This window comes from Sulfitobacter sp. 1A10359 (assembly GCF_043558145.1).
GTDB classification, from domain to species: Bacteria; Pseudomonadota; Alphaproteobacteria; order Rhodobacterales; family Rhodobacteraceae; genus Sulfitobacter; species Sulfitobacter faviae.
Window position 1 is genome coordinate 388,719 of sequence record NZ_JBIFGB010000002.1, and the last position, 55,726, is coordinate 444,444.

Below are 55,726 nucleotides of genomic sequence, written 5' to 3' on the forward strand. Positions count from 1 at the left end.
ATAATTCGTTAAACCCTTTCGGGTTTTCTGAATTAGCCTCGCGCCTCGGCCAATTGCCCGCGGATATCCGCGATCAAAGCCGCATATTCGGCAGGTACCTCGGCCTGTCCGCTGACCCAAAGATAGAGGTCGTGGTCATTCTCGTTCAGCACCTGGTCGTAAAGCGTGAGGCCCGCGTCATCCATCTGCGGCAACCGCGCCTCGGCATAGGCCGAGAGGATCAGGTCCATCTCCTTGATGCCCCGGCGCATAGAGCGCATTTGCAGGCGTTTGATCCGGTGTTCGGGGGCTTCAGCCATCTGCGGGCTCCGTCATGAGGCGCCGAATGCGCTTTTCCAATTTGCCGACAGTCTCGGCCTTTTTCAGCAGGTCGCTGCGCAGGGCGCGCATATCGGCCAGCACCTCTTCGAGGTCGACACGGCGCGCGGTCTCGCCCGCTTCGGGGGCATCGACGCCCTCCCCTTCGCCCGTGATCAACCACATCATCGAGACATTGAGCAGCCCCGCCAGCATCGACAGCCGGTTGGCGCGCGGCTCTGACAGGTCGTCTTCCCAGCCGCGCAGGGTGGACAGGCGCACGCCCAGCCGTTTGGCCAACATCGCCTGTGTCATGCCGGTCTGTTCGCGGGCCGCCGCGACCCGGTCGCCAAAGGTGGCGGCCTCGGGGCCGTACCAGTCAATCTCGTCGGTCATGCTTTATCTCCTGCCAGACACCCTTGCCGGGTGCGGGGACGCCCCCTATGAACGTGGAGATATTCATAAGCAACCCGAGGCTGAAATGGAACTGCTGTCCGCGACCCTTGATCGGGTCAAACCGTCGCCCACCATCGCCGTCACCACCAAAGCGGCAGAACTCAAGGCCGCAGGGCGCGACATCATCGCGCTTGGCGCGGGCGAGCCGGATTTCGACACGCCGCAGAACATCAAAGACGCAGCCGTGGCCGCGATCAACGCGGGCAAGACGAAATACACCCCCGTCGACGGCATCCCCGAATTGAAACAGGCGATCTGCGCCAAGTTCAAGCGCGACAACGGCCTCGACTACACGCCCGCACAGGTCAGCGTCGGCACCGGCGGCAAGCAGATCCTCTACAACGCGCTGATGGCCACGATGAACCCCGGCGAAGAAGTCGTGATCCCCGCGCCCTATTGGGTCAGCTACCCCGATATGGTGCTCTTGGCAGGCGGCACGCCGGTCATTGCCCCCGCGACGCTGGAGAATGATTTCAAGCTCACCCCCGAGGCACTGGAAGAGGCGATCACGCCCAAGACCAAGTGGTTCATCTTCAACTCACCCTCAAACCCCACCGGGGCAGGCTACAGCCGCGACGAGCTGAAGGCGCTCACCGATGTGCTGATGCGCCACCCGCATGTCTGGGTGATGACGGACGACATGTATGAGCACCTCGCCTACGATGGTTTCGAGTTCTGCACGCCTGCGCAGGTGGAACCCGCGCTCTACGACCGCACGCTGACGGTCAATGGCGTGTCGAAAGCCTATGCCATGACCGGCTGGCGCATCGGCTATGCCGCAGGGCCGGAAAAGCTGATCGGTGCAATGCGCAAGATCCAGTCGCAGAGCACGTCAAACCCCTGTTCGGTCAGCCAATGGGCCGCTGTGGAAGCGCTCAACGGCACGCAGGATTACATCGCCGAAAACAACGAGACTTTCGTGCGCCGCCGCAATCTGGTGGTTGAGATGCTCTCGGCCATCGAGGGCATTACCTGCCCCACGCCCGAGGGGGCGTTTTACGTCTATCCCTCCATCGCCGGGCTGATCGGCAAGTCCTCGGCGGCGGGCACCAAGATCACGGATGACGAGGCTTTCGCCACCGCTTTGCTTGAGGAGACCGGCGTTGCGGTCGTCTTTGGCGCGGCCTTCGGGCTTTCGCCGAATTTCCGGGTCAGCTACGCTACTTCAGATGAGGCGCTGAAAGAGGCGTGCAGCCGCATCCAGAGCTTCTGCGCCGGGCTAACGTAAGGGACAACACCATGGCGGGCGATCTTCCCGACTATTACTTCAGGGTCCGCGAGAATGGCGCGGCGGTGTTTCGGCTGGATGCCGCGAACCGCCAGCGCCGGATCGAGATGGAGCAGATCGCCGTCGTCAACATCCGCAACGGAGAGGTAAAGCCCCATGGGCAGCACCGTTTGACCGAGGCCGATCAGGCCGAGATTGCCCGCTGGACCAAGGCCCGCCGCGTGACCCTTGCGGCGCGCGAGATCGATGACATCCGCCGCGCGGTGGAGCATCTGAACCTCACCACCCAATGGGCGCAGTCCCGCGCCACGGATGCCGAGCTTGAGGCGGTGACGGATGAGTTGCTGCTGGCCATGCACGACCTGCGCAGCACGCTGGTACGCAAAAAGGCGGATCGGATGGACCGGGGCTGACGCTTAGACCGCCAGCCGCTTCACGATCACACCCCAGAACCGCGCATTCAGCAGCAGCCCGGCCACGGCCAGCCCCGCCACCAACCCGGCCCAGATGCCCATCGCTCCGAAGCCCAGCACAAAGCCCAGCAGGTAGGAGCAGGGCATGCCGACGATCCAATAGCTGACCGCGGCCATGACCATCGGCACTTTGGTATCCTGCACCCCGCGCAACAGACCAAGGGCTACCACCTGCGCCCCATCGACCAGTTGGAACAGCGCCGCCATCACCAGAAGGCCGGTGCCGATGGCAAGGATCTCGGCCCGCGCAGGCTCATTCTCTTGCATGAAGACCGAGATCAGCGGCTCGGGGTAGCCGACGAAACCGATCATAGTGATCAGCGCAAAGACCAGCGACAGGACCAGCACGATCACCGCGCCGCGCTTCATATGCGGCACGTCGCGGCGGCCATAGGCATTGCCCGCGCGGATCGTGGCGACATTGCTCAGCCCCAGATGCACCATGAAGGTCAGTGAGGCGAGTTGGATCGCGATGCCATGTGCGGCCAGCGGGATCGTCCCCAGCCAGCCCATCATCAGCGAGGAGGCGGCGAAAAGGCCGACTTCGCTCAGCGTGGTCAGGCCAATCGGCAGGCCCAGCGTAAACACCCGCAGCAACATCTGCCCGTCCACCCGCCAGAGGCGCACGAACAGGCTGTGCTGCGGCAGGGCGATCAGCACATAGATCACCACCCCGATCAACGAGACGCATTGCGTCGTGACCGAGGCCACAGCCGCCCCCATCACGCCAAGCTCCGGCGCGCCCCAGTTGCCGAAGATCAGCGCGTAATTCGCCAACGCATTGACCCCGGCGGCCAGCAGGGTGATCCACAGCACCACCTGCGTGCGCTCCAACGCAGCGAGGTAGGATTTCAACACCATCACCAAAAGCGCGGGCAGAATCCCCCAGCCCGCCACTTTGAGGTAATCGCCCGCCCGGTCAGCAAGGTTCGGCCCCTGCCCCAAAAGGTCCAGCACCGCGGGCGACCAGATCATCGCGGGCAGCGCGATCATGGCGAACCCCACCGAGAGCCACAGCCCCATGCGCGTGGCGCGGCGCAGGCCGATCTCGTCATCCTCGGCGTCATAGGCGGCCACCAAGGGCATCACCGCCATGGCAAAGCCCGAACCAAAAATGAACAGCACGAAGAAATAAGTGCTGCCCAGAACAACCGCCGCCAGTGCCTCGACCGAATACCAGCCGAGCATGACGGTATCGGTCACGCCGATGGCCATCTGTGCCAGATGCCCGCCGATCAGCGGCAGGCCGAGTGTCAGGATCGCCCGGACGTGATTGCGGTTGGTCATAGTCTTGCTCATGGCCCAAGCCTTACGCCGGGTCGCTGCAAAGGGGAAGTGCGGTTTTTACGCTCTGCCATGGGTTTGCGCGGCGTCGATGCCACTGTTTTGCCATGAAATCCTTGCGTCCGCGGCCCTTAACAGCAAAGCTGATGGCAGGAGGGCTCGCGATGGAACCGACACGGACCGAAACCCGCCGATTGAACGGTCAGGAGATTTTCATTCGCCACTGGGGCGATGAGAGCCTGCCGCCGTTGTTGATGCTTCACGGTTTTCCCGAATACGGCGGCGCGTGGCGTGATCTGGCACCGCTGTTGAGCCAAGACTTCCACTGCATCGCCCCCGACCAGCGCGGCTATGGCCAAAGCAGCGCGCCCGAGGGGATCGAACCCTATGCGATGGCGCATCTCATGGCCGATATGGCCGCTTTGATCGGCGACAGGCCGGTGACCGTCTTGGCACATGACTGGGGGGCCTCCGTGGGCTACGCTTTGGCGATGTTCCGGCCTGAGCTGGTGGCCCGGCTGGTCGTCCTCAACGGCGTGCATCCCGTGCCGTTTCAGCGCGCCATGGCCGCAGGCGGTGCGCAGTCGCGCGCCTCGCAATATATTAACGCCCTGCGCGCCGAAGGCAGCGCGGTGCGGTTGGCGCGGGACGATTTCGCGGGCCTGCTCGACCTCTTTTCCGCCCATATGGACCTCAGCTGGCTGACGCCCGCGCGGCTTGAGGACTACCGCGCGGAATGGGGGCGGCCGGGGCGGCTCAGGGCGATGATCAACTGGTATCGCGCCTCCCCCCTGCAAGTCTCCCCCCTGCAAGTCGCCGCGCCCGGCAAGCCCCTACGCGACCTGCCAGAATTCCCGGTCGACCGTTTGCGCATCACCTGCCCGCATCTGCTGATTTGGGGAACGGAGGACACCGCCCTTCTGCCCGAAGCCACCGCCGGGTTGGAGGCTTTCGCGCCGGACCTCACCCGGGTCGAGATCGAAGGGGCGGATCACTGGCTGCACCACCAAAAGCCGTCGGAGGTCGCGGCGGCGGTGCTGGACTGGAGCAGGCAGCGGCCCTTGTAAAATGGGCGAAATAATGTATATTAAGATATGCATTCAGGAGCCGCGCCATGACCCGCATTCACACCAACCACATCGCCACCATGACCGAGATGCGCGAGCCGCATAAGGTATTGGAACGCTCGGGCGGCAAGCCCGTGGCGGTGATGAAGAACTCGCGCTGCGTGGGCTATTTCGTACCCGCCGAGGCGACGTTGCAAGAAGAGCCGCGTGTGGCCACGCTGGATGAGGTGATGGAGAGCATTGCCCGCAGGAAGCACATCAATCAGCCCGTTCTGGACTACCTCAAAGATAAATGACCTATGTGCTGCTTTCACCTGACCTCGTCGTCAAAATTCACGATTCCGCACTGAACCCAGGCGAGTTGGCCGGCATGGCCTTGGACAAATCGCTAGAAGGGGCATTGGCGCGGGTCGATAACCGGCTAGTCTACGGCATGATCGAAGATGTTTTCGACCTTGCCGCGGCCTATTGCGTGGCAGTTGCCACCGGGCATGTCTTTAACGACGCCAACAAGCGAACCGCGCATCTCGTTCTCGATATCTGCCTTGATCTCAATGGGGTGCAGCTTGACCACGAAACCATCGAGGCAGGCGATCTGATCCGCGAAGTGGCCCAAGGCCGCATCGATGAAGAGACCCTTGCCGATTGGCTGCGCGCCAAAGCTGGCTGACCGGGGCAAAACAGCAGCCCAAGACAAACCCGCGATTGCCCCCGGCGCGCGGGGCTGTCAAAATGGCCCCCACCCACAAACAAAGAGCAGGCCCGCATGACCGACCTTCTTTCCGGCCAGGAACCCACCGAATACGATGCCTCCTCCATCGAAGTGCTGGAGGGGCTGGAGCCCGTCCGCAAACGTCCCGGCATGTATATCGGCGGCACCGATGAGCGCGCGCTGCACCATATGGTGGCCGAGGTGCTCGACAACTCGATGGACGAGGCTGTCGCGGGCCATGCCAACCGGATCGAGGTGGAGTTGAACGCCGATTACTCGGTCACCATCCGCGACAACGGCCGCGGCATCCCGATCGACCCGCACCCGAAGTTTCCCGACAAATCTGCGCTCGAGGTGATCCTCTGCACCCTGCACGCGGGCGGCAAGTTCTCGGGCAAGGCCTATCAGACCTCGGGCGGTCTGCACGGGGTTGGCGCTTCGGTGGTCAACGCGCTCAGCGATTCCATGGTCGTACAGGTCGCGCGGAACCGTGAACTCTTTGAGCAACGCTTCTCGCGCGGCATCCCGCAGGGCCCGGTGGAGAAGATCGGCGCGGCCCCCAACCGCCGGGGCACCACCGTGACCTTCCACCCCGACGAACAGATTTTTGGCGCGCACCGCTTCAAACCCTCGCGCCTGCTCAAGATGGTCCGCTCCAAGGCCTATCTCTTCTCCGGCGTCGAGATCCGCTGGAAGTCCGAGATCGAAGACGGCGACACGCCGATGGAGGCGACCTTCCACTTCCCCGGCGGCCTGGCCGACTACCTGCGCGAGACGCTGGGCAAGGCCACGACCTATGCCGAGAACCCTTTTGCGGGCACCGTCGAGTTCCAAGAGCGCTTTGGCGTGCCGGGCAAGGTCGAATGGGCGATCAACTGGACGCCCGCGCGCGACGGTTTCATCCAGTCCTACTGTAACACCGTCCCCACGCCCGAGGGCGGCACCCATGAAAGCGGCTTCTGGGCCGCGATCCTGAAAGGCATCCGCGCCTACGGCGAGTTGGCCAACAACCGCAAGGCCAAGGACATCACCCGCGACGACCTGATCACCGGGGGTTGTGCGCTGGTCTCCTGCTTTATCCGCGAGCCGGAGTTCGTGGGCCAGACCAAGGACCGTCTGGCCACCACCGAGGCGCAGCGGCTGGTCGAAAACGCGGTGCGCGACCATTTCGACAACTGGCTGGCGGCGGATACGAAATCCGCGGGCGCGATCCTCGACTTTCTGGTGCTGCGCGCCGAGGAGCGGATGCGCCGCAAGCAGGAGAAAGAAACCGCCCGCAAATCCGCCACCAAGAAACTGCGCCTGCCCGGCAAGCTGACCGATTGCACCAGCAAATCGCGCGAGGGCACGGAGCTTTTCATTGTCGAGGGCGACAGCGCCGGCGGCTCCGGCAAGGGTGCGCGCAACCGCGAGAAACAAGCGCTGCTGCCGCTTAAGGGCAAGATCCTCAACGTGCTGGGCGCTGCCTCCAGCAAGCTGACGACCAATGCCGAGATCAACGACCTTTGCGAGGCGCTTGGCGTCGGCATGGGCACCAAGTTCAACCTCGACGATCTGCGCTATGACAAGATCATCATCATGACCGACGCCGACGTCGACGGCGCGCATATCGCCTCGCTTTTGATGACCTTCTTCTTCACCCAGATGCGCCCGCTGATCGATGCCGGGCATCTGTATCTCGCCTGCCCGCCGCTGTTCCGCCTCACCCAAGGTGCAAAACGGGTCTATTGCCTTGATGAGGCTGAGAAAAACATGTGGTTGGAGAAGGGCTTGGGCGGGAAAGGCAAGATCGACGTCAGCCGCTTTAAGGGTCTGGGCGAGATGGACGCGAAGGACCTTAAGGAGACCACGATGGACCCCGAGACCCGCAAGCTCATCCGCGTGACCGTGGACGAGGACGTGCCGGGCGAGACCGGGGATCTGGTGGAGCGGTTGATGGGGAAGAAGCCGGAGATGCGCTTTGCTTATATTCAGCAAAATGCGCAGTTTGTGGAGGAGTTGGATGTTTGAGGGGGCTGAAAAGAGCCAACCCGAAGCTTAAGTTGAGTTTGACCGAAGAAAACAACTATGGGAATAGTTACTTTTTTAACTGAGGTAATTTCCCATGACCCTAAACGGCTATAAGCTTAAATGCGATTTTTCGGTTGGGGAAGCGATAGGCCAAATCATCATTTGGATTCTGCTTTCCGTTATAACTTTTGGTTTGGCTTTGTTCGTCCTGCCTTATTACTTTTTGAAGGCGCCGATGAACCGATCCACCTTGGTCGACCCTGCGGGAAACACTGTGGGGAAGATCAATGTTGAAGTCTCTTTCGCGGACATCATAGGGCACGCATTGTTCTGGCTTCTACTGTCGATCATCACATTAGGCTTGGCGTATTTTGTTTACTGGCCTGCTGTGATCAAACGACTGCTTAATGCCGCTACAATTCGGCCTCTTTAAACGTCTTTTCTTAGGTGCTGGCAGGTCATCGTCGGCTCTAAGCCCAGCAGCATCAGCGCCCCTTCTTCCAAGAAGTAAGGCGTTTACGCTCAAATCGAAGTCATCTGAAAAACCAGCCCGGGACCCCGTCCCGGGCCGCGCCTGTCCGGGGCTCCGCCCGTTCAGACCTCAAACTCTCCCCCAGAGAGTTTGCGAGACGGTCTTCACCCTCCCCCACGGGGAGGGCGCACATGCGTGCACCCCGCGGCTTGCGCCGCCCTCCGGGCTGAAAAGGTCCACTGGACCTTTTCCAAGTAGCCCTCCGGCCCGAGGTCGGGCGCGGCCCTACTGTTTCGCGGCTGTCCAAACTTCCCCCTTGATCCACAGCCTGCCCCGCGCCTAACTCATTCCATGATCCGCGCACTTCTCCTCTGCCTCCTCCTCACCGCCTGCGGTCGGCCGCTGACGGACAACGAACGCGCCTATCTCGCCACCATCCACGGGCCCACCCTCAACTACGACCGCGTGCGCTTGCACGACGGCGCGCCCACCCGCGCGGTCACCTTCCGCCGCAAGCCGCGCCCGCGCACCACCTGCCGCGAGCGTATCCTGCCGCCGCAGGTGGGCGAGACCGTCACCTCGAAACCCGCCGCCGTGGCGCTCTTCAACCATGTGCTCTTCGACAAGGACTGGTACCTTGAGGATTACCTGCCCGACCATCCCGACCGCATCGGGCTGATCGCCGCCATGCTGCTGGCGCATGAGATCACCCATGTCTGGCAATGGCAGAACCGCGACCTCACCGGCTATTCGCCCCTGCGCGCGGCCTCCGAGCAGTTCTCCAGCCCGGACCCCTACCTCTTCGACGTGGATACCAAGCCGCGCTTCCTCGATTTCGGCTATGAACAGCAAGGCTCGATCGTGGAGGAATTCGTCTGCTGCCGCGCGCTCGACCCGCAGGCGCCGCGCACCAAGCGGTTGCATGCGATGCTGTCGGAGGTCATGCCCGTGGCCCCCCTGCCCCAGAGCCGCCCCTATGACGTGGGCCTGCCCTGGGACGGGGTCGAGTTAGAAAACATCTGCGGCTGAGTCAGACCGGCACCAACTGCCCCGCGTCGAGCCGGATTTGCCGGTCCATCCGGGCCGCCAGCTCGAGGTTATGGGTAGCGATCACCGCCGAAAGCCCGGTGCCGCGCACCAGCGCCATCAGCGCGGCGAAAACCTGATCCGAGGTCGAAGGGTCGAGGTTGCCCGTTGGCTCATCCGCCAGCAGCAGGCGTGGCGCATTGGCCAGCGCGCGGCAAAAGGCCACCCGCTGCTGCTCACCGCCCGACATGGCGGCGGGGCGGTGATCGGCGCGCTCGGCGATGCCGACCTGCGTCAGTAGCTCCCGCGCCCGCGCCTCGGCCTCCTTGCGCACCACGCCATTTGCCAGCTGCGGCAGCACGATGTTTTCCAGCGCCGTGAACTCGGGCAGCAGGTGGTGGAACTGGTAGATGAAGCCCACGTCGGCGCGGCGCACGGCCGTGCGGCGGCGGTCGCTCTGGCCCGTCAGGTCATCGCCCGCGATCTGCACCGTGCCGCTGTCGGCGGTGTCCAAAAGCCCCGCGATATGCAGCAGCGTCGACTTACCCGCCCCGGAGGGCGCCACCAGCGCGACCACCTCGCCGGGGGCCACCTCAAGGTCGATGCCGCGCAGCACCTGCACCTCGTTCGGCTTGCCGGGGTTGTAGGACTTGGAAATGCCGCTCAGGCGCAGGACGGGATCATTCATAGCGCAGGGCCTCCACCGGGTTCATCCGCGCCGCGCGGCGGGCGGGAAAGATCGTGACGACGAAAGACAGGCCGAGCGAGAGCGCCACGGCTGAGAGCACATCGCCCAATTGCAGTTTCGCGGGCAAGAAATAGATGCCGCGGATCGAAGCATCCCAGGCATTGCCGCCGCTGAGGTAGTTCACAAAGGCGAAGATCTGGTCGACGTAAATTGCAAACAGTACCCCCAGCACCACGCCCGCAATGGTGCCGATGATGCCGGTGAAGGCACCGCAGATGAAGAACACCCGCAGCACCGAGCCTTCGCTGAGCCCCATGGTACGCAGGATGCCGATGTCGCGGCCCTTGTTCTTGACCAACATGATCAGCCCCGAAACGATGTTCATCGCCGCAATCAGCACCAGCACGCTGAGGATCACGAACATGACCCGGTCTTCTATGTCGAGCGCCGAGAGGAAGGAACCCGAAGCGTCGCGCCAAGTCCAGACCTGCGCCCGCTCGCCCGCCGCCTGCATGAGCGTGTGCGCCATGGCGTCCACCCCCTCGGGATCCTCGACCATAACCTCCAGCTCATCCGCCACGCCCTCGCGGTTAAAAAAGCTCTGCGCCTCGGCAATTGGCAGGTAAACCCTTGTCTTATCAATATCGTAGCGCCCGGCAGAGAAGATATAGACCACCTCATAGGCATTGACCCGCGGGCTGGTGCCAAAGGCGGTCTTTACCCCATTGGGCGAGATCAGCTTGACGCTATCGCCCACCTGCACGCCCAAGGACTGCGCCACGCCGCTGCCGATGGCCATGCCATCTTCAAAACGCGTGATGTCACCGAAAGAACGCTCCGAAGGCTGGATGCCGGGGATGGTCATCAAATCGTCCGAAGCGATGCCGAAAACCTCGACCCCCGCGTTCGACTGGCGGCGATTGGCCATGACCTGTTGCCGCACCAGCGGGGCCACACGGGTCACGCCTTCGACGGCTGCCACCCGCTCGGCCATGGCCTCGTAATCGTCGATGGTGCGGTCGATCTGGCCGTTGGGCAGCACCTCTCCCATCGTGTAGACGGTGACATGGGCATTGGCCCCGAGGATCGTGTCGACGAACTCGGCCCTGAACCCTGAGCGGACCGAAAGCGTGGCGATCAGCGCGAAGACCGCCAGCGTGATGCCGATGAGACTGATCCACGTCATGACGCTGACGCCCCCTTCGGCGCGGCGGGCGCGCAGGTAGCGCCAAGCGATCATCCATTCAAAGGCCGCGAATGGGGCGGTGCGTGTGGGTTTGCTGGCCATGGGGGAAGGCTCCGGTCTGAGGTGCGCGCAACCTGAGGCTTTGCCCCAGCAGGGTCAAGAACGCAATGCCCGGCGGCGGCGGAAGCGCGCGGGCCATGTGGGCAGCCATAGCAGCAGGCGGGTAAGACTGGCCCCCGCGATGAACCCCAAACCGGCGAAGAGCCATTCGGCCCGGCTGCGCGGGGCTGTGGGGGCAAAGCCGCGCAGGGCGGCGCGCAAGGCTTCGGCATCCGGGTTACGCCATAGCAGATAGCAACGCAGGAACGGGCCCGCTGATTGGAGCCTCGGCAATGTGGCCTCAAGCCACCCTTGCCGTTCGATGTTGCGGCGCATGTCCAAGCGCCGACGCTCCAGCAGCGCCGATCCACGCAGCCGCGCCACGGCGCCTTCCCGGTCGAGCCCCGCGGCCTGCGCGGCGGCATCGAAATCCGCCACGACTTTGGCGAGGCGCTGCTCTGCCGCCTCCAGTTGAAACACATAGGCCCGGGTGAACCCCGGGCCTTGTGCGGCAATGCCTGCGCTTACGATCCCACCGGCCAATGTCAGCGCCCGCAGGATCATCGCGGCCCTCAGACGATACCGGCGTAGATCTTGGCGATCTTCTCAACCGCCTGTTCGGGCGGCAGTTCCTCGCTCTCGCCCGTGCGGCGGCTGGTGAGTTCGACCACGCCGTTCTTCAGCCCGCGCGGGCCGACGGTGATCCGCCACGGCAGGCCGATCAGATCCATCGTGGCGAACTTCATCCCCGCCCCGCCCTTGCGGTCATCATAAAGCGGATCGAGGCCCAGCGCCTTGAGGCTCTTGTAAAGCGCGTCACAGGCCGCGTCGGCCTCCGCATCGCCCTGTTTGAGGTTCACGATCCCCGCGTGGAAGGGCGTCACCCCTTCGGGCCAGATGATGCCCTTGTCGTCATGGCTGGCCTCAATGATCGCGCCCAGCAGACGGCTGACGCCGATGCCGTGGCTGCCCATATGCACCGGCACCTGTTTGCCGTCCGGCCCCTGCACCTTGGCGTTCATCGCGTCGGAATATTTGGTGCCGAAATAGAAGATTTGCCCCACTTCGATGCCGCGGGCGCTGCGCTGGCGTTCTTCCGGTACCTTGGCAAATACCTCCGGATCATGGGTCTCATCCGTGCGGGCGTAGCGGGAGGTGAACTCCTCCAGCACCGCGCGGCAGGCGTCGTGATCATTGGGGTCGATCTCGCGGTCGCCGAAGGTCAGATCGGTGATCTCGCTGTCATAGAAAACCTCCGACTCGCCCGTTTCGGCCAGCACGAGGAACTCATGCGTGTCGTCGCCGCCGATGGGGCCAGAGTCGGCGCGCATCGGGATCGCTTGCAGGCCCATCCGCTCATAGGTGCGCAGGTAGCTGACCAGATGGCGGTTATAGGCGTGCAACGCGTCCTCTTTGGTGAGGTCGAAGTTGTAGCCGTCCTTCATCAGGAACTCACGCCCCCGCATCACGCCGAAACGCGGGCGGATCTCGTCACGGAATTTCCACTGGATGTGGTAGAGCGTCAGCGGCAGGTCCTTGTAAGAGCCGACATGGCTGCGGAAGATGTCGGTGATCATCTCTTCGTTGGTGGGACCATAGAGCATGTCGCGGTCCTGCCGGTCGCGGATGCGCAGCATCTCGGGGCCATAGGCGTCATAGCGGCCCGATTCCTTCCACAGGTCCGCCGATTGCAGCGTTGGCATCAGCATCGGGATATGGCCCACGCGCTGCTGCTCTTGGTGCACGATCTCTTCGACCTTGCGCAGCACCTTGTAGCCCAGCGGCAGCCAAGAATAGATCCCCGCGCTGGATTGCTTGATCATCCCCGCCCGCAGCATCAACCGGTGGCTGACGATCTGCGCCTCGGCAGGGTTTTCCTTCAGCACGGGCAGAAAATATTGGGACAGACGCATGGTGTTTCCTCATTGACGCATTGCCCCCTGACTAGTGCATGTCAAAGGGCGAGACAATCACATCGCAGAGGTCTGGCGGCCCGCCGGGCCAGTTCCACCACGACCCCGCTCCGCGCCTCTCACCCGCGCGCCACCCGCAGCCAAGGCTTGAAACGAAACGCCACATGGGCGATGTGATGGCATTCCCTGCCGGAGAGCGCCATGGCCCTGCCAATCAGAGACCAATTGAAGTACTGGGGCATCGCGGCAGCGGTGTTCATGGTGGCGCTGTGGTTCATCGGCGATGTGATGCTGCCCTTCCTGCTGGGCGGGGCGATTGCCTATTTTCTCGACCCCGTGGCCGACCGGTTGGAACGTTTGGGGCTCAGCCGTACGATGGCCACCGCCGTCATCACCGTGGTGGCGCTTTTGGTCTTCGTGCTGATGGCGCTTTTGGTGATCCCGACGCTGGTCAATCAGACCGTGAACTTGATCGAGACCGCCCCCAAGCTCACCCGCAATTTCACCGATTTCATCACCGACCGTTTCCCCTCTCTCTTGGATGACGATTCGACCCTGCGCACCTCGCTGACGACGCTGGGCACCACCATTCAGGAACGCGGCGGGCAATTGCTGCAAACCGCGCTGGCCTCCTTTGCCTCGCTGATCAACGTCCTGCTCCTGTTCGTCATCGTCCCGGTGGTCGCGGTTTACCTGCTGCTCGATTGGGACCGTATGGTCGCCGCGATCGACCGGCTGCTGCCGCGCGACCATGCCCCGACGATTCGCCAGTTGGCACGCGAGATTGACGCGACGTTGGCCTCTTTCGTGCGCGGCATGGGCACGGTCTGCTTGATCCTTGGCACCTATTACGCCGTGGCGTTGATGCTGGTGGGGCTGCAATTCGGCCTCGTCGTCGGCTTTGTCGCGGGGCTGGTCACCTTCATCCCCTACCTCGGCGCGTTGATCGGCGGGGCGCTGGCGATCGGTCTGGCGTTGTTTCAATTCTGGGGGGATTGGCTCTCCATCGGTCTCGTCGCGGGCATCTTTGTGCTGGGCCAAGTGGTCGAGGGCAACCTGCTGACGCCAAAGCTCGTGGGCAACTCGGTCGGTCTGCACCCGGTCTGGCTGCTGCTGGCACTGTCCGTCTTCGGCACGCTTTTCGGCTTCGTGGGCCTCTTGGTTGCAGTGCCCGTGGCCGCCGCCATCGGGGTGATCGCGCGTTTCGCCACGGCCCGCTACCGCGAAAGCGTGCTCTACAAAGGCCGAGAGCCTGAAACGACCGTCGACGAGGACATCCGCTAACATGGCCCACCAACTCGGGTTGAACCTGCCCAGCCGAACGGCTCTGGGCCGCGACGCTTTCTTTGTCGCCCCCTCCAACGCCATGGCCATGGCGATGATCGACGGCTGGCGCGGTTGGGCGGGCGGCAAGCTGGCGCTGACCGGGCCGCAAGGCTCGGGCAAGACGCATCTGACGCATGTTTGGGCAGACCTTTCGGGCGCGCGGATCATCAGTGCGGTGGATCTGTTGGAGGCCGACATTCCCGCCCTCGCCCGTGGCCCCGTGGCGGTGGAGGATGTGCATCTGATCGCCGGTGACGCGGCGGCGCAAACGGCGCTGTTCCATCTGCACAACCTCGTGCTGGCCGAAGGTCAGGCGCTGCTGCTCACCGGCACCGGGCCGGTGGCGCATTGGGGGCTCACCCTGCCCGATCTGGTCAGCCGGATGCGCGGCGCCACGATGGTCGAGATGGAGGCGCCCGACGATGCGCTGCTCTCGGCCCTGCTGGTCAAACTGCTGGCCGACCGGCAACTGACGCCCAAGCCGGAGCTAATCAACTACCTCATGACGCGGATGGACCGATCCTTTGCCGCCGCCATCGCGCTGGTTGACCGGCTGGATGCCGCCAGCCTTGCACAGAAGCGCCCCCTGACCCGCGCACTAGCCGCGCAGGTGCTGGACATCGCCCCGCCGCGCACGTGATACTGGAATAATTAACGCAAGCCTTCGCAAACCCGTTACATTCCAATGTCATGAGGCCCGCATGACCCAAGCCGATTTCCTGCAAGCGCCCTTTCCGCCCGCCACCGATCTGCCCGATCTCGACACCGCCGGGCCGGGCCGGTTCTTTAACCGTGAGTTGAGCTGGCTCGACTTCAACTGGCGGGTGCTGGAAGAGGCCGAGAACCCGCGCGTGCCGCTGTTGGAGCGGCTGCGCTTCCTGTCGATTTCGGCAACCAATCTGGATGAATTCTATACCGTGCGCGTGGCGGGCCTGCGCGAGCTTGCGCAGGCGGGCAACACCACCGCCGCCGCCGATGGGCTGAGCCCCGGTGAGCAACTGGTGTTGATCAACGAAGACGCGCGCAATCTGATGATGTCCCAGCAGCGCGTGCTGGTCGACCTCATGGCCGAGATGGACGCGCAGAACATCATGCTGGAGCGCACCGCCGATCTGACCGAGGCCGATCACAAACATCTCGAAGGGGTCTTCCTCAACCAAGTCTTTGCCGTCCTGTCGCCGCTGGCCATCGACCCGGCGCACCCCTTCCCCTTCATCCCTAACACCGGCTATGCGCTGGCGCTGCAACTGGAGCGGACCCGCGACAAACGCCCGCTACAGGCGCTGCTGCCGATCCCGGCGCAGATCGACCGTTTCGTCCCCCTGCCCGCCCCTGATGGCTGCCTGCGCTACCTGCCGCTGGAAGATCTGCTGATCATCAATATCCCCAACCTCTTTCCGGGCTACAAACTCAAGGCGCATTTCGAATTCCGCGTGCTGCGCGACAGCGATCTTGAGGTCGAGGATGAGGCCGAAGACCTCGTACGGGAATTCGAGGTCGCCCTGAAACGCCGCCGCCGGGGCGAAGTCGTGCGCCTGACCCATTCCGCAGGCGCGCCGGAAAAGCTGAAATCCGTCGTCATGCGCGAGCTCTGCGTGCGCCCCCAAGACGTGATCGAGATCGACGGCATGTTGGGCATCGCTGACCTGTCGAAATTGGTGACCGATGCCCGGCCAGACCTGCTCTGGCCGCAGTTTACCCCGCGCGTGCCTGAGCGGGTCAGCGACCATGACGGCGATATGTTCGCGGCGATCCGGCAGAAAGACATGCTGCTGCACCACCCTTACGAGACCTTCGACATGGTGGTGCGTTTCCTTGCCCAAGCGGCGCGCGACCCAGATGTGGTGGCGATCAAGCAGACGCTCTACCGCACCTCGCGCGACAGCCCCATCGTCAGCGCGCTTTGCGAAGCGGCGGAGGATGGGAAATCGGTCACCGCACTGGTCGAGCTGAAGGCCCGCTTTGATGAGGCCGCCAACATCCGCCAATCGCGCCGTTTGGAGCGCGCGGGCGCGCATGTGGTCTACGGCTTTCTCGATCTCAAGACCCACGCCAAGATCTCGACCGTGGTGCGCCGTGAGGGCGATCAACTGGTGACCTATACCCACTACGGCACCGGCAACTATCACCCGATCACCGCGCGGATTTATACGGACCTGTCGCTCTTTACCTGCGACTCGAGCCTTGGGCGCGATGCGACAAAAGTGTTCAACTTTCTGTCGGGCTACGCCCCGCCGGAGCAGTTAGAAAACCTTGCCATTTCGCCCACGACGCTCAAGCCGCGCCTGCTTGAGATGATCCGCGCCGAGGCCGAACATGCCCGCGCCGGACGCCCCGCCGTGATCTGGGCCAAGATGAACGCGCTCATTGATGCCGAGGTGATCGACGCGCTGTATGACGCAAGCCAAGCCGGGGTGGAAATCAGCCTCGTCATTCGCGGCATCTGCGGGCTGCGCCCCGGGGTGAAGGGGCTGTCGGACAACATCCGCGTCAAATCCATCATCGGGCGCTTTTTGGAACACAGCCGCATCGTCTGTTTCGGCAATGGCCACGGGCTGCCGCATAAAAAGGCACGGGTCTTCATGTCTTCTGCCGATTGGATGGGCCGCAACCTGAACCGGCGGGTCGAGACATTGGTCGAGATCGAAAACCCCACCGTGAAGGCGCAAATCACCAGCCAGATCATGGCGGCCAATCTGGCTGACGTGGCGCAAAGCTGGGTCATGGGGCCGGATGGTAAATTCACCCGCCCGGCGATCCCTGAAGGCACTTTTGCCTTCAATTGCCACCGGTTTTTCATGGAAAATCCCTCACTTTCAGGTCGGGGCAGCGCCGGGGCGTCGGATGTGCCAAAGCTAACCCATACCGAGGATTGACCGGCAAGCGCCCCTTTGGCAATTGACCTCACCGCCCCCCTGCGCCAATTATCCAGTGAAACGGATGGCCCGCAGGAGCATTGATGGCAGACCAGACCGACCCTTCCCGAGCCGCCCCCGTCCCTGAGACGGGCGTGGCGGAACTGGGCCTTTTCGGAAAACCCTTGTTTCAGGATCCGGGCGCGCGGGCGCTGGCCCGCGTCGGCGTGGTGGATGTGGGGTCGAACTCCGTCCGGCTGGTGGTCTTTGACGGCGCGGCGCGCTCTCCGGCCTATTTCTACAACGAAAAGATCATGTGCGCCTTGGGCGCGGGCATGGCCGAGACCGGGCATCTGTCCCCCGAAGGGCGCGCCCGCGCGCTCTCGGCCCTGCGGCGGTTCAGCAAATTGGCCGATGGCATGGGCCTGTCGGAGCTTACCGTCGTCGCCACGGCGGCGGTGCGCGATGCCAGTGACGGGCGCGCCTTCTGCGCCGATGTGCTGCGCGAAACCGGGCTCCGCATCTGGGTGATCGACGGCGAGGAAGAGGCGCGGCTCTCGGCGCAAGGGGTGCTTTTGGGCTGGCCCGGCGCTTACGGCCTTGTCTGCGACATCGGCGGCTCTTCGATGGAGCTTGCCGAAATCTCGGGCGGGCGCGTCGGGCGGCGGGTCACCTCCCAGCTTGGCCCCCTTAAGCTGCGCGACCTCAAGGGCGGGGCCAAGGGGCGGCACGCGCATATCAAAGAGGTCATCACCGGGCTTCAGGAAAAAATGGGCAGCCAGCGCGACCGGTTGTTCCTTGTGGGCGGCTCATGGCGGGCGATCGCGCGGATCGACATGTACCGCCGGGGCTATCCGCTGCATGTGCTGCATGAATACCGCATGACCGTGACCTCGGTTCGCGAGACGGTGAAGTTCATCCAATCCTCCGATCTGGAAGAGCTGCGCAATGCCTGCGGCGTCTCCGCCAGCCGGATGTCGCTGGTGCCCTACGCCGCCGAGGTGCTGAGCCGTCTGGTCAAAACCTTCCGGCCCAAGGACATCGCCATTTCCAGCTACGGCATCCGCGAAGGCATGCTTTATGAGCAGATGCCGCAGCGCCTGCGCGACCGGGATCCACTGATCGAAGCCTGCTATTTTGCCGAGGCGAAGGACGCGCGGATGCCCGGTTTCGGCAAGGTGCTTTATAACTTCATCCTGCCGCTCTACCGCTCTGCCCCCCACGCCCGTAGGCGTTTGGTCAAAGCGGCCTGCCTTTTGCATGATGTCAGTTGGCGCGCGCATCCCGACTACCGGGCCGAGACCTGTTTCGACAATGCCACCCGCGCCAATCTCGGTGGGCTGAAACACGCCGAACGCATCTACCTCGGGCTGGCCCTGCTGCACCGCTATTCCAACAAGCGTGAAAACACGCGTTTCGAAGACCTCTATGAAATGGTCGACGAAAAGACCCGGTTGGAGGCCGAAATCCTTGGCAAGGCCATGCGCTTTGGCGCGATGCTCTGGATGGACAAGGGCGAACAGCGCGGCGAATTGCGCTGGTTCCCCAAGAAGAAGCAATTGGAACTCTGGCTCACCCCCGACATGGTCCCCCTTTTCGGAGAGGTCGCAGAGGCGCGGCTGAACTCACTCGCCAAATCGCTTGAGGCAGAGGTGCATGTTCGCACCGGCAAACGCGCCGCGCGTTAAAGCTCGATCTGCGGCGCGGGTTCGGTTGGAGTCTCTGGCGGGACCATCGGGTGATCGGGCTTGCGGCGGATGATGATATCGCCGTTGGGCTGCATCTCGGGCGCTTGATAGGCGCTCCAATCCTCGACCTCGTCCAAAAGTTCCGTAAGCTTCGGCCCCATCTCCCGCGCGAAGTCACGCAGCGCGGGGCGCATGGCCTCGGTGAACCCTTCAAACCCCTCCATGACCGGGCCCATTTCATCCATGATCCCGTCCATGAACATCTGCGCGCCGCGCTCCATCAGGCCGAGACCGCGTTCTTCGGATTCTTCCTGCGCATGGGCTGCGAGGGGCAGTACCGCACAAAGGGCGATAAGGGGCATAAAGCGTGTCATAGGATTGAAGTAGGCGGCGCCGCGCGCATGTCCAGTCTTACGCCACGCCGCTGGCAGCCCCCCGCCTAAAGATCGACATCCAGCGTGACTGGGAAGTGATCCGAGGCGGCCAGCAGCGCGTCACGCAGGGCGACGTCTTGCCAGCAGGCCGGGTCATCCATCGGGTGCCAAATCCGCCAGCGGGCCGCACGGGCGGCGATCTGCGGGCTGACCATGATGTAGTCAAGCAGCGCCTGAAGATAGCGTTCCTCCGGCGCGATCCAGAAACGCGCGCTGGTCGGCGCGGCCCCCAAACGGCGGCTGAGCGCCTGTTTGGCATGAGGATCGAACAGCGCCGCCGCCCCCTGCCCCAGCACGATCTCGACCGAAGAGCGACCAAACAGGCTTTCGAATTCATCCAACCCCGGCCCGTCGTTCAGATCGCCCAAGACCATTATGGGCCGTTCCGCCGCCAAATGCATGTCGATCCGCCGCCTCAGCCAGATCGCCTGTGCCAATTGCTTGCGCCGGTTGGCAATGGCGATGCGCAGCACATCGGCCTCGGACTTGGCCCCATGGGGCGCTTTGGATTTGAGATGCGCGCCGATCATCTGGAAGGTGAAACCGGCCTGCGTGGTCACCTCCAACTCCAAGGGCGGTTTGGAAAAGACCACCGCGTCTTCGGTGGCATCCACGTCAAGGTCGATCCGCAGCGTCTGGTCAAAGCGCGGGGCATTGGTGGCACCCTGAGGTACATGGCGGGCGCTGAGCTTGTCGGGATCATAGAGCAGCGCGATCTCTTGCTCAGTGTCGTTGGAAAACCCCATGACAGCGGCCCGCGTGCGCAGGGAAAACCGCGCGGCAAAATGCTCAAGCGCCGCCACGGTGGATTGCCACCGCCCGTGGTTCGGCGCCTCGATCACCATGACCGCATCGGCATCCAGGGCGCTGAACACTTGGCCCAAAGCCGCCGTCTGCTGCGCACGGGTCACCTGATAGCGCGAAGACCATTCGCCATCGTCGTAGAGCTGATTGTCATCGTCAAAAAGGCTCGCGAACCACTCCACGTTGTAGGTCGCGATGCGCATCAAGCGTGTTTGCCCGAGAGCGTTTCCCACGCGCGGTTGATGTCGATCATGCGCTTCTCGGCCATCTTGATCGCCTCTTGCGGCAGCCCGCGCGCCACCAGCGCGTCGGGGTGGTTTTCACGCACCAGCCGCCGCCACGCGCGGCGGGCCTCTTCCAACGTCGCATTGGGGCCGATGCCCAGAACCGTGCGCGGCAGGGGCGAGCTATCGGGCACGAAACGCGCTTTGAGCGAGGCGAAAGCCTCTTCATCCATGCCGAAAATCGCGGCCACATCCTCAAGAAAGGCGTTTTCGTTGGGGTGGTAGATGCCATCGGCCATCGCGATGTGAAACAGCCCCTCCATTAGGTCATGCAGGGTCTGGGGCTGGTCGCTGAACATCCGCGCGATGCGGCGGGCGTAATCCTCGAAACCGGTCACGTCTTGGCGGGCAAGGTTAAAGACCCGCGCCGCCCCCTCCTGATCCGCTTCGGCGATCTGGAACACTTCGCGAAAGGCGGTCACCTCATCGCGGGTCACCAGCCCATCGGCCTTGGCCATCTTGGCGCCAAGCGCGATCACCGCGATGGTAAAGGCGACCGAGCGTTCGGGCGGGCTGCGCAGCCGGTCAAAGACAGCCGACAGCCCCTCGCCCGCGGTGAGGGCTGACAGAGCTTCGGAGATGCGCGTCCAGATCGACATGGGCTGACCCTTTGGTATTCGGCCCCCAGCTTAACCGCTGGCATCGGGGAAGTCAGGATGCAGTCAGCGTTTTTTGCATCAAGATGAGATCGAGCCATTGGCCATGTTTGCGCCCCACCTCGGGCATCCGCCCGACCTGCGCAAAGCCCAGTTTTTCATGGAACGTCACAGCGCCGGGATTGGCGCTGCTGATCGCTGCGACCATGGTGTGACGGCCCTGCGCCGCTGCCGCCTCTATGGCCTGTGTCATCAGGTCGCGGCCCAGCCCCCGCCCCTGCGCCGCCTCGGACAGGACGATGCTATGCTCCACCGTCGCGGCATAGCCCGGCCCGCCCCGAAAGCTGCCATAGGTGACAAAGCCCAGCACCGCGCCCTCCCCTTTGGCCACCCAAAAGGCATCGGCGCGGGCGGCGATCAGCGCCGCGATTTCCGCCGGCGTCTTTTCGTCGGTGGTGAAGGTCGACAGGCTGTCGCGGATCATACCGTTCCACAGCGCCGCCACGGCGGCGGCATCCTGCGCCACGGCGGGGCGGATCGCGCCGCCCCTCAGGGCGGCGCTTCCGTCGTCTTGCATCACTTCCGCGTCTCGCGGATCAGCTTCAGGATATCCTGCGCGGCGGTTGGGATATTGGTGCCGGGACCAAAGATCGCCTTCACGCCCGCGTCTTGCAGGAACTTGTAGTCCTGCTGCGGGATCACTCCGCCGCAGATCACGAGGATATCTTCGGCGCCCGCGTCCTTCAGCGCCTGAATGAGCTGCGGCGCCAGCGTCTTGTGCCCCGCAGCCTGGCTCGAGATGCCGATGACATGCACGTCGTTGTCTACCGCATCCTGCGCGGCCTCCGCGGGCGTCTGGAACAGCGGGCCTACGTCGACGTCGAAGCCGATGTCGGCGAATGCGGTGGCGATCACCTTGGCGCCGCGGTCATGACCGTCCTGGCCCATCTTGACCACCAGCATGCGCGGGCGGCGGCCTTCGGCCTCGGCGAACTCCTCGACCGATTTCTGGATGTCGGCAAAGCCCGCGTCGCCTTCGTAGGCCGCGCCATAGACCCCCGAGAGCGTCTTGACCTCGGCCCGGTGCCGTCCGAATTCCTTTTCCATCGCCATGCTGATTTCCCCCACTGTGGCGCGTGCGCGCGCGGCCTCGACCGCCGCGTCGAGCAGGTTGCCGCCCTCGGCTGCCCGCCGTGTCAACTCATCGAGCGCCGCCGTGCAGGCGTCCTCGTCACGCTCGGCGCGGATGCGCTCCAGACGGGCCACTTGTCCTGCGCGCACCTTGACGTTGTCGACGTCGAGAATGTCGATCGGCTCTTCCTTGTCGCGGCGGTACTTGTTGACGCCGACGATCACCTCGGTGCCGCGGTCGATACCCGCCTGACGCTGTGCCGCGGCTTCCTCGATCCTGAGCTTCGGCATGCCGGAGGCCACGGCCTTGGTCATGCCGCCCATCTCCTCGACCTCCTCGATCAGCTTCCAGGCCGCCTCGGCCAGATCGGCGGTCAGCTTCTCGACGTAATACGACCCCGCCAGCGGATCGACGACATTGGTGATGCCGGTCTCTTCCTGCAGGATCAGCTGGGTGTTGCGGGCGATGCGGGCGGAATGCTCGGTCGGCAGGCCGATCGCCTCATCGAGCGAATTGGTGTGCAGCGACTGGGTGCCGCCCAGCACCGCCGAAAGCGCTTCGTAGGCCGTGCGCACAACATTGTTGTAGGGGTCCTGTTCGGCCAAGCTCACGCCGGAGGTCTGGCAATGGGTGCGCAGCATCGAAGACTTGGGGTTCTTCGGTTCGAACTCCTCCATCACCCGCGCCCAGAGCAGACGCGCGGCGCGCAGCTTGGCGGCCTCCATGAAGAAGTTCATGCCGATGGCGAAAAAGAACGACAGACGCGGCGCGAAGCGGTCGACGTCCATGCCCGCAGCGATGGCGGTACGCACGTATTCGCGCCCGTCCGCGATGGTGAAGGCCAGTTCCTGCACGAGGTTCGCGCCCGCCTCCTGCATGTGGTAGCCCGAGATCGAGATCGAGTTGAACTTCGGCATGTGGTCCGAGGTGTATTCGATGATGTCCCCGATGATCCGCATCGACGGCTCCGGCGGATAGACATAGGTGTTGCGGACCATGAATTCCTTGAGAATGTCGTTCTGGATCGTGCCCGAAAGCTTGGCGCGGTCATGGCCCTGCTCTTCGCCCGCAACGATGAAGCTCGCGAGGATCGGGATCACCGCACCGTTCATCGTCATGGAGACCGAGACCTGATCGAGCGGGATGCCGTCGAAGAGGATCTTCATGTCCTCGACCGAGTCGATGGCCACGCCGGCCTTGCCCACATCGCCCTCCACCCGGGGGTGGTCGCTGTCATAGCCGCGGTGGGTGGCGAGGTCGAAAGCGACGGAAACACCCTGCTGGCCCGCGGCCAAGGCACGGCGGTAGAAGGCGTTAGATTCCTCGGCGGTGGAGAAGCCCGCGTATTGCCGGATCGTCCAGGGACGGCCTGCGTACATCGTGGCCTTCACGCCGCGGGTGAAGGGCGCCTCGCCGGGGATGCTGCCCAGATGCTCCAGCCCGTCCACGTCCTCGGCGGTGTAAAGCGGCTGGACGTCGATCCCCTCCAGCGTCTTCCACGTGAGATCGTCAAGGCTGCGCCCACGCAATTCGCCGGTAGCCAGTTCCTGCCAACGCGCCTTCGCGTCCTTTTGGTCGGATGTCATATGCTTGTCCTTCTCCCTTAGCGCCCGGCGGCAGGCATCGGCCTGCGCAACTGGGGCGGCTGAATTGTCAAAGGCCGCACCCCTAGGGGGATAAATCCCCCCTGCGGCGCTTTGCCCTTCGCAAACTGGCACAGGCCCCCTATATTTGAGGGGACAGGAGCCTTGATGAAACGTTTGATCTCACTAGTTTTTGCAGGATTGATGACCACGGCGGCCATGGCCCAAGGGGCCGATGCCCCGGTGGAAGACTCACTGTTCCTGCCTGCCGATATGGCCGATCTCAGCACCTTCCAATGGACCAAACGGCCCGTACTGGTCTTTGCCAATTCCGAGAACGACCCCGCCTTCGTCGCGCAGATGGAATACCTCCGCGAGCGTGAGGACGAGTTGCGCCTGCGCGATGTCGTCGTGCTGACCGATACCGACCCCGCCGCGCAGAGCCCGCTGCGCCTGCGGATGCGCCCGCGTGGTTTCATGCTGGTGCTGGTCGACAAGGAAGGCCAGATTGAGCTGCGCAAACCCTTCCCTTGGGACGTGCGCGAGATCACCCGCAGCATCGACAAGATGCCGCTCAGGCAGCGAGAGATCAGAGAGGCGAAGGAGCGCGACGTCAACCGCTGATGCCCCGCGCCCTGCCCGCCCTGATCGCCCGCGCGTCGCACCCTATTCGAACTCCATGATTACATCGTCCACCGCAAGGCTGTCGCCCGCACCGGCGTTGACCTTGCTGACGACGCCCTTCTTCTCAGCGCGCAGGATGTTTTCCATCTTCATCGCCTCGATGGTGCAGAGCGCTTGACCCTCTTGAACCTCGTCACCCACTTCGACGTCGAGCTTCACCACCAGACCCGGCATCGGGCAGAGCAGCATCTTCGACGTGTCAGGCGGCAGCTTCTCGGGCATCAGGGCCGCCAGTTCCGCCTGGCGCGGCGTGCGGACATGGACTTTCAGGTCTGCACCGCGGGTGCGGATGCGGAAGCCGCCTGAGATTTTGCCGACCTTCAGCACCAGAGGCGCGCCATCGACGGTCATCTCGGCAAGTTGGTCGCCCGGGGTCCAATCGCCGCTGACCCGCATTTCGCTGCCGTCAGAGAAAGCCACCGTCGCTCCTTCGGGATCGGCCTTGGTGACCACATCAAAGTTCTCACCCTGAAGCTTCACGTTCCAGTCGCTGCCGACTTTGCGCTCGTGGTTGTCCATCCGGCCCGAGACGCGGGCGCGGCGGATTTCGCCAACGCGGTGCATGGCGGCACAGGCGGCGGCGATGCGGCGCAGCTCGCTCTCCGGCAGTTCAACGCCTTCGAAGCCCTCGGGATATTCCTCGGCGATGAAGGCGGTGGTCATCTCGCCCGAGACGAACTTGGGGTGATCCATCACCGCGCTGAGGAAGGGCAGGTTGTGCCCGATGCCCTCGACCTCAAAACTGTCGAGCGCCACGCGCATCTTCTCGATCGCCTCGGCGCGCGTCGGCGCCCAAGTGCAAAGCTTGGCGATCATCGGGTCGTAATACATCGAAATCTCGCCGCCCTCGTAAACCCCGGTGTCGTTGCGCACGGCCATGTCGCCCGCGGGCGCGTCGCCCTGCCATGTGCCCTGCTCCAGAAGCGGCCCCGCGGCCACCTCCTGCGGCGGGCGGTAGCGGGTCAAGCGGCCAATGGAGGGCAGGAAGCCGCGGTAGGGGTCTTCGGCGTAAAGCCGGTTCTCAATGGCCCAGCCGGTCAGGGTCACGTCGTCTTGGGTGATCGACAGCTTTTCGCCGTTGGCCACGCGGATCATCTGCTCAACCAGATCGACGCCCGTGATCAGCTCGGTCACCGGGTGTTCCACCTGCAGGCGGGTGTTCATTTCGAGGAAGTAGAAATTCTTGTCGCCGTCGACGATGAATTCCACGGTGCCCGCGCTGGTGTAGCCCACGGCCTGCGCCAATGCGACGGCCTGTTCGCCCATGGCCCGGCGGGTCTCTTCGTCAAGGAAGGGGCTCGGCGCCTCTTCGACCACCTTTTGGTTGCGGCGCTGGATCGAGCATTCGCGCTCGCCCAGATAGATGCCGTTGCCGTGACTGTCGCAAAGGACCTGAATCTCAATGTGGCGCGGCTGCGTCACGAATTTCTCAATGAAGATACGGTCATCGCCGAAGGAATTCGCGGCCTCGTTCTTGGACGATTGGAAACCCTCGCGTGCTTCCTCGTCGTTCCAAGCGATCCGCATGCCCTTGCCACCACCGCCAGCGGAGGCTTTGAGCATCACCGGGTAGCCGATCTCATTGGAGATCTTCACCGCTTCCTCGGCGTCTTCGATCAGCCCCATGTAACCCGGCACGGTCGAAACCCCGGCCTCTTTGGCGATCTTTTTCGAGGTGATCTTGTCGCCCATCTTCTCGATGGCCCCTTTCGGCGGGCCGACGAAGGCCACGCCAGCGGCCTCCAACGCTTCGGCGAACTTGCTGTTTTCGCTCAAGAAACCATAGCCCGGATGCACCGCCTGCGCGCCCGATTGCTTGATCGCCTCCATCACCTTGTCGATGACGATATAGGACTGGTTCGCCGGGGGCGGGCCGATGTGAATGGCCTCATCCGCCATTTCCACATGCAGCGCCTGCGCATCTGCATCGGAATAGATCGCCACGGTGATCAGACCCATTTTCTTGGCGGTCTTGATCACGCGGCAGGCGATTTCGCCCCGGTTGGCAATGAGGATCTTGTCAAACATCAGCAGTTCCTTTGACGGTGACAGGCCACGCAAAATGCCGCGTCAGCCGGGGCTGCGCGGGTGCCTGTAGGGGTAAAGATGAAACGGAGGCCGCCCTGCCCGCGCGGATGGCGGGCAAAGCGGCTATTGTAGCTGGATCAGTTACATTTGCCGGGATTGAGCTGGCAATAACCGACGTTGGCTGCAGCGCCAATGGCTGCGCCCTGCGCCAGCGACCCGCCTGTGACGGCTGCCGCACCTGCGCCGACGGCTGCGCCGCCCAAACCTTGTTCGCCGATGTTGTCGCCGCATGCGGCCAGACCGGCTGTCGCGCCAAGCGCGAGAATGATGTTACGAATGGACATGTGCCTGCTCCTTCACTGCTATCTACTATCCGACCAACGCCCTGCCGTTTGACAAGTTCCCGGTCGGTTTTTCGGTCTGCTGCCTTGTGGCGCGAAAACCACCCTTTCGAAAAGTCGGGCAGCCCCGCACCAGCGCGCGACTGCCCGATAGGGGAAGGGGTATGGTCTTCATGTCCAACGGCACGAAGGACAAATGATGTGCCGCTAGCCAAGGCAAGCTTGGCCCAAGCCCGCAGCGGCGCCAAGCCTGCGCCAGTCCCGAACGGAACTTCGGCAAAGGTGTGCTGAACGGCGGAAAGGCGCGGCGACATCATGCCGATCAATCCTCGAACGCTTCGGGAAAGGCGGCGCGGGCGGCGGCCACGTCAAGCACCAGCAGCGCTTCGTAATCGGCAGGGTCGAAAGGATCGGTCGCGGGCAGAACCTCACGGCCAAAGAGCCAAGAGAGGCGGCCCGCATCCAGATTGCCCCGCTCGAACGGATGTTCGCCAAAGGCTTCCCAAAGGGCTTTGACAAAGGCGGTATCGGCGCGACGGTCCGGGGCGCGGCGGTCGGGGCGACGCTCACGCCGGGTGATGGGCGTGACCCCTTTGGGGTTCGGGCGGCGAATGGTGAATTGAAAATCGGTGCCGGGCAAACGCCCAGGGAACCCGCGGTGTTTTAGCATATAGGCGGGCATCAGACACCCCTCCCGGTTGCAGGGGTGGCTGGGATCAGGGCAGGCGCAAACGCCTGCCCTGCAACGGCATTACTTGTACTTGCCGGTGTAGACGGGCTCAACCGAGATGGGCTCGGGCTCGACCACGACAAACTCTTCTTCTTGCTGCGCGCAGGCCGAAACCGCTGCAACGAAACCGATGGCTGCCAGCAACTTGATGCTCTTGGACATGTAAATCTCCTATCAATGTTAAATGAACCTGACACGACAACACGCCGGCCAAGCCCGGGTTCTGAGGTAAGGGATACGTGGGTATTCCTTGACCGCATCATATGCGATTCACATGGCAATGGATACGGTTGCAAGTGCAATCGGTCACGTTGTGACTCCAAAGCATCATTCCAATCCGAGGATCGGCGGATTCTTGCAAGATATTGCCTGCGCATCACAAACCCTCCCAAATGCAGGTGTCATTCTGCGCCCGGAAAGCTTCGAAATACTGGGTCGCCTCGGGGTCGGCCGCGCCGAATTCCACCGGACGGTCGGCGAGGGAGACGACGATCACCTGCCCCGCCAGCGCATGTTCAGTCATGTAAGGAAGTGCGACGACCGCGCAGAGATGTTCCATATCCGGCGCGGCGCGGTCATAGGCGATGGCCCCCGGCCCTTTGGCAATCTGCGGCGCGATAAAACGGAAGCGAAGCCAAGTTTCACCGCCGAGCTCCTCGACCAAGACCTCTTGCAGGTCAACGGTTTGGCCAGAGGGGACATCAATGGCCCGCGCGGGGGTTGCAAGCCCGACCGCCAGCAGGGCTGGCAGCCAAGCCCAGCGCAGAAGAGCGCCTAGTGGTTGCGCAGCGCGTCGATCAGCGCGTCCTTGTCCATGTCCGAGCGTCCTTCGATCCCGAGCTCCTGCGCCCGGTCGTAGAGATCGTCCTTGGTCCAATCCTCGTAGGGCGGCTGTTTGCCCCCCTTCTGGCCGGGATGCTGGCTGTCGTTGGCCTGCGCATTGGCGATGCGGGCGGCTTTCTCCTTGCTCGCCCCATCCTCGCGCAGGGACTTGTAGGTCTCTTCGTCCTTGATGGATGAATTCGGCATGATCCGGTCCTCCTTTGCAAGGAAAACCACCCAGCCCGCCGAGGGTTCCGTGCGCGGCCCTCGTGGGATCGGTATTTAAGAAAGGATGAAGCTGCATGATGGCGCTCAAAGCGGGATGTTGTCGTGTTTCTTCCACGGGGTCTGCACTTTCTTGTTGCGCAGAGAGGCGAAGGCGCGGGCGACCCGTTTGCGGGTGCTGCGGGGTTGGATCACCTCGTCGATGAAGCCACGTTCGGCGGCGACGAAGGGATTGGCGAAACGATCCTCGTAATCCTTAGTGTGTTTGGCGATCTTTTCGGGGTCGTTCAGATCCTTGCGGTGAATGATCTCGGTTGCGCCTTTGGCGCCCATCACGGCGACTTCGGCGGTGGGCCAAGCGTAGTTGAAATCCGAGCGCAGGTGTTTCGAGGCCATCACGTCATAGGCGCCGCCATAGGCTTTGCGCGTGATGACGGTGACCATTGGCACGGTCGCCTCGCCATAGGCGAAGAGCAGTTTCGCGCCGTGTTTGATGACGCCGCCGAATTCCTGACCGGTGCCGGGCAGGAAGCCGGGCACGTCGACGAGCGTGAGGATCGGAATTTCGAAGGCATCGCAGAAGCGCACGAAACGCGCCGCTTTGCGCGAACTGTCGATGTCGAGGCAGCCGGCCAGCACCATCGGCTGGTTGGCCACCACGCCAACGGTACGCCCCTCAAGACGGATGAAACCGGTGATTATGTTCTTAGCGAATTCCTCTTGGATTTCGTAAAAGTCGCCCTCATCCGCCAGTTTGAGGATCAATTCCTTCATGTCATATGGGGTGTGGGCGTTCGACGGTACCAGCGTGTCGAGCGAGGGCTCAATCCGATTGGGATCGTCGAAGAAGGGGCGGACCGGCGGTTTTTCGCGGTTGTTGGCGGGCAGCAGATCGACGAGGCGGCGCACCTCGGCGAGTGCCTCCACATCGTTCTCGAAGGCCGCATCGGCGACGGAGGATTTGCGCGTGTGGGTCGTGGCGCCGCCCAGCTCTTCGGCGGTGACGACTTCGTTGGTGACGGTCTTCACCACGTCCGGACCGGTGACGAACATATAGGAGCTGTCTTTGACCATGAAGATGAAGTCGGTCATCGCGGGCGAATAGACCGCCCCGCCCGCACAGGGGCCCATAATGACGCTGATCTGGGGGATCACGCCGGAGGCTTCGATGTTGCGCTGGAAGACCTCGGCATAGCCTGCAAGGCTGGCCACGCCCTCTTGGATCCGCGCGCCGCCGGAATCGTTAATGCCGATCACCGGCGCGCCGTTTTGCACTGCCATATCCATGATCTTGCAGATTTTCTGAGCATGGGTTTCAGAGAGCGAGCCGCCGAAGACGGTGAAATCCTGACTAAAGACATAGACGAGGCGGCCGTTGATCGTGCCCCAACCGGTGACCACGCCATCGCCTGCGGGCTTTTGATCTTGCATACCGAAATCGGTGCAGCGGTGGGTGACGAACATGTCGAATTCCTCGAACGAGCCTTCGTCAAGCAGCAGATCGACCCGCTCCCGCGCGGTGAGCTTGCCGCGGCCGTGCTGCGCATCGATCCGTGCCTGACCGCCGCCCAAACGCGCATCTTCGCGACGCCGCTCCAGTTGTTCGAGAATGTCTTTCATGACGCACCCCTATTGTGATTTCGACCAGTCTACCGGAGGAGCGCAACTGACCAAAGCGCAATTTTGCAAATTTGCAAAATCAATACAGGCGTGGTGAAGCAAAATGAAAAGTTGCAAAACAATCTAGTTAACATGGACATTTCCCATACCCGCGACTACTTGCATTTGCATGAGCGATATCCCCCGGGTCCGGTATTTAGACCGGACGACCCCACCCCATATCTCAACACTGATCCTGCTGGCCGGGCTTTCGGCCATGGTCATGAACATTTTCCTGCCCAGTCTGCCGAAGATGGCAGAGCATTTCGGCACGGATTATGCGGTGATCCAGCTTTCGGTGCCGCTCTACCTGTTCTTCAGCGGGATACTGCAGATTTTCATCGGGCCGATTTCGGACAACCTCGGGCGGCGGCGGGTGATGCTTTGGGGCTTGGGCATCTTTTTCGTGGCTACGGTCGGCTGTCTGCTGGCGCCGAACATCGCCGTGTTTCTGGTATTCCGCATGGCGCAGGCCGTGATCGCCACGGGCATGGTGCTGAGCCGTGCGGTGATCCGCGACCTTTATACCCAAGACGAATCCGCCTCCATGATCGGCTATGTGACGATGGGCATGGCGCTGGTGCCGATGATCAGCCCCGCCCTGGGCGGTTTGCTGGAGCAGGGTTTCGGCTGGCAGGCTTCCTTCTGGGCGATGCTGATCCTCGGCGGGTTGGTCTTTTGGGTGGCTTGGGCGGATTTGGGCGAAACCGCCCGGGCCAGCGGCAAATCGCTGCGGCAGCAGTTCGGCGAATACCCCGAGTTGCTCCGCTCCCCCCGCTTTTGGGGCTATGCTCTGGCCACGGGCTTTTGCTCGGGCGCCTTCTTTGCCTATCTCGGCGGCGCGCCCTTTGTGGGGACCGTGGTCTTCGGGATGGAGCCTGCGGTGCTTGGCCTCTATTTCGGCGCACCCGCGATTGGCTATTTCATCGGTAACTTCGTCACCGCGCGGACGGCGACCCGGTTTGGCGTCAATACGCTGGTGCTTTGGGGCTGCATTTCCAATGCCGTGGGTGGCACGGTGTCGCTGCTGATCTTCCTTGCAGGATACGGCTCCCCGCTCAGCTTTTTCGGGCTGATGACGCTGGTGGGGCTGGGCAACGGGCTCTGCATTCCCAATGCCACCGCCGGGATGCTGTCGGTGCGCCCGCATCTGGCGGGTACGGCCTCCGGGCTGGGCGGGGCGATCATGATCGTTGGCGGCGCGGCGCTCAGCGCGCTGGCGGGCGCCCTGCTCACCCCCGAAACCGGAGCCTATCCGCTGCTGTGGCTGATGCTGCTGACAGCCATTGCCTCGGTCGCGTCCATCTGGGTGGTGGTCCGGCGCGAGAAAGCTTTAGGGCTTTAACCCGAAGCTGCTCGGACTTGTGACCCTAGCTTTGCAAAGCTAGGCTGCACCTGACTGCAAAGTTGCAAAGGTGCGCGGATGGCGATCCAGAAACTCTATGCCGGTGTGAAACTGCGTGAGACCCGCACCCGCGCGGGGCTGACGCAGAAAGATTTCGCCGCCCGGCTGGGCGTCTCCTTGCCCTATCTCAACCAGATGGAGAACAACAACCGGCCCGTCAGCACCAATGTCGTGCTCGCCTTGGCGTCGGAGTTCAGGCTGGATGTGACCGAGCTTTCCAGCGGCGATGGGGAGCGGTTGGTCAGCGATCTGCGCGAGGCGCTGGCCGATCCGATTTTCGCCGGAAAGGCACCCCCGGTGGCCGATCTGCGCCTTACCGCCTCCAACGCGCCGGGGCTGGCACATACCTTTCTCGCGCTGCATCAAAGCTACCGACAGGTACATGAACGGTTGGCCTCGCTGGACGAAGCCCTGGGCCGTGAGGATGCCCGCGCGATGCCCTCCCCTTGGGAAGAGGTGCGGGACTTCTTTCACTATTGCGACAATTACATCGATGCTGTCGACCGTGCATCAGAGCATTTCGCGACCCGCGAAGGCAGCGGAAGTGATACGCGGGCGACCGCGGCGCGTGCGCTTGAGAGTGCCGGGGTGCGCGTGGTTTTTGAGGATGACGACCGGCTGCGCGCCTATGATCCCGCACGCAGGGTGCTGCATCTATCGGCCCGTGCAGCGCCTGAGACGCAGACCTTTCAGATGTTGTTGCAGGTGGCGCTGACCCAGCAGGATGCGCTGCTGGAGGCGACGCTGGACCTTGCCCGCTTCCACAGCGCCGCGGCGCGGGATATCGCAAAGATTGGGCTGGCCAATTATTTCGCCGGGGCGGCCCTGTTGCCCTATGGGCGGTTTTTGCAAAAGGCGCAGGACTGCCGCCATGATCTGGAGGTGCTGGCCGGGCATTTCGGTGCCTCGATCGAGCAGGTGGCGCATCGGCTGTCGACGATGCAGCGCCCCGGCGCGAAGGGGGTGCCCTTCTTCTTCGTCCGGGTCGATCAGGCAGGCACGATCACCAAACGCCATTCCGCGACCCGACTGCAATTCGCGCGTTTCGGCGGCGCCTGCCCGCTTTGGAACGTCCACCGCGCCTTTGAGACGCCGGGGCGGTTCCTGCGGCAGCTGGCCGAGACGCCGGATGGGGTGCGCTATATCAGTTTGGCGCGGGACATCTCGAAACCGGCGGGGCGGTTTGGCGCGCCGGTGCGGCGCTACGCGATCTCACTCGGCTGCGAGGTGCGCCATGCGCCCGCGCTGGTCTATGCCGATGGGATGGATGTCACCCGCAGCGATGCCTTTGAACCGATAGGCATTTCCTGCCGGATTTGCGAGCGCCGGGACTGCCATCAACGCTCCGTCCCGCCGCTAGAGCGGCAGTTGGTGGTCGACCCGCATCTGCGCGACACCCTGCCCTACCAGGTGGAGTGATCAGCGCCGCGCGCGCCGCCACCCCGCGCCGCGCGCCTCGGCTTCGGAGCAGAACCAACGCTCGCCCTTGCGGGCGCTGATGCGGGTGCGGCTGTAAAATTCCTGCCCCGGCATATGGTAAATCTTGACACCCTTGGCGCTGATATTGCCTTTGATCTGGCAGCTCCCCTCGGGCCGGGCAGGCTCGGACCCGCTGCGGCGGGTCACGCGGTAGCGGGCGGGGGAAACCGTCTTGAACCCGTGAATCCCACGGCCTGCGACAAAGGCGGCTTTCTCATCCAGATCATAGTCCATCGAATATTTCCGATAGGCAAAGGCCAGCCCGTCACGCACCAGCGCCTGCCCCACGTCAACGTTGCCCACATGGCAGCGGGCGACGATGCGATCATAGCGGTCGCGGTCTAGTGCCTCACAATGCGCGTTGGCCCCTTGGTATCTGTCGCGCACCTCCCTCGTTGTCCAATCTCCGCAGGCCCAAGCCTGCCCGCCCTCGGTCTCGCAGGTCTGGCTGGATTCGAGCGCATCGATGCCGTGTAAGCGGATGCGCGTACCGCCGAGATCGAAAGTATCCCCGTCGATCACGCGAACCACGCCCGAGACGGTCTGCGCCCCCGCCGATCCAGTTGCGAGGCTCAGTGTCAGACTGAGGGCGAAAAGTGAACAAATCCTTAACATGAGGCAGGTATGACGCCCTGCCCCGCGGCCTTCAAGACAGGAGGTTAAGGCAAGTTAACGATCAGCGCTGCGCCACCTGCCAGTTCGGATGCACCCAAGGTTCGTCATTCGCGCGCGGCAGCGGATCGCGGCCCAGAAGGAGGTCCGAGACCTTTTCGCCGACCATGATCGAAGGCGCGTTAAGGTTGCCATTGGTGATCCGCGGGAAGATCGAACTGTCGGCCACGCGCAGCCCCTCGACCCCGATCACCCGTGCCTGCGGGTCGACCACGGCGTTCGGATCGTCCGCCGCCCCCATGCGGCAGGTGCCGCAGGGGTGATAGGCGCTCTCGGCGTGTTCGGCGATGAAGGCATCAAGCTCCGCGTCCGACTGCAGCGCGGCGCCGGGCTGGATCTCGTGTTTAACGAAGGGTTTGAAGGCATCCTGCGCGAAGATTTCCCGCGTGAGGCGGATACAGGTGCGGAACTCCTCCCAATCGTCGGGATGGGACATGTAGTTGAAGCGAATACGCGGCGCCTCGGCCGGGTCGGCGGAGCGCAGGGTAACGGCACCGCGCGATTTGGAGCGCATCGGCCCCGTATGGGCTTGGAACCCGTGCCCCTCGGCCGCCGCCTGCCCGTCATAGCGCACGGCAATGGGCAGGAAATGGTATTGGATATCAGGGTATTCCACGCCGGGCTTCGAGCGGATGAAGGCCGCGGATTCGAACTGGTTCGAGGCCCCCATCCCGGTCTTGGTAAAGAGCCATTGCGCGCCGATGACGGCCTTCGACAAGAGGTTCCAGTGCTTGTAGAGCGTGATCGGCTGGCGCGAGGCCATCTGGATGTAAAGCTCCAGATGGTCCTGCAGGTTCTGCCCAACGCCGGGGCGGTTAGCCAGCACCTCGATCCCGTGTTCGGCCAGATGCGCGGCGGGGCCGATCCCCGAGAGCATCAGCAGTTTGGGCGAGTTGATCGACGAGGCCGCCAGCACCACCTCGCGGCTGGCGCGAATCACCTCCGTCGCGCGGCCACGCTTGACCTCGACACCCACAGCACGGCCCTCTTCGATCACGACACGTTGCGCCAGCGCACGGATCAGGGTGACGTTGCCGGTCTTCTGCGCCGGGCGCAGATAGGCATTGGCCGCCGACCAGCGCCGCCCGTTCCAGACAGTCTGCTCCATCGGGCCGAAACCCTCTTGCTGCTCGCCGTTATAGTCATGGGTCACCGGGTAGCCCGCCTGTGCCCCGGCCTGCACGAAGGCGTCGAAAAGCGGGTTCTCGCGCGGGCCGCGGCTGACGTGCATCGGGCCGTCCTTGCCGCGCCATGCAGCATCGCCGCCGTGGCCGTTCTCGTGCCATGTCTCCATGCGTTTGTAGTAGGGCAGCACGTCGGCATAGGACCAGCCGCGCGCGCCGACCTCCTCCCAATGGTCGAAGTCCTTGGCATGGCCGCGGACGTAGACCATGCCGTTGATCGACGACGAGCCGCCGATCACCTTGCCGCGCGGGCAGACCAGCTCGCGGTTGTTGAGATGCGGCTCGGGCTCGGATTTATAGCCCCAGTCGTAGCGCGGCATGTTCATCGGGTAGCTGAGCGCCGCCGGCATCTGGATGAAAGGCCCCGCATCGCTGCCGCCGTGTTCGATAACGATGACCTTCCGGCCCGCCTCGGCCAGACGGTAGGCCATGGCGCAGCCCGCGGAGCCCGCGCCGACGATGACAAATTCAGCTTCCATAGCTCTTCCTTCCGTGATTCCCCGCCGGGTCAAGGATGCGCAGCACCGCGCGAAGGCGCGGCTTGTCCTTGAGGCGGTGGGGAATCGCTCCCCAGAATTGACGAGGTGACTTGAGGATCAGGCCGATCCCTCAAGCACCTCTCAGCAAATTCACCCCTTAGAAGGGCGCCTCGACATCGCCCATGCGCACATAGACCGACTTCACCTGGCTGTAGTGCTCGATGGCCGCCTTGGCGTTCTCGCGGCCGACGCCGGAGTTCTTCATGCCGCCGAAGGGCGCCTCGACCGGGGCGTCGTTGTAGCTGTTGATGTAGCAGGTCCCGGCCTCAAACCTCGCGGCCACGCGATGCGCGCGGGCGAGGTCTCGAGTGAAGACACCGGCGGCGAGGCCGAACTCGGTGGCGTTGGCGCGGGCCATTACCTCGGCTTCGTCCTCGAAGTCGAGCACCGCCATGACGGGGCCGAAGATCTCTTCGCGGGCGATGATCATGTCGTCTTTCACATCGGCAAAGACGGTGGGCTGCATGTAGAAGCCCTCACGCTCGATCCGCGCGCCGCCATAGACCAGCCGCGCGCCCTCGGCCTTGCCCTTCTCGATGTAGTCCAGCGCGATTTGCATCTGCCGCTCGCTGACCATCGGGCCGAAGCTGGTGTCGGGGTCCATCGGGTCACCGATCACGGCGTTGCCCAACCGCTCAGACAGCCGCGTGAGGAACTTCTCCTTGATGTCGCGGTGCACGAAGACCCGCGTGCCGTTCGAGCAGATCTGGCCGGAGCTGTAGAAGTTGCCCAGGATCGCGCCGCCGACGGCATTGTCGATATCCGCATCCTCGAAGACGATCAGGGGCGACTTGCCGCCCAGTTCCATCGTCACATGTTTGATGCCCTCGGCGGCGGCGGCATAGACTTTGCGCCCCGTGGGCACCGAGCCGGTGAGCGAGACTTTGTCGACGCGGGCGTCGGTGACCAGCGACTGGCCGACCTCGCCCATGCCCTGCACCACGTTGAAAAGCCCCGCGGGCAGCCCGGCCTCGATCAGGATTTCGGCGACCTTCAGGGCGCAGAGCGGCGTGGTTTCGGACGGTTTGAAGATCATCGCATTGCCGCAGGCCAGCGCCGGCGCGGCCTTCCAGCAGGCGATCTGGGTGGGGTAGTTCCATGCACCGATGCCGACGCAGACGCCCAAGGGCTCGCGGCGGGTATAGACCCAGTCCTCGCCCAGTTGGATATGTTCGCCCGTCAGGCTCCCGGCGAGGCCGCCGAAATACTCCAGCGCGTCCGCCCCGCTGGTGGCATCGGCTACAGAGGTCTCCTGATAGGGTTTACCGGTGTCTTGGGTTTCCAGCACCGAGAGGTCGTGGTTGCGGTCGCGGATCATGTCGGCGGCGCGGCGCAGGATGCGGCCCCGCTCCGTGCCGCTCATCGCGCCCCATGCGGCCTGCGCGCGGCGGGCCGAGGCGATGGCCTGCTCCACGATCTGAGGCGTGGCGGCATAGACCGTGGCGATCTTTTCGCCCGTTGCCGGGTAGATCACCGGGATCGGCGTGCCATTGGTGTCTTCGACATAGGCGCCGTCGATAAAGTGGCTGGCGGTGGGTTGGGGATCATAGGACATCAAAGGGACTTTCTTGCCTGAGGCGAGGAGTGTTCAGAGAGGCGGAGCGCGGCGGTGCCGCCCGTCTCCGCGGTGTTCAACGGCCCGCTTTAAGCAGCAGGTCGAGTGTATAGAGCGCGCGGGTCATAGCCTCTGCCGCGCTGACGCCGTCCGACAGCGCCGCGCGCAGGTAGAGCCCGTCGATCAACGCCGCCAAGGTTTCGGCGTCGCCTTCGGGCTGAGGGCTGATCGGGCGCAGCGCATGTGTGAGGTTGGACCGCAACCGGCTTTGGTAAGCCGTCAGCAGCCGCCGGGTTTCGGGGTTGGTGCGGGCATGGGCGTAGAGTGTCATCCACGCGCTGATCGTGCCGGGGTGAAAGCCGGTGTCGTCGAAACTTGCCACGATGATCGCCGCCGCGCGGTCATGCGGCGTGCGGGCCGTGGCAAGCCGCTCGCGGACCCCGGCGGCATATTCCGACAGGATATGCCGCATCGCCGCCAGAAAGATCTGGTTCTTGCCGCCGAAGTAGTGATGCGCCAGCGCGCTCGACATGCCTGCCCGTTTGGCGATCTGGCTCACCGTCACATCCAGCGACTGGGCCTCGCCGATCTCGGCGATGGTGGCTTTGACCAGCGCAGAGCGGCGAATGGGTTCCATTCCGACTTTGGGCATTGGATTCGGATCCTTGGGGCAGTGTTGACCGCCTCAGGATAGGGGAATCTTTATTGACTCGTCAATCAAGTACCGACCGACGGGGCGGAAGGTCAGAATTTCGTCGCATGCGAGGGGGGCGTGACCTGCCGTTTCAGCATCGCTTCGCGCCATGTGATAAAGGTGACAGAGCCCAAGATCACCGCCCCGCCCAGCACGACCCAGAGGTCCACCGGCTCGGCAAAGACCACCACGCCGAGGATCGTGGCCCAGACCAATTGCAGGAAAGTGACCGGCTGCGTCACCGTCACCGGGGCGGCGGCAAAGGCCAGCGTCATGGTGAAATGCCCCGCCGTTGCGAAAAAGGCGACCCCGGCAAGGATCAGCAGTTCCTGCGGTGTCGGCGTGATCCAGACGGCGAAGGCGAAGGGCGCCAGCCCGATGGTGACGAAGATTGACAGCATGGTCACGATCATCACCGGGCGCGCCTCATCCGCCAGCACCTTGGCCAAGAGGTAGGACCCGGCAAAGACCACCGCCGCCAGCAACATCGCCAGATGCCCGGTAGAGACTTCGCGAAAACCGGGCCGCAGGATGATCGCCGCCCCGGCCAGCCCCAGACAGACCGCCACGATGCGCCGCGCCGCCAGCTTCTCTCCCAGAAAGATCGCGGCACCCACGGTGACATAGATCGGCGCGAGGTAGTTCATCGCCGTCACCTCGGCGATGGGCAGGCGGGTCATGGCGTAGAACCACAGGATCACCCCGCCTGCGTGGCACAGGCCCCGCATGCCGAACAGCCCCCATTGCCGCCGGCTCACCGGTGTGGCCAGCAGCGACCGCAGGACCGGCAGGACAAAGACCAACCCCATGGCGTAGCGCAGGAAAGCAGCCTCTGCCGAAGGCAAGCGCGGCCCCATGTATTTCACCAGCGCGGTCACGCCGATGAAACAGGCCCCAGTCACCAACATCCAAAAGACCCCGACAAGCGGACGGTTGGGCGGAGCGGGGATGTCGGGGGTGGTGGCGGGAGAGTGTGTCATGCCGCGACCCTTTCCCAAAGCGCTGCCAAGGGCAAGATGGGCGCGGCATTTTTATTCACATCGCAAGCAATTTGATGGCAATCGCCCACATGGTCACGGCGATGATGGCGTCCAAGACCTGCCAACTGCGCGGTCTGGCAAAGAGCGGCGCCAGCAGCCGCGCGCCATAGCCCAGTGAGAAGAAGAAGACGAAGCTTGCCAGCACCGCCCCAATGCCAAAGCTGAGCCGGTCGGGATATTGCGCCGAGATCGAGCCGAGCAGCACCAAGGTGTCGAGGTAGACATGCGGGTTCAGCCAAGTCAGCGCCAGCAGTGTTAGGATCGCCTTGCGCAGGCTGCGGGTGGATTGCCCCTCGGCCTCCAGCGCCTCCCCGCCCTGCCATGCGGAAACCGCGTTGCGCCAGCCGTACCACAGCAGGAAGGCCGCGCCGCCATAGCGCATCAGCGGGCCGAACCACGGGGCCGCCTCGGCCAGCGCGCCAAAACCCGCGACCCCCGACATGATCAACACCGCATCCGAGGCAGCGCAGACCAGCACCACCGGCAGCACATGTTCGCGGCGCAGCCCTTGGCGCAAGACAAAGGCGTTTTGCGCCCCGATGGCCATGATGAGGGTGAGGCTGAGGGCGAAGCCGGGAAGGAGAGAGGTGAACATCAAAGGCGTCCTATAACATGGGTTGCCTTTGCCTAGCCCGGCAGTTCAGATTACTCAAATTCAATAGTCTACGCCAGGATTAGCGAAACTTATGCAGCTCGACAGCGCGCAACTAACCGCATTGGCCCATATCCTGCGGCTCGGCAGTTTTGATGCCGCGGCGGCGGTGCTGGGGCTAACCCCCTCGGCAATCTCGCAACGGGTGAAGGCGCTGGAGGACCGTGTGGGGGCCACCCTCGTTCTGCGCGGACAGCCCTGCACCGGCACGCCCATGGGCCAGCGTCTTGCCAAACATGCGGAGGATGTGGCGCTGCTCGAAGCGCAGGCGCTTGGCGCGGGCGATGCCACCGCCCCGCCCCGGCTGCGCCTTGCGGTGCCTGCGGATGTCTTAGCCACATGGCTGATCCCGGCGCTGGCGCAGGTGCCCGACATGCTTTTCGATCTGATGATTGACGACCAAGACACCTCTGCCGATTGGCTGCGACGGGGGGAGGTCAGCGCGGCGGTGACGGGGCAAGCCCGCGCGGCACCGGGCTGCGACGTGCTGCCCTTGGGGGCGCTACGTTACCATGCCACTGCCAGCCCTGCCTATCGCGAGACGTGGTTTGCCGAGGGCGTCACGACCGAGGCACTGGCCCGCGCGCCGATGCTCACCTTCGACCACAAGGATCAACTGCAAGGGCGATGGCTGATGCGAAAGACCGGGCAGCGACTGACCCCGCCAAGCCACCATCTGCCCTCAAGCCACGGCTTTGTCGCAGCGGCGCGGCAAGGGCTGGGCTGGGCGATGAACCCCGCGCCGCTGGTGGCCGAGGATATGGCGGCGGGGCGGCTCGTATCACTGGACGAGGCGCTGCCACTGGATGTGCCGCTTTACTGGCAGGTCGCGCGGATCATGGCGCCCGCGCTGGCCCCGCTCACCGCCGCCATAAGAGCCGCGGCGCGCGAGGCGCTGGTGCAAATGCCGCGTTAAAGCTGCGCCATAACCTCGTCGGAGGCCTCAAAGTTGGTGGTGACGCGCTGCACGTCATCATCTTCCTCAAGCGCATCGATCAGCTTCATCAGCTTTTCCATGTTCTCGAGATCCATCTCGGTGGTGGTGGTCGGACGCCAGATCAGCTTGGTCGATTCCGACTCGCCCAGTTCGGCCTCCAGCGCGGTCGACACGTCGTTGAGGTCGGTGTCGGCGCAATAGATCACATGGCCTTCTTCGGAGCTTTCCACGTCTTCGGCACCGGCTTCGATCGCCGCCATCATCACGGTGTCGGCGTCGCCGACGGAAGCGGGATAGATCACCTCGCCCTTGCGCTCAAACATGAAGCCGACCGAACCGGTCTCGCCCAGATTGCCGCCGTTCTTGGTGAAGGTCGAGCGCACCGTCGAAGCGGTGCGGTTGCGGTTGTCGGTCATCGCCTCAACGATCACGGCTACGCCATTGGGGCCATAGCCCTCATAGCGGATTTCCTCGTAATCCTCGCCCTCGCCGCCAACGGCCTTCTTAATGGCGCGTTCGATGTTGTCCTTGGGCATGGACTGGCCCTTGGCCTCTTTCACGGCAAGGCGAAGACGCGGGTTCTTGTCCGGGTCGGGGTCGCCCATCTTGGCCGCGATGGTGATTTCCTTGGAAAGTTTGGAAAACACCTTGGCGCGCAGCTTGTCCTGACGGCCCTTGCGATGCTGGATGTTTGCCCATTTGGAGTGACCGGCCATGAATACCTCGTTCTGGCAATGCGTTTGCGCCACTCTATATGCCAGCATCACCGCTGGAACAAGCCACCCGGCCTGTGCTTAGCTTTCCGCCAATGGGGCAACTACGTTAGACCGGATTTATGACCACTGATCAGATCATCCTTTTCACCCTCTTCGGCGCGGTCTTTGGTCTGCTGCTTTGGGGGCGGTTTCGCTATGACATCGTGGCCTTCGGGGCGCTGATGCTCGGCGTGGTGCTGGGGGTGGTGCCCACGGAAAACGCCTTTGACGGTTTCGGCCATCCGGCCACCCTGATCGTGGCGCTGGTCTTGGTGGTTTCGGCTGGGTTGGTCCGTTCGGGCGCGGTGATGCTGATCACCCGCACGCTGGTTGACAGTTCGCGCAACTTGGGCGCGCATATCACCATGATGGGTGCCGTGGGCGGGGTGCTGTCGGCCTTTATGAACAACGTCGCCGCCTTGGCCCTGCTGATGCCGGTCGACATCCAGACCGCACGCAAAGCGGGCCGCGCGCCGGGGCTGAGCCTGATGCCGCTCAGTTTCGCCACCATCCTTGGCGGCATGGCTACGCTGATCGGCACGCCGCCCAATATCATCATCGCCTCCATCCGGCAGGAATCCTTGGGCGCGCCTTTCAAGATGTTCGATTTCGCCCCAGTCGGTGGGCTGGCCGCCATCGCGGGGCTGATCTTTGTCGCGCTGATCGGCTGGCGGCTGATCCCCGCCCGCGAAGACGCGATGATCGAGGCCGAGGACATCGCCCAATATATCGCCGAGCTAACCGTACCCGAGGGCAACAAACAGATCGGCAAACGGCTGGCCGAGTTGCAAGAAGAGGCGCATCGCGCCGATGTGGCGATCTTGGGCCTGATGCGCGACGGCAAGCGGCGCTATGGCACGGCCCGCAACGTGGTGCTGCAAGCCGGAGACGCGATTGTGCTTGAGGCCACGCCCGATGCACTGGACGAATTCCGCAGCACGCTGAACCTCGCGCTGGCCGACCGGGACCGTGAAGACCTCCTGCTGGCCGATGGTGACGGGGTCGAGATTGTCGAGGTCGTGGTGACCGATGGCTCCCGGCTCAACGGGCGCACAGCGCAGGCGGTGGGCCTGTCGTGGCGTCAGCGCACGGTGCTGTTGGGCCTGTCGCGACAGGGCCGCAAGATCACCTCGCAACTGCGCACGACTGAGCTGAAACCGGGGGACATCCTGTTGCTGCTGGTCCCGCGCGACACGGTGGCCCATGTCACCGACTGGCTGGGCGTGCTGCCGCTGGCCGACCGGGGCCTTGCGGTGACGCAAGACAGCAAGACATGGCTTGCCATCGCGATGTTCGCGGGGGCCGTGGCGGCGGCCTCCTTCGGGCTGATCTACCTGCCTATCGCGCTTGGAATCGTCGTGGTCGGCTATGTGCTGGCCAAGATCGTGCCGCTGTCGGAACTCTATACCCATATCGAATGGCCGGTGATCGTGCTCTTGGGCTCGATGATCCCACTGGGCGCGGCGCTGGAGACTTCGGGCGGGACCGAATTGATCGCGGGCGCGCTGGTGGGGCTGACCGAGGGGCTGCCCGCTTGGGTGGTCCTCACGGTTCTGATGGTGGTGACCATGTCGCTGTCGGATGTGCTCAACAACACGGCGACGACCATCGTCGCGGCGCCCGTGGGCATCCAGATGGCGCAGTCGCTCGGCGTCTCTCCCGATCCGTTCCTGATGGCGGTGGCGGTGGCGGCCTCTTCGGCATTCCTCACGCCGATAGGGCATAAGAACAACACGCTAATCCTTGGCCCCGGCGGCTACTCTTTTGGGGATTATTGGCGCATGGGGCTGCCGCTGGAGATCATCGTGGTCGCCGTCTCGATCCCCGCGATCCTATTTTTCTGGCCGCTGTAATCCCGGCATCCCCGCGCGTGAGGCTTGCCAGAACGCATTTGCCGCCCCTAGGCTGATTTCCAGCTTTGGGGGGACAAATGGACATTCTGATCAACGTCGTACTGCCGCTGTCATTGGCGATCATCATGCTGTCGCTGGGCGTGGGCCTCACGGTTTCAGACTTCACCCGCGTGGCGAAATACCCGCGCGCCTTTGCCTTGGGCGCGCTTTGCCAAGTGGTGTTGGTGCCCGCTGCCGCATGGGCGGTGGCCATGGCCTTTGGCCTGCGCGGAGAACTGGCCGTCGGGCTGATGATCCTCTCCTTCTGCCCGGGCGGCGTGACCTCGAATATGATCAGCAAATTCGCGCGGGGCGATGTGGCGCTTTCGGTGACTTTGACGGCGGTGGTCTCGCTTCTGAGCATCTTGACCGTGCCGGTCTTCACCGCCATCGCTGTGCGGCATTTCATGGGCGATGCCGCGCCGGATGTTTCGGTCGCGGCGCTGGCGGTGGCGATGTTCGTGATCACCACCCTGCCCGTGGCGCTTGGGCTTGCCCTGCGCCACCTCGCCCCCGGCTTTGCCGCGCGGATCGAACCGGGCCTCTCCGCCCTCGCCGCGCTGCTCTTCGTGCTGATTGTCCTCGCCGCATTGGCCGGAAATTGGAGCGTTTTCACCGAGAACCTCGCCCGGCTTGGTCCCGCGCTTATTAGCATGAACGCGGCGCTGATGTTGCTAGGGCTGGGCATTGCCGCCGCGGCCGGGCTGGCATGGCAGACCCGCAAGACGATCTCGATCGAAGTGGGCATCCAGAACGCGACGCTTGGCATCACCCTCGCCGGATTGATCTCGGGCCAAGCGTCGGGATTCAGCGCCTATGCTCTGCCCTCGGCGGTCTATGGCATCACGATGTATCTGGTGGCCCTGCCCTTCGTCCTTTGGATGCGCGGACGCTGAGGGCGACGCCCGCCAAGCAAAAGGCGCGCCCCGAGGGACGCGCCTTTCGTTTTTAGACTGACGGCCCCTCAGGCCATGTCGAAGGCGTCATCCTCGCAGGTGTCGCCCCCTTCGTCTTCCTCCTCCGGCACGGAAGTGAGGGTCAGCGCGTCCATGAGGGCGCTCGCGGGGTCGGAGGTATCGGCATCGGAGTCCTCCATGTCAGGATCGACCATACCGGACACCTCAAGCACCTCGCCGCCGCTCTCATCCGAGTCCACCACAACACGCATGCCGCTCAGATCGATATCTTCAAAAGACAACGAGCCGGGATAGGTCCATAGGGTGAAGTTCGTGCTTGGGACTTCACCATCGGAACTGTCAGCGGTCGTGCCGAACTGCAGACCCACATCGAAGCTGCCTCCCGCTTGGGGACCATCGTCGAAACCGTCGACACCGTCATCCGCGGCCTTCACATCCGTCAGGTGATAGCCTTCGGCGTTCACATCAGGGAAGAAGTTCAGTTCTTCGATTGCGCTGCCATCAGTCACATTGAAGAAAAGCCCGTTGATGTCAGCGTGGGATTCCGCTTCGGGATCAGTGGGCGAGAGGTTGAAGTGCAACTGCCCCTCCGGCGTTTCCGTGACGGCGATTGTGATCTCCCCACTCTCTCCCATCAGGAAATTAAGAACGGACTTATCGTCGCCACCGGTATGACCCCCTTGCGTACCACCCGAACCAGACCCCTTAGTGCCGCAAGAGCCGGAACCTTTGGTGCCGCCAGAGCCGGAGCCTTTCGTACCGCCAGAACCGGAACCCTTGGTGCCACCAGAACCGGAGCCCTTGGTGCCACCAGAACCGGAGCCCTTCGTGCCGCCAGAACCGGAGCCCTTCGTGCCGCCAGAACCGGAGCCCTTGGTGCCACCAGAACCGGAGCCTTTCGTACCGCCGGAACCGGAACCCTTGGTGCCACCGGAACCGGACCCCTTCGTGCCACCAGAACCGGAACCCTTAGTGCCACCCGAGCCGGAGCCCTTCGTACCGCCAGAACCGGAGCCCTTGGTGCCACCGGAGCCGGAACCCTTGGTGCCACCCGAGCCGGAACCCTTCGTACCGCCAGAACCGGAGCCTTTCGTACCGCCAGAGCCGGAACCCTTGGTCCCACCCGAGCCGGAGCCCTTCGTGCCGCCAGAACCGGAACCTTTTGTGCCACCGGAGCCGGAGCCTTTCGTGCCGCCAGAGCCGGAACCCTTCGTTCCACCGGAGCCGGAACCCTTGGTGCCACCCGAGCCGGAGCCTTTCGTGCCGCCAGAGCCAGACCCCTTCGTGCCACCCGAACCGGAACCCTTTGTACCACCCGAGCCGGAACCTTTCGTGCCGCCAGAACCGGAACCCTTGGTCCCACCCGAACCAAAGCCTTTGCCGTCATCGTTTCCGTCGAACTTCTCGGCCAAGTGCTTGTCATACCACTTCGCGAAGGAGGAGCCCTCTACCCCGCCGTTGTGATAGGACTTCGTTCCGCTGGCATCGCAACCGCTGCCCGCTTCACCGCCAGTGGACCAGCTATTGTCCTTGCTGTTCCAACCCTTTGAGAATCTGTAACCCATGACGCCAATCCCTCATATGCATTTGCAGCCGCGGCCGCTTTGCAGCGCCGCATCCCCCACTGACCTGTGAACCTAGCAGCGGCACCTATTTCCGCCAAATTCTTTCCATTTTTCGGGTAAATTAGGCCAACAAAGCACGATAAATCGAAACAGTGAGATACCCCGAGCGGGCATTGTTCTTTCGTATAGGTCAAATGCGCTGATGGGGTGCGAATCACTCCCGCCGGGATAGGTGGAAATTGCCTTTGTTTTGCCCAAAACCCGCCGTACCCTCGTCAGCCAGCCGACCTAGACAGGCGAAAACACCAGCGGAGGCCTCATGGCACGACCCAAGGAACAAAGCGCTCAGGCCCAGATCGTCGCGGCGGCGCGCAAGCATTTCGGGCAAGATGTGGCGCGGGTATCGGCCCCGGGCGGCGAAAACCGGTCGAGCTTTCGGCTGCATCTGACCGACCGCACGGTGATCGCCACCCTGCGCCCGAACTTCCGCCGCACCCATCTCGAAGCCCATGTGCTGACCGAGCTTGGCCGCCACTGCAGCGACCTGCCCGAATGTCTGGGCGTTGTGGGAGAGATCATGTTCCAATCCGACGTCGGCAAGCGCCGCCTCAACGTCGAGATCGCGCGGGTGGAACGCGCCGAACAGCTTGACCTCGCAGCCGAGGCCGTCTCAGCCATCTTCCGCATCCACGGCGCCGCGCGCCAGACCGAGTTGAACGCGATCATGCCGCATCTGGGCAACAACCGCGACTGGGTGCTGAACTTTGTCGATGCGGTGGATTTTCTGAAAGACCTCGGCGACGGCATCTCGGACCAGTTCGACCGCACCGCCGCCTATGAGCGCATCAACGCCCCGGCGCGGCAATTCGTCAAATGGGACTGCCGCTCAGGCAATGCCGCGATTGGGGCGGATGACAAGCTGCGCTGGTTCGACTTTGAATATGCCGGTCTGCGCCACGGGGCCGAAGACATCGCTTGGCTGATCGGGGATGAGGCATGGCCCATCGCCCCGCCGGATATGGTTGACGTGGTGATCGACGCCTTCGATCCGACCTGCGGCATCGCCCTGCCCGACTACCTCGATTACCTCTCGGTCTACCTGACCTTCCATGCGGTGCAGCGGCTCAAACTGATCAGCAAAGAGGCCAAGAAGCGCGGCTGGCTGAGCAAGGACCGCATCCGACGCTATGACGACGCCGGGGTGCATCCTGAATTCGCGGCGCATATCTGTCGGGTCGGGGCCTATTTCTCGGACCAATCCGAACTCACCGCCCCGCTGACCCGTAACTTCCTTGAGGCACAAGCGGGCTTTGACGCAATCGTCGCCCAGTCCGACGTGCCGCGCAGCGCCTAAGCTACCAGATGAGCGGGATCACCGCGCTGACCAGCACCGACATGCTCAGGTTCAGCGGGATCCCGATGCGCATGAAATCGGTGAAACGATAGCCCCCCGGCCCGTAAACCAGCGTGTTGGTCTGATAGCCGATGGGCGTGGCAAAGGCGCAGGAGGCCGCGATCATCACCGCCACCACCAGCGGGCGCGGGTCCATGCCAAGCGCGGTGCTGAGGCTGATGGCAATCGGCGTCATAATCACCGCCACAGCATTGTTGCTGACGATCTCGGTCAGGATGGTGGTCAGCAGGAACACCGCCCAGATGATGAAAAACGGTGGCAATTGCGCCAGCCCCGGCGCGATATTGTCGACGATCAGCGTGATCGCGCCGGAGTTCTGCAAGGCCGCGCCAACCGCCAACATGGCAAAGATCAGCGCCAGCAAGCGCCCCTCGACGAAAGAGAAAGCCTCCTCCGCGTCGATACAGCCCGTCACCAGCACCACGGCCACGGCGATCACGGCCAGCAGGAGGATCGGCGCCACGTTGAAGGCCGCCAGCGCCACGATCCCCACGAGGGCGGCGATGGCGATCGGCGCATGACCCCGGCGGAACGCCCGGGCCGAAGGTTGGGTCACGTCGACAAGGTTCATCTCGCTTGCCAGCCGCTGGATGTCTTCGGCAGCCCCTTCCAGTAGCAGCGTATCGCCGACCTTGACGATCAATTGGTCAAGCTGCTGGCCGATGTTCTGGTTCCGCCGATGCACCGCCAGCGGATAGACCCCATAGCGCCGCCGCAGCCGCATTGAGCCCAAGCTGCGCCCCACCATCCGGCAACCGGGGGTGATCAGCACCTCGACGGTCGTGGTCTCCACTGCCGAAAGCTGGTCGACCCGGCGGAGTTCCTTGTTGTTTTGCAGACTGAGAAGCTCGGTCATCTGGGTGCGCAGCACGACACGGTCGCCGACCTGAAGCGCGACCCCTTTAAGGTTGCGGCGCAGCGAGTCGTCGCCCCGCACCACGTCGATCAACCGCACGCCCTCGCGTTTGAAAAGCTGCACGTCCAGCACTTCACGGCCAATCAGGTTGCTTTCGGGCGGAATCACAGCCTCGGTAAAGAATTTCATCTTGGAGCGGTCAGAGAGCATATTCGCCATGCTGTCGCGCGCGGGCAGCAGCCGGTCGGCGAAGAGCAGCATGTAAAGCAAGCCCCAAGCGCAGACCACAAGGCCCGCGGGCAGGATCTCGAAAATGCCGAAAGGGGCCATGCCCTGCGACCGCGCCACACCATCGACCAAGAGGTTGGTCGAGGTGCCGATCAGCGTCAGAGAGCCACCCATGATCGCGGCATAGCTGAGCGGAATCAGCAGCTTGGAGGCTTTGGTGTTCAGTGTGCGGGTCAGTTGCACCACCACCGGGATCATCACCACCACCACAGGCGTGTTGTTCATGATCGCACTGGCCGCCATGACCGACAGGATCACCCCCGCCACCGCCGTTTTAGGATGCGTCTTGGCCGAACGTTCGGCCAGTCGCGTCAGAACATCCAGCGCCCCGGTGCGGACCAAGGCCCCCATGATGATGAACATCGCCGCAATGGTCCAAGGCGCGGGGTTTGAAAGCACCTCAAGCGCGTCGTCATAGGGCAGCACGCCAAGCGCCAGCAGCAAGGCCGCCCCGGCGATGGCGACGACTTCGGTCGGAAAGGCTTCGCGCAGGAAAAGCACGAACATCATGCCGACGACCACGAGGGTCAGCACCGCCGTCTCCATCGGAGAGAAGCTGAAAAATTCCATCAAGAACCTGTCATTCGGGCAAAAGGCCGTTGTCCAGTTACGCCGATTGCCGCCCTCGGTGCAAGCGCGACGCATGGGGCCGCGCCTTGCCGGTCTTAAGGGGCGCTGGCCTGAAGGGCACCGCCCTCACGCACCGGGACGATCCGCGCGGCGCGGCCTGTGCGGTCGTCAGTCTCGATATAGACGCCCGACAGGGTCGCCTCGCCATTGGCGGGAGTGAAACGTTCGCGCGGCATGCCGGTGATGAAACGGCGCAGCGGCTCGGCCTTATCCATGCCGATCACCGAATGATAATCGCCGCACATGCCAGCATCGCTCAGGTAGCCCGTCCCGCCCGGCAGGATCATCGCATCCGCCGTGGGCACATGGGTATGGGTGCCGACCACAAGGCTCGCCCGCCCGTCGCACCAATGGCCCATGGCCATCTTCTCACTCGTGGCTTCGCAGTGCATATCGACGATGATCGCCTGCGCCATGCCGCCCAAAGGATGGGTTTTCAGCACCGGCTCCAGCGCCGAGAAGGGATCGTCGAAAGGGCGCTTCATAAAGACCTGCCCGAGCGCTTGGGTGACCAGAACCTTCTTCCCGTTCTGCGTGGTAAAGAGTTTAGCCCCCTTGCCCGGCGCGGATTTGGAGAAGTTCAGCGGCCGGATGACGCGCGGCTCCTGCTCGATAAAGCTGAGCATGTCTTTCTGGTCGAAAGCGTGATCGCCAAGGGTCAGACAATCGGCCCCAGCATCGAGCAGCGTCTTGGCATGTGCGCCCGAAAGCCCCATGCCGCCGGTCGCATTCTCGCCGTTGACCACAATGAAATCGAGCTTCCAGTCGCGCCGCAGCCGCGCCAGATTTTCGGTGATCGCCCGCCGTCCGGCCCGGCCCATCACATCGCCAAGAAACAAAATCTTCATGCCCATGGACTAGGACGCGGGCGGCTTGGCGGCAACCCTTATTCCGCGTGGGACGGAGGTTGGCCCTGCGTCACCTCGATCACCCCGGCTTCGGTCACGATCAGATCGAGCGGCGCGTCGGTGTCTTCCAGCGGGATATCGTCCCACTCCTGCCCCGCGAAAGCAAAGCCAATGGCCAGCGTGGCCCGCCGCGCGCGCAGCATCGCCAGCGTACGGTCATAGAACCCGCCGCCATAGCCCAGCCGCCCGCCTGCGCGGTTGAAGGCCAAAAGCGGCACGATCACGATCTCAGGCTCGAAGAAATCGGGCTCAGCGGGGATCATCGCGCCAAAGGTGCCCGGCACCATCGCAGTCTCGGGGGTCCAACGGGCAAAGGACAGCGGGTGGTTCGGCTTTTTGATCACCGGCACGCCGACGGGACCATGGGCGCAGGCTTCGGCCATGGCGGGGCGTGGATCAATCTCCGTTCGGATCGGCATGAAACCCGACAGCGGTACGCCGCGGTAGCCCGCCAGAACCTCGGAAAGATACCCTGCCTGCGCGGCATTCGCTTGATCGAACAAGGGCTTACGGCGGGCAAAGGCCGCCTTGCGCGCCTCGGCCTTCCGGGCGGCGCAATCGCTCACAACAGCACCATGGCGGCAAGGCCGAGGAAGGCGAAGAAGCCCACCACATCCGTCACCGTCGTCACAAACGCGCCTGAGGCAAGCGCCGGGTCCACCCCGAACCGCTCCAGCAAGATCGGGATGCCGGTGCCCGCAAGCCCCGCCACCACGAGGTTGATCACCATCGCCGTGGCGATGACATAGCCCAGCCCCGGCGAGCCGAACCAGAGCACGCCGACAATGCCCATGATCACCGCAAATATCAGCCCGTTGACCAGCCCCACCAAGACCTCGCGCCGGATCACCCGCCAGACGTTTGAGCCGGTAAGGTCTTTGGTCGCGATGGCGCGCACCGCCACCGTCAAACTCTGCGTGCCCGCGTTGCCGCCCATGGAGGCCACAATCGGCATCAACACGGCCAGCGCCACGATCTGCGCAATCGCCGCCTCGAATTGCGAGATCACCACCGAAGCCGCAATCGCCGTCACAAGGTTCACCGCCAGCCACGGCAGCCGCTGCTTCGTCGTCTCCGTCACCCGGTCAGAGAGCGACCCCTCGCCCACACCCGCCAGTCGCAGAATGTCTTCTTCGTGTTCTTCGTCGAGCACCGCCATGGCGTCGTCGATGGTGATGACACCGATGAGCCGCCCCTCTTCATCGACCACGGGGGCCGAGATCAGGTGGTACTGGTTGAAGGCATAGGCCACATCGCCCTCATCGCGCATGGCGGGGATAATCTGAAAGGTCTCTTCCAGAATATCCGCCAGCCGCGTCTCTCGGCGCGAGCGCATGAGCTTGCCTAAGGTCACATTGCCCACCGGATGCAGGCGCGGGTCGACCATGACGATGTGATAAAACTGATCCGGCAGGTCTTCTTCCTTGGTGGCGCGCAGATGGTCGATGGCTTGACCCACCGTCCAATGCTCTGGCGCCATGACAACCTCGCGCTGCATCAGACGGCCGGCAGAATATTCGGGCCAGTTCAGCGCCTGTTCCACCGCGACGCGGTCGGTCTCTTCCAGCGCGTCGAGGATGGTTTCCTGCTGCGCGTCTTCCAGATCCTCGATCAGGTCGACCACATCGTCGCTGTCCAGCTCGCGCACCGCTTGGGTCAAGACCTGCGGCGTCAGGATGCTGATGACTTCCTCGCGGACCGACTCGTCGAGTTCCGACAGGATCTCCCCGTCGAATTCCTGCCCGTAAAGCCGGATCAGCGCAGCGCGGTCGTCTTCGTCGATCTGCTCAAGAAGGTCAGCGATATCCGCCGCGTGCAGCGGTTCCATCAGTTGGGTCAGATGGGCCTGATCATTGGCCTCCACCGCCTCAAGGATCGCGGCCACCGCTTTGCGGTCCAGCACATAGGCCTCGGCACGCTCTTCAGGGGAGGCCGCCGGATCCAGCTCTTCAATCTGCTCTGACATCCGCTGCTCTCCGTCTCTGCGCCTTTGTTGGGAAGGATGATATGCGAGCGCCCAAGCCGGTACAACGGCACCAGCGACGCTTCGGTATTGTTCCCCGTCCCGCCCTCACCTAAACCACTGGCATGACAAATCAACGACTCCTTTTGGGCGCGACGCTCACCTATTCCGGCAACCCGATGCAAAGCGCTTGGGAGGATGCCGTGAAGATCGACACCCAAGGCGGTGTGCTGATCGAAAACGGCAGGATCGCCGCCGTCGGCAAGGGGGACGCGCTGCGCGCCGCGCATCCGCAGGCCGAGGTGACGCGCTACGCCGATGCGCTGATCTGCCCGGGTTTTGTCGATGCCCATGTGCACTACCCGCAGACCGCGATCATCGCCTCATGGGGCAAGCGGCTGATCGACTGGCTGAACACCTATACTTTCCCCGAAGAGATGCGCCTGTCGGATCCCGCCTACGCGGGCGAGATTGCCGCGCGCTATCTGGACCTGACGCTGGCCCATGGCACCACCACGGTCGCGTCTTATTGCACCATCCACCCCCATAGCGCCGACGCGCTGTTTCAGGCGGCGGAAGAACGCGGCCAGCGGATCGTCGCGGGCAAGACCTGCATGGACCGCAACGCACCCGAGGGGCTGCGCGACACGGTGCAATCGGCCTATGACGACAGCAAAGCGCTGATCGAGCGCTGGCATGGCAAGGGCCGCGCCACCTATGCGATCACGCCACGTTTCTCACCCACCTCCACGCCCGAGCAGCTTTCCGCCCTCGGCGCGCTTTGGGCAGAGCATCCGACCTGCCTGATGCAGACCCACCTCAGCGAGCAAACGGATGAGATCGAATGGGTCCGTGACCTGTTCCCAGAGGCGCGCGACTACCTTGATACCTATGAGGCCCATGGCCTGCTGGGCGAACGCGGCCTCTACGGCCATGCGATCCATCTGGAACCGCGCGAGATTGACCGGCTGGCGGAGGTCGGCGGCGCGCTGGTGCATTGCCCAACCTCAAACACCTTCATCGGCTCGGGGCTGTTCGACATGACCGGCCTTGCCGCGCGGGGCATCCCGCTGGCGCTGGCAACGGATACCGGCGGCGGCTCATCCTTTTCGATGCTGCGCACCATGGCGGCGGCCTATGAGGTCGGCCAATTGCGCGGCACGCCGCTGCATGCGGCACAGCTCATTTGGCTGGCCACCGCAGGCTCGGCCCGCAGCCTGCATTTACAAGATCATGTGGGTTCACTGGCCGAAGGGATGGAGGCCGACATCACCGTGCTGTCGCTCGACTCCACCCCCGCCATCGCGCAGCGTCATGCCGCGGCCAAGGACATCTGGGAAAGCCTTTTCGCCACGATCATGATGGGCGACGACCGCGCGATCGCGGATGTTTGGGTGGCGGGCGCACGGCAGGGCGGCACGGCGTAACGCCCCCCCCCCGCCTATGGCTGGGATCAGCAGGGCGCGCCCAGCACCATAACCCAAACCGCGTCATCGGCACGGACCAGCCCCATCTCCTCGGCCCGGGCGTCGACCATATTGCGGTAATGCCCCGGCGAGTTGGTCCAGCCGGTCATGACCTCATCAAGCGATTGCTGCCCCTTGGCGATATTCTCGGCCACGAAACACCATTCATAGCCCGCCACCGCCGCGCGGCGGCCAACATCGGTGCCATCGCGGCCTTGGTGGCTGAAATAGTCATGCGTGGCCATGTCGCGGGCGTGGTCCTTTGCCGCCTGTTCCAAACGGCTATCATAGCTCAGGGGCTGCAACCCCTTCACATCGCGCAGGGCGTTCACCCTGTCCAATCCCATCGGATCGGCCAAAGCGGGCATCCCCGCCAGTATCAGTATCGAGAGTAAAACCGGCTTCATCCAGCCAAGCCTTTCGCCAAATCATTCTGCCGCGCCACCTGAGCGGCCAAGTCGATGGTGGTGATCTGACCATCGCGCACCACCTGTCGGCCTTCAACGAAAAGGTCGCGCACCGCTGTTGGACCGGCAAGAAGCAGCGCAGCCGGGTCCCAACTGCCCGCACTGTGCACGCCCGAAACATCCCAGATCGCCACATCGGCCCGTTTGCCGGGCATCAGCCGCCCGCAGTCAGGCCGCCCCAGCACATCCGCACCGCCCCGCGTGGCCAGTTCGAGCGCCGCGCGCGGGCTCATCGCGTCGGCCCCGCGGGCCACCCGCTGCAACAGCATCGCCTGCCGCGCCTCGGCGGCCAGATTGCCGCTGTCGTTGCTGGCCGAGCCATCGACGCCCAGCCCCAGCGGAACGCCCGCGTCCAGCATCGCCCGCACCGGCGCGATGCCCGAGCCGAGGCGACAGTTCGAGCAGGGACAATGCGCAACCCCGGTGCGGGTTCGGGCGAAAAGGTCGATCTCGGCCCCATCCAACTGCACGCAATGGGCGTGCCAAACGTCGTCGCCGAGCCAGCCGAGGCTTTCGGCATATTCCCCCGGGCGGCAGCCAAATTTCTCCTGCGAATAGGCGACATCCTCGGCATTCTCGGCCAGATGGGTGTGCAGCATCACGCCCTTGTCGCGCGCCAGCAGCGCCGTGTCGCGCATCAATTCGCGGCTGACCGAAAAGGGCGAACAGGGTGCCAATCCGACGCGGCACATCGCCCCTTCGGTGGGGTCGTGAAAGGCGTCGACCACGCGAATGCAGTCTTCCAAAATGGCCGCCTCGCGCTCCACCAGTGCATCGGGCGGCAGGCCGCCATCGCTTTCGCCGATGCTCATCGAGCCGCGGGTGGGGTGAAAGCGCAGCCCAAGTTCGGCGGCGGCGTGGATCGTATCCTCCAACCGCACGCCGTTTGGGTAGAGATAAAGGTGGTCCGAACTCAGGCTACAGCCCGAGAGTGCCAATTCCGCCAGCCCGATCTGGGCCGAGACGAACATATGCTCTGGCCCCATGCGCGCCCAGATCGGGTAGAGCCGTTGCAGCCAGCCAAAGAGCAGCGCATCCTGCGCCCCCGGCACGGCGCGGGTCATGCTTTGGTAAAGATGGTGATGGGTATTCACGAGACCCGGTGTGACGACACAGCCCTTCGCCTCGACAATCTCACCCTCTGTCCAAAGGCCCTGCCCGATCTCGGCAATCACGCCGTCGCGCAGCAACAGGTCCGCGCCCGCAAGCTCCCGCCGGGTGTCGTCCATCGTGATAAGGTAATCCGCGCCGCGGATGAGGGTCTCTGCCATAGGTCACACTTTCGCTATGCCCGTCTCATGCAAAGCGTGTGTGATCGGTGGAAAACGGGCGAGAGAACCGACCTTCTGCGGGATTTATCGCATCCCGCCGGGGCCGGTCAATCCGGGCTTTCCCGACAATTGGATCAATAGGCGGAAAGGACCGCAAGCGCTTGGGCGTGGATGTCGCGGTTGGCCGCGGCCAGCGCCCTGCCCCCTTCATGCACCGGGTTGCCCTGCCAATCGGTGACGATGCCCCCGGCGGCTTGGATCACCGCGATCGGCGCTTGAATGTCATAGGCGTTCAGCCCCGCTTCGATCACCAGATCGACCTGCCCCGCCGCGACCAACGCATAGGCATAACAATCCATGCCATAGCGAGTCAGCAACGCCTGCGAGGCGACGGCGCGAAAGGCGCTGCCCTCCTCGCTGCTGCCGACCTCGGGGAATGTGGTGAAAACGATGGCCTGCCGCAGGTCTCGCGCCGCACGGGTCTGCAAAGGGTGGCTGCCGTGGGGCCCGGTCAACAGCGCGCCATCCGGCGCCCCCTCGAACCGCTCCCCGATATAGGGCTGGTCAATGATGCCATAGAACGGCCCCGAGGCGTCGGAGACCGCGATCAGCACGCCCCAAGTCGGTGTACCGCTGAGAAAGCCGCGCGTCCCGTCGATGGGGTCGAGCACCCAAGTCAGCCCCGATGTGCCGGGCTGCGCGCCATATTCCTCACCCAGAATACCATCCGCGGGCCGCTCCGCCGCCAAGATATCGCGCATCGCCCGTTCGGCGGCGCGGTCGGCCTCGGTCACCGGATCGAAACCCGTGCCGAGCTTGTTGTCGGCCTGCAAATCGAGCCTGCGGAAATAGGGCAGGATCACCTGCCGCGCCGCATCCGCCATCAGATGGGCAACGCGGCGGATATCGGGATCGAAGTCACTGGTGTTCATCATGGCGAAGACCTGACAGTTTGCGCCCCTTTGCGCAAGCCTGTCAGTGCGTTAGAGCCGCGTCCAGACGCGGGCGGGCAGGCTCAGGCCACGTCGCTCAAGACGCGGGCCAGTTCAAACAACCGGCGGCGCTGGTTCTCGGG

Annotated in this window: 55 protein-coding genes (1 of these 55 running past the window's edge); 20 read left to right on the plus strand and 35 right to left on the minus strand. The window is 63.7% G+C overall.

The features are described 5' to 3' along the window. Window positions 1-32: 32 nt before the first annotated feature. Together ACGYK2_RS06170 and ACGYK2_RS06175 are read right to left on the minus strand one after the other, a co-directional pair. On the minus strand, window positions 33-299 hold the full coding sequence (locus ACGYK2_RS06170; RefSeq protein ID WP_271687902.1) for a succinate dehydrogenase assembly factor 2: 267 nt from the start codon (window positions 297-299) through the stop codon (window positions 33-35). After that, the gene (locus tag ACGYK2_RS06175; protein WP_209219029.1) at window positions 292-693 is read right to left on the minus strand and encodes a helix-turn-helix domain-containing protein; all 402 of its coding nucleotides are present in this window, start codon (window positions 691-693) and stop codon (window positions 292-294) included. Before ACGYK2_RS06175 ends, ACGYK2_RS06170 begins: the two co-directional genes overlap by 8 nt. A gap of 85 nt (window positions 694-778) precedes the next feature. Here ACGYK2_RS06175 and ACGYK2_RS06180 point away from each other — a divergent pair, with 85 nt between their 5' ends. Together ACGYK2_RS06180 and ACGYK2_RS06185 are read left to right on the plus strand one after the other, a co-directional pair. Then, a complete protein-coding gene (locus ACGYK2_RS06180) occupies window positions 779-1,981 on the plus strand; it encodes a pyridoxal phosphate-dependent aminotransferase (protein ID WP_271687904.1) in 1,203 nt (400 codons plus the stop codon). 11 nt (window positions 1,982-1,992) lie between these two features. Beyond that, window positions 1,993-2,394 (plus strand): hypothetical protein, encoded by a 402-nt coding sequence (locus ACGYK2_RS06185; protein ID WP_276154291.1) that lies wholly within the window; start codon window positions 1,993-1,995, stop codon window positions 2,392-2,394. A 3-nt stretch (window positions 2,395-2,397) separates the two neighbouring features. Here ACGYK2_RS06185 and ACGYK2_RS06190 read toward each other — a convergent pair whose 3' ends face one another. Next, the gene (locus ACGYK2_RS06190; protein WP_271687907.1) at window positions 2,398-3,753 is read right to left on the minus strand and encodes an MATE family efflux transporter; all 1,356 of its coding nucleotides are present in this window, start codon (window positions 3,751-3,753) and stop codon (window positions 2,398-2,400) included. 149 nt (window positions 3,754-3,902) lie between these two features. Here ACGYK2_RS06190 and ACGYK2_RS06195 point away from each other — a divergent pair, with 149 nt between their 5' ends. From ACGYK2_RS06195 to ACGYK2_RS06220, 6 genes are all read left to right on the plus strand, one after another. Continuing rightward, the gene (locus ACGYK2_RS06195) at window positions 3,903-4,805 is read left to right on the plus strand and encodes an alpha/beta fold hydrolase (RefSeq protein WP_394374263.1); all 903 of its coding nucleotides are present in this window, start codon (window positions 3,903-3,905) and stop codon (window positions 4,803-4,805) included. 47 nt (window positions 4,806-4,852) lie between these two features. Beyond that, on the plus strand, window positions 4,853-5,101 hold the full coding sequence (locus tag ACGYK2_RS06200) for a hypothetical protein (protein ID WP_093926785.1): 249 nt from the start codon (window positions 4,853-4,855) through the stop codon (window positions 5,099-5,101). Then, a complete protein-coding gene (locus ACGYK2_RS06205; protein ID WP_271687909.1) occupies window positions 5,098-5,475 on the plus strand; it encodes a type II toxin-antitoxin system death-on-curing family toxin in 378 nt (125 codons plus the stop codon). Before ACGYK2_RS06200 ends, ACGYK2_RS06205 begins: the two co-directional genes overlap by 4 nt. Window positions 5,476-5,571: 96 nt before the next feature. Beyond that, window positions 5,572-7,527 (plus strand): DNA topoisomerase IV subunit B, encoded by a 1,956-nt coding sequence (gene parE, locus ACGYK2_RS06210; protein ID WP_271687910.1) that lies wholly within the window; start codon window positions 5,572-5,574, stop codon window positions 7,525-7,527. Between the two features lie 94 nt (window positions 7,528-7,621). Further along, window positions 7,622-7,960, plus strand: a complete 339-nt coding sequence (locus ACGYK2_RS06215) for a DUF6693 family protein (protein ID WP_271687912.1) — start codon at window positions 7,622-7,624, stop codon at window positions 7,958-7,960. Between the two features lie 390 nt (window positions 7,961-8,350). Next, on the plus strand, window positions 8,351-9,028 hold the full coding sequence (locus ACGYK2_RS06220) for a hypothetical protein (protein WP_271687914.1): 678 nt from the start codon (window positions 8,351-8,353) through the stop codon (window positions 9,026-9,028). A 1-nt stretch (window position 9,029) separates the two neighbouring features. On the opposite strand, the gene ACGYK2_RS06225 is transcribed toward ACGYK2_RS06220, so the two are convergent. Genes ACGYK2_RS06225 through proS form a run of 4 tightly spaced genes read right to left on the minus strand, consistent with a single transcriptional unit; the run spans window position 9,030 to window position 12,911 of the window. Next, on the minus strand, window positions 9,030-9,713 hold the full coding sequence (locus ACGYK2_RS06225) for an ABC transporter ATP-binding protein (protein ID WP_271687915.1): 684 nt from the start codon (window positions 9,711-9,713) through the stop codon (window positions 9,030-9,032). Further along, on the minus strand, window positions 9,706-11,001 hold the full coding sequence (locus ACGYK2_RS06230; protein WP_271687916.1) for a lipoprotein-releasing ABC transporter permease subunit: 1,296 nt from the start codon (window positions 10,999-11,001) through the stop codon (window positions 9,706-9,708). The genes ACGYK2_RS06225 and ACGYK2_RS06230 overlap by 8 nt, the downstream gene beginning before the upstream one ends. 54 nt (window positions 11,002-11,055) lie before the next feature. Next, complete coding sequence (locus ACGYK2_RS06235; protein ID WP_271687918.1) at window positions 11,056-11,562, minus strand: DUF2937 family protein; 507 nt, start codon at window positions 11,560-11,562, stop codon at window positions 11,056-11,058. An 8-nt stretch (window positions 11,563-11,570) separates the two neighbouring features. Continuing rightward, window positions 11,571-12,911, minus strand: coding sequence for a proline--tRNA ligase (gene proS / locus ACGYK2_RS06240; RefSeq protein ID WP_271687920.1), 1,341 nt, complete (start codon window positions 12,909-12,911; stop codon window positions 11,571-11,573). 201 nt (window positions 12,912-13,112) lie between these two features. Between proS and ACGYK2_RS06245 the strand changes: the two genes are divergently transcribed. From ACGYK2_RS06245 to ACGYK2_RS06260, 4 genes are all read left to right on the plus strand, one after another. Then, the gene (locus ACGYK2_RS06245; protein ID WP_067265471.1) at window positions 13,113-14,195 is read left to right on the plus strand and encodes an AI-2E family transporter; all 1,083 of its coding nucleotides are present in this window, start codon (window positions 13,113-13,115) and stop codon (window positions 14,193-14,195) included. Between the two features lies 1 nt (window position 14,196). Further along, window positions 14,197-14,877 (plus strand): DnaA ATPase domain-containing protein, encoded by a 681-nt coding sequence (locus tag ACGYK2_RS06250; protein WP_271687921.1) that lies wholly within the window; start codon window positions 14,197-14,199, stop codon window positions 14,875-14,877. Between the two features lie 61 nt (window positions 14,878-14,938). Further along, window positions 14,939-17,113, plus strand: coding sequence for an RNA degradosome polyphosphate kinase (locus tag ACGYK2_RS06255; protein ID WP_209219043.1), 2,175 nt, complete (start codon window positions 14,939-14,941; stop codon window positions 17,111-17,113). An 83-nt stretch (window positions 17,114-17,196) separates the two neighbouring features. Beyond that, window positions 17,197-18,780 (plus strand): Ppx/GppA family phosphatase, encoded by a 1,584-nt coding sequence (locus tag ACGYK2_RS06260; RefSeq protein ID WP_271687922.1) that lies wholly within the window; start codon window positions 17,197-17,199, stop codon window positions 18,778-18,780. On the opposite strand, the gene ACGYK2_RS06265 is transcribed toward ACGYK2_RS06260, so the two are convergent. From ACGYK2_RS06265 to scpA, 5 genes are all read right to left on the minus strand, one after another. After that, on the minus strand, window positions 18,777-19,142 hold the full coding sequence (locus ACGYK2_RS06265) for a hypothetical protein (protein ID WP_271687923.1): 366 nt from the start codon (window positions 19,140-19,142) through the stop codon (window positions 18,777-18,779). The two genes, ACGYK2_RS06260 and ACGYK2_RS06265, sit on opposite strands and share 4 nt — an antisense overlap. Window positions 19,143-19,219: 77 nt before the next feature. Beyond that, entirely contained in the window at window positions 19,220-20,221 is a 1,002-nt protein-coding gene (locus ACGYK2_RS06270) for an endonuclease/exonuclease/phosphatase family protein (protein WP_271687924.1), read from the minus strand. After that, the gene (locus ACGYK2_RS06275) at window positions 20,221-20,901 is read right to left on the minus strand and encodes a molecular chaperone DjiA (protein ID WP_067261634.1); all 681 of its coding nucleotides are present in this window, start codon (window positions 20,899-20,901) and stop codon (window positions 20,221-20,223) included. Before ACGYK2_RS06275 ends, ACGYK2_RS06270 begins: the two co-directional genes overlap by 1 nt. Window positions 20,902-20,953: 52 nt before the next feature. Further along, complete coding sequence (locus ACGYK2_RS06280) at window positions 20,954-21,475, minus strand: GNAT family N-acetyltransferase (RefSeq protein WP_271687925.1); 522 nt, start codon at window positions 21,473-21,475, stop codon at window positions 20,954-20,956. Then, window positions 21,475-23,616, minus strand: coding sequence for a methylmalonyl-CoA mutase (gene scpA, locus ACGYK2_RS06285; protein ID WP_271687926.1), 2,142 nt, complete (start codon window positions 23,614-23,616; stop codon window positions 21,475-21,477). Before scpA ends, ACGYK2_RS06280 begins: the two co-directional genes overlap by 1 nt. A 165-nt stretch (window positions 23,617-23,781) precedes the next feature. On the opposite strand from scpA, the gene ACGYK2_RS06290 reads away from it, so the two are divergent. Next, window positions 23,782-24,237 (plus strand): DUF4174 domain-containing protein, encoded by a 456-nt coding sequence (locus tag ACGYK2_RS06290; RefSeq protein ID WP_271687928.1) that lies wholly within the window; start codon window positions 23,782-23,784, stop codon window positions 24,235-24,237. 42 nt (window positions 24,238-24,279) lie between these two features. Here ACGYK2_RS06290 and ACGYK2_RS06295 read toward each other — a convergent pair whose 3' ends face one another. The 7 genes from ACGYK2_RS06295 to ACGYK2_RS06325 form a co-directional block, all read right to left on the minus strand. Then, a complete protein-coding gene (locus tag ACGYK2_RS06295) occupies window positions 24,280-26,325 on the minus strand; it encodes an acetyl/propionyl/methylcrotonyl-CoA carboxylase subunit alpha (RefSeq protein WP_271687929.1) in 2,046 nt (681 codons plus the stop codon). Window positions 26,326-26,462: 137 nt separating this feature from the next. Then, window positions 26,463-26,669: a hypothetical protein gene (locus ACGYK2_RS06300; protein WP_067261646.1), complete on the minus strand. Its 207-nt coding sequence runs from the start codon at window positions 26,667-26,669 to the stop codon at window positions 26,463-26,465. A 319-nt stretch (window positions 26,670-26,988) separates the two neighbouring features. Continuing rightward, window positions 26,989-27,336 carry a hypothetical protein gene (locus tag ACGYK2_RS06305; protein WP_067261657.1) on the minus strand — a complete coding sequence of 116 codons (348 nt, stop codon included), beginning with the start codon at window positions 27,334-27,336 and terminating at the stop codon, window positions 26,989-26,991. Between the two features lie 81 nt (window positions 27,337-27,417). Continuing rightward, the gene (locus tag ACGYK2_RS06310) at window positions 27,418-27,558 is read right to left on the minus strand and encodes a hypothetical protein (RefSeq protein WP_162931863.1); all 141 of its coding nucleotides are present in this window, start codon (window positions 27,556-27,558) and stop codon (window positions 27,418-27,420) included. Window positions 27,559-27,772: 214 nt separating this feature from the next. Continuing rightward, the gene (locus ACGYK2_RS06315) at window positions 27,773-28,273 is read right to left on the minus strand and encodes a DUF6497 family protein (RefSeq protein ID WP_276154290.1); all 501 of its coding nucleotides are present in this window, start codon (window positions 28,271-28,273) and stop codon (window positions 27,773-27,775) included. After that, a complete protein-coding gene (locus ACGYK2_RS06320; protein ID WP_271687933.1) occupies window positions 28,171-28,425 on the minus strand; it encodes a Rho termination factor in 255 nt (84 codons plus the stop codon). Before ACGYK2_RS06320 ends, ACGYK2_RS06315 begins: the two co-directional genes overlap by 103 nt. Window positions 28,426-28,530: 105 nt before the next feature. Continuing rightward, on the minus strand, window positions 28,531-30,063 hold the full coding sequence (locus tag ACGYK2_RS06325; RefSeq protein WP_271687934.1) for an acyl-CoA carboxylase subunit beta: 1,533 nt from the start codon (window positions 30,061-30,063) through the stop codon (window positions 28,531-28,533). A gap of 169 nt (window positions 30,064-30,232) precedes the next feature. Here ACGYK2_RS06325 and ACGYK2_RS06330 point away from each other — a divergent pair, with 169 nt between their 5' ends. Both ACGYK2_RS06330 and ACGYK2_RS06335 read left to right on the plus strand, forming a co-directional pair. Beyond that, entirely contained in the window at window positions 30,233-31,447 is a 1,215-nt protein-coding gene (locus ACGYK2_RS06330; protein WP_271687935.1) for a multidrug effflux MFS transporter, read from the plus strand. A 78-nt stretch (window positions 31,448-31,525) separates the two neighbouring features. Then, a complete protein-coding gene (locus ACGYK2_RS06335; RefSeq protein ID WP_394374264.1) occupies window positions 31,526-32,926 on the plus strand; it encodes a short-chain fatty acyl-CoA regulator family protein in 1,401 nt (466 codons plus the stop codon). Here ACGYK2_RS06335 and ACGYK2_RS06340 read toward each other — a convergent pair whose 3' ends face one another. From ACGYK2_RS06340 to ACGYK2_RS06365, 6 genes are all read right to left on the minus strand, one after another. After that, window positions 32,927-33,601 carry a thermonuclease family protein gene (locus ACGYK2_RS06340; RefSeq protein WP_271687938.1) on the minus strand — a complete coding sequence of 225 codons (675 nt, stop codon included), beginning with the start codon at window positions 33,599-33,601 and terminating at the stop codon, window positions 32,927-32,929. Between the two features lie 61 nt (window positions 33,602-33,662). Continuing rightward, a complete protein-coding gene (betA, locus tag ACGYK2_RS06345; RefSeq protein WP_271687939.1) occupies window positions 33,663-35,321 on the minus strand; it encodes a choline dehydrogenase in 1,659 nt (552 codons plus the stop codon). 157 nt (window positions 35,322-35,478) lie between these two features. Beyond that, window positions 35,479-36,936: a betaine-aldehyde dehydrogenase gene (betB, locus tag ACGYK2_RS06350; protein ID WP_271687940.1), complete on the minus strand. Its 1,458-nt coding sequence runs from the start codon at window positions 36,934-36,936 to the stop codon at window positions 35,479-35,481. A 76-nt stretch (window positions 36,937-37,012) separates the two neighbouring features. Continuing rightward, window positions 37,013-37,588 carry a choline-responsive transcriptional repressor BetI gene (gene betI, locus ACGYK2_RS06355; protein ID WP_209219056.1) on the minus strand — a complete coding sequence of 192 codons (576 nt, stop codon included), beginning with the start codon at window positions 37,586-37,588 and terminating at the stop codon, window positions 37,013-37,015. A gap of 92 nt (window positions 37,589-37,680) precedes the next feature. Next, window positions 37,681-38,610, minus strand: coding sequence for a DMT family transporter (locus tag ACGYK2_RS06360; protein ID WP_136720479.1), 930 nt, complete (start codon window positions 38,608-38,610; stop codon window positions 37,681-37,683). Window positions 38,611-38,665: 55 nt separating this feature from the next. Beyond that, window positions 38,666-39,265: a LysE/ArgO family amino acid transporter gene (locus tag ACGYK2_RS06365; protein WP_209219057.1), complete on the minus strand. Its 600-nt coding sequence runs from the start codon at window positions 39,263-39,265 to the stop codon at window positions 38,666-38,668. A gap of 91 nt (window positions 39,266-39,356) precedes the next feature. Here ACGYK2_RS06365 and ACGYK2_RS06370 point away from each other — a divergent pair, with 91 nt between their 5' ends. Then, entirely contained in the window at window positions 39,357-40,238 is an 882-nt protein-coding gene (locus tag ACGYK2_RS06370; RefSeq protein WP_271687942.1) for a LysR family transcriptional regulator ArgP, read from the plus strand. On the opposite strand, the gene ACGYK2_RS06375 is transcribed toward ACGYK2_RS06370, so the two are convergent. After that, window positions 40,235-40,975 (minus strand): YebC/PmpR family DNA-binding transcriptional regulator, encoded by a 741-nt coding sequence (locus ACGYK2_RS06375; RefSeq protein ID WP_271687943.1) that lies wholly within the window; start codon window positions 40,973-40,975, stop codon window positions 40,235-40,237. The two genes, ACGYK2_RS06370 and ACGYK2_RS06375, sit on opposite strands and share 4 nt — an antisense overlap. Before the next feature lie 119 nt (window positions 40,976-41,094). Between ACGYK2_RS06375 and ACGYK2_RS06380 the strand changes: the two genes are divergently transcribed. Together ACGYK2_RS06380 and ACGYK2_RS06385 are read left to right on the plus strand one after the other, a co-directional pair. Continuing rightward, window positions 41,095-42,867: an SLC13 family permease gene (locus tag ACGYK2_RS06380; RefSeq protein WP_276154288.1), complete on the plus strand. Its 1,773-nt coding sequence runs from the start codon at window positions 41,095-41,097 to the stop codon at window positions 42,865-42,867. A 65-nt stretch (window positions 42,868-42,932) separates the two neighbouring features. After that, complete coding sequence (locus ACGYK2_RS06385) at window positions 42,933-43,802, plus strand: bile acid:sodium symporter family protein (RefSeq protein ID WP_295037354.1); 870 nt, start codon at window positions 42,933-42,935, stop codon at window positions 43,800-43,802. Window positions 43,803-43,870: 68 nt separating this feature from the next. Here the strand turns inward: ACGYK2_RS06385 and ACGYK2_RS06390 are convergent, their stop codons facing one another. After that, window positions 43,871-45,388: a hypothetical protein gene (locus ACGYK2_RS06390; protein ID WP_295037357.1), complete on the minus strand. Its 1,518-nt coding sequence runs from the start codon at window positions 45,386-45,388 to the stop codon at window positions 43,871-43,873. Window positions 45,389-45,707: 319 nt separating this feature from the next. On the opposite strand from ACGYK2_RS06390, the gene ACGYK2_RS06395 reads away from it, so the two are divergent. Continuing rightward, window positions 45,708-46,742, plus strand: coding sequence for a hypothetical protein (locus ACGYK2_RS06395; protein WP_271687947.1), 1,035 nt, complete (start codon window positions 45,708-45,710; stop codon window positions 46,740-46,742). A 1-nt stretch (window position 46,743) separates the two neighbouring features. On the opposite strand, the gene ACGYK2_RS06400 is transcribed toward ACGYK2_RS06395, so the two are convergent. From ACGYK2_RS06400 to mgtE, 4 genes are all read right to left on the minus strand, one after another. Next, window positions 46,744-48,516, minus strand: a complete 1,773-nt coding sequence (locus ACGYK2_RS06400) for an SLC13 family permease (RefSeq protein ID WP_271687948.1) — start codon at window positions 48,514-48,516, stop codon at window positions 46,744-46,746. Window positions 48,517-48,611: 95 nt separating this feature from the next. Next, window positions 48,612-49,424 carry a TIGR00282 family metallophosphoesterase gene (locus tag ACGYK2_RS06405; protein ID WP_271687950.1) on the minus strand — a complete coding sequence of 271 codons (813 nt, stop codon included), beginning with the start codon at window positions 49,422-49,424 and terminating at the stop codon, window positions 48,612-48,614. A gap of 38 nt (window positions 49,425-49,462) precedes the next feature. Further along, a complete protein-coding gene (locus ACGYK2_RS06410; protein ID WP_271687951.1) occupies window positions 49,463-50,050 on the minus strand; it encodes a 5-formyltetrahydrofolate cyclo-ligase in 588 nt (195 codons plus the stop codon). Beyond that, complete coding sequence (gene mgtE / locus ACGYK2_RS06415; protein ID WP_271687952.1) at window positions 50,047-51,450, minus strand: magnesium transporter; 1,404 nt, start codon at window positions 51,448-51,450, stop codon at window positions 50,047-50,049. The genes ACGYK2_RS06410 and mgtE overlap by 4 nt, the downstream gene beginning before the upstream one ends. Window positions 51,451-51,572: 122 nt before the next feature. Here mgtE and guaD point away from each other — a divergent pair, with 122 nt between their 5' ends. After that, a complete protein-coding gene (guaD, locus tag ACGYK2_RS06420) occupies window positions 51,573-52,874 on the plus strand; it encodes a guanine deaminase (protein WP_271687954.1) in 1,302 nt (433 codons plus the stop codon). Between the two features lie 26 nt (window positions 52,875-52,900). Here the strand turns inward: guaD and ACGYK2_RS06425 are convergent, their stop codons facing one another. From ACGYK2_RS06425 to ACGYK2_RS06440, 4 genes are all read right to left on the minus strand, one after another. Next, window positions 52,901-53,320, minus strand: a complete 420-nt coding sequence (locus ACGYK2_RS06425; RefSeq protein WP_271687955.1) for a CAP domain-containing protein — start codon at window positions 53,318-53,320, stop codon at window positions 52,901-52,903. Beyond that, on the minus strand, window positions 53,317-54,651 hold the full coding sequence (locus tag ACGYK2_RS06430) for an 8-oxoguanine deaminase (RefSeq protein ID WP_271687956.1): 1,335 nt from the start codon (window positions 54,649-54,651) through the stop codon (window positions 53,317-53,319). The genes ACGYK2_RS06425 and ACGYK2_RS06430 overlap by 4 nt, the downstream gene beginning before the upstream one ends. Window positions 54,652-54,785: 134 nt before the next feature. Further along, complete coding sequence (hisN, locus tag ACGYK2_RS06435) at window positions 54,786-55,586, minus strand: histidinol-phosphatase (RefSeq protein ID WP_271687957.1); 801 nt, start codon at window positions 55,584-55,586, stop codon at window positions 54,786-54,788. A gap of 80 nt (window positions 55,587-55,666) precedes the next feature. After that, a protein-coding gene (locus tag ACGYK2_RS06440) for a helix-turn-helix domain-containing protein (RefSeq protein WP_168612238.1) crosses the window boundary here: on the minus strand, window positions 55,667-55,726 show its end. The gene runs 315 nt beyond the window's last position; 60 of the gene's 375 nt are visible here — the last part of the coding sequence; its start codon lies beyond the right edge, outside the window; it ends in the stop codon at window positions 55,667-55,669.

Coding starts and splice junctions, on each gene's coding strand:
- ACGYK2_RS06170 (WP_271687902.1), bottom strand. CDS start 299: ATGGCTGAAGCCCCCGAACACCGGATCAAACGCCTGCAAATGCGCTCT.
- ACGYK2_RS06175 (WP_209219029.1), bottom strand. CDS start 693: ATGACCGACGAGATTGACTGGTACGGCCCCGAGGCCGCCACCTTTGGC.
- ACGYK2_RS06180 (WP_271687904.1), top strand. CDS start 779: ATGGAACTGCTGTCCGCGACCCTTGATCGGGTCAAACCGTCGCCCACC.
- ACGYK2_RS06185 (WP_276154291.1), top strand. CDS start 1,993: ATGGCGGGCGATCTTCCCGACTATTACTTCAGGGTCCGCGAGAATGGC.
- ACGYK2_RS06190 (WP_271687907.1), bottom strand. CDS start 3,753: ATGAGCAAGACTATGACCAACCGCAATCACGTCCGGGCGATCCTGACA.
- ACGYK2_RS06195 (WP_394374263.1), top strand. CDS start 3,903: ATGGAACCGACACGGACCGAAACCCGCCGATTGAACGGTCAGGAGATT.
- ACGYK2_RS06200 (WP_093926785.1), top strand. CDS start 4,853: ATGACCCGCATTCACACCAACCACATCGCCACCATGACCGAGATGCGC.
- ACGYK2_RS06205 (WP_271687909.1), top strand. CDS start 5,098: ATGACCTATGTGCTGCTTTCACCTGACCTCGTCGTCAAAATTCACGAT.
- parE (WP_271687910.1), top strand. CDS start 5,572: ATGACCGACCTTCTTTCCGGCCAGGAACCCACCGAATACGATGCCTCC.
- ACGYK2_RS06215 (WP_271687912.1), top strand. CDS start 7,622: ATGACCCTAAACGGCTATAAGCTTAAATGCGATTTTTCGGTTGGGGAA.
- ACGYK2_RS06220 (WP_271687914.1), top strand. CDS start 8,351: ATGATCCGCGCACTTCTCCTCTGCCTCCTCCTCACCGCCTGCGGTCGG.
- ACGYK2_RS06225 (WP_271687915.1), bottom strand. CDS start 9,713: ATGAATGATCCCGTCCTGCGCCTGAGCGGCATTTCCAAGTCCTACAAC.
- ACGYK2_RS06230 (WP_271687916.1), bottom strand. CDS start 11,001: ATGGCCAGCAAACCCACACGCACCGCCCCATTCGCGGCCTTTGAATGG.
- ACGYK2_RS06235 (WP_271687918.1), bottom strand. CDS start 11,562: ATGATCCTGCGGGCGCTGACATTGGCCGGTGGGATCGTAAGCGCAGGC.
- proS (WP_271687920.1), bottom strand. CDS start 12,911: ATGCGTCTGTCCCAATATTTTCTGCCCGTGCTGAAGGAAAACCCTGCC.
- ACGYK2_RS06245 (WP_067265471.1), top strand. CDS start 13,113: ATGGCCCTGCCAATCAGAGACCAATTGAAGTACTGGGGCATCGCGGCA.
- ACGYK2_RS06250 (WP_271687921.1), top strand. CDS start 14,197: ATGGCCCACCAACTCGGGTTGAACCTGCCCAGCCGAACGGCTCTGGGC.
- ACGYK2_RS06255 (WP_209219043.1), top strand. CDS start 14,939: ATGACCCAAGCCGATTTCCTGCAAGCGCCCTTTCCGCCCGCCACCGAT.
- ACGYK2_RS06260 (WP_271687922.1), top strand. CDS start 17,197: ATGGCAGACCAGACCGACCCTTCCCGAGCCGCCCCCGTCCCTGAGACG.
- ACGYK2_RS06265 (WP_271687923.1), bottom strand. CDS start 19,142: ATGCCCCTTATCGCCCTTTGTGCGGTACTGCCCCTCGCAGCCCATGCG.
- ACGYK2_RS06270 (WP_271687924.1), bottom strand. CDS start 20,221: ATGCGCATCGCGACCTACAACGTGGAGTGGTTCGCGAGCCTTTTTGAC.
- ACGYK2_RS06275 (WP_067261634.1), bottom strand. CDS start 20,901: ATGTCGATCTGGACGCGCATCTCCGAAGCTCTGTCAGCCCTCACCGCG.
- ACGYK2_RS06280 (WP_271687925.1), bottom strand. CDS start 21,475: ATGCAAGACGACGGAAGCGCCGCCCTGAGGGGCGGCGCGATCCGCCCC.
- scpA (WP_271687926.1), bottom strand. CDS start 23,616: ATGACATCCGACCAAAAGGACGCGAAGGCGCGTTGGCAGGAACTGGCT.
- ACGYK2_RS06290 (WP_271687928.1), top strand. CDS start 23,782: ATGAAACGTTTGATCTCACTAGTTTTTGCAGGATTGATGACCACGGCG.
- ACGYK2_RS06295 (WP_271687929.1), bottom strand. CDS start 26,325: ATGTTTGACAAGATCCTCATTGCCAACCGGGGCGAAATCGCCTGCCGC.
- ACGYK2_RS06300 (WP_067261646.1), bottom strand. CDS start 26,669: ATGTCCATTCGTAACATCATTCTCGCGCTTGGCGCGACAGCCGGTCTG.
- ACGYK2_RS06305 (WP_067261657.1), bottom strand. CDS start 27,336: ATGCTAAAACACCGCGGGTTCCCTGGGCGTTTGCCCGGCACCGATTTT.
- ACGYK2_RS06310 (WP_162931863.1), bottom strand. CDS start 27,558: ATGTCCAAGAGCATCAAGTTGCTGGCAGCCATCGGTTTCGTTGCAGCG.
- ACGYK2_RS06320 (WP_271687933.1), bottom strand. CDS start 28,425: ATGCCGAATTCATCCATCAAGGACGAAGAGACCTACAAGTCCCTGCGC.
- ACGYK2_RS06325 (WP_271687934.1), bottom strand. CDS start 30,063: ATGAAAGACATTCTCGAACAACTGGAGCGGCGTCGCGAAGATGCGCGT.
- ACGYK2_RS06330 (WP_271687935.1), top strand. CDS start 30,233: ATGAGCGATATCCCCCGGGTCCGGTATTTAGACCGGACGACCCCACCC.
- ACGYK2_RS06335 (WP_394374264.1), top strand. CDS start 31,526: ATGGCGATCCAGAAACTCTATGCCGGTGTGAAACTGCGTGAGACCCGC.
- ACGYK2_RS06340 (WP_271687938.1), bottom strand. CDS start 33,601: ATGTTAAGGATTTGTTCACTTTTCGCCCTCAGTCTGACACTGAGCCTC.
- betA (WP_271687939.1), bottom strand. CDS start 35,321: ATGGAAGCTGAATTTGTCATCGTCGGCGCGGGCTCCGCGGGCTGCGCC.
- betB (WP_271687940.1), bottom strand. CDS start 36,936: ATGTCCTATGATCCCCAACCCACCGCCAGCCACTTTATCGACGGCGCC.
- betI (WP_209219056.1), bottom strand. CDS start 37,588: ATGCCCAAAGTCGGAATGGAACCCATTCGCCGCTCTGCGCTGGTCAAA.
- ACGYK2_RS06360 (WP_136720479.1), bottom strand. CDS start 38,610: ATGACACACTCTCCCGCCACCACCCCCGACATCCCCGCTCCGCCCAAC.
- ACGYK2_RS06365 (WP_209219057.1), bottom strand. CDS start 39,265: ATGTTCACCTCTCTCCTTCCCGGCTTCGCCCTCAGCCTCACCCTCATC.
- ACGYK2_RS06370 (WP_271687942.1), top strand. CDS start 39,357: ATGCAGCTCGACAGCGCGCAACTAACCGCATTGGCCCATATCCTGCGG.
- ACGYK2_RS06375 (WP_271687943.1), bottom strand. CDS start 40,975: ATGGCCGGTCACTCCAAATGGGCAAACATCCAGCATCGCAAGGGCCGT.
- ACGYK2_RS06380 (WP_276154288.1), top strand. CDS start 41,095: ATGACCACTGATCAGATCATCCTTTTCACCCTCTTCGGCGCGGTCTTT.
- ACGYK2_RS06390 (WP_295037357.1), bottom strand. CDS start 45,388: ATGGGTTACAGATTCTCAAAGGGTTGGAACAGCAAGGACAATAGCTGG.
- ACGYK2_RS06395 (WP_271687947.1), top strand. CDS start 45,708: ATGGCACGACCCAAGGAACAAAGCGCTCAGGCCCAGATCGTCGCGGCG.
- ACGYK2_RS06400 (WP_271687948.1), bottom strand. CDS start 48,516: ATGGAATTTTTCAGCTTCTCTCCGATGGAGACGGCGGTGCTGACCCTC.
- ACGYK2_RS06405 (WP_271687950.1), bottom strand. CDS start 49,424: ATGAAGATTTTGTTTCTTGGCGATGTGATGGGCCGGGCCGGACGGCGG.
- mgtE (WP_271687952.1), bottom strand. CDS start 51,450: ATGTCAGAGCAGATTGAAGAGCTGGATCCGGCGGCCTCCCCTGAAGAG.
- guaD (WP_271687954.1), top strand. CDS start 51,573: ATGACAAATCAACGACTCCTTTTGGGCGCGACGCTCACCTATTCCGGC.
- ACGYK2_RS06425 (WP_271687955.1), bottom strand. CDS start 53,320: ATGAAGCCGGTTTTACTCTCGATACTGATACTGGCGGGGATGCCCGCT.
- ACGYK2_RS06430 (WP_271687956.1), bottom strand. CDS start 54,651: ATGGCAGAGACCCTCATCCGCGGCGCGGATTACCTTATCACGATGGAC.
- hisN (WP_271687957.1), bottom strand. CDS start 55,586: ATGATGAACACCAGTGACTTCGATCCCGATATCCGCCGCGTTGCCCAT.